49 protein-coding genes and 1 pseudogene (2 of these 50 cut by a window edge) are annotated in these 57,671 nt (G+C 72.5%); 27 read left to right on the forward strand and 23 right to left on the reverse strand.

Features of this window, described 5'->3' with window-relative positions; translation table 11 throughout:
- Positions 1-2, reverse strand: partial view of a dephospho-CoA kinase gene (gene coaE, locus WMF42_RS18635; RefSeq protein ID WP_061613338.1) — a 2-nt sliver only. It extends 670 nt beyond the left edge of the window; only 2 of the gene's 672 nt are visible here; only part of the start codon is in view: it crosses the left edge, with 2 bases visible at positions 1-2; its stop codon lies off the left edge, out of view.
- Positions 3-324: 322 nt separating this feature from the next.
- On the opposite strand from coaE, the gene WMF42_RS18640 reads away from it, so the two are divergent.
- The gene (locus WMF42_RS18640) at positions 325-2,322 is read left to right on the forward strand and encodes a putative bifunctional diguanylate cyclase/phosphodiesterase (protein WP_233562715.1); all 1,998 of its coding nucleotides are present in this window, start codon (positions 325-327) and stop codon (positions 2,320-2,322) included.
- Positions 2,323-2,372: 50 nt separating this feature from the next.
- Here the strand turns inward: WMF42_RS18640 and WMF42_RS18645 are convergent, their stop codons facing one another.
- Both WMF42_RS18645 and WMF42_RS18650 read right to left on the reverse strand, forming a co-directional pair.
- Positions 2,373-3,056, reverse strand: a complete 684-nt coding sequence (locus WMF42_RS18645; RefSeq protein ID WP_061613336.1) for a cysteine hydrolase family protein — start codon at positions 3,054-3,056, stop codon at positions 2,373-2,375.
- 56 nt (positions 3,057-3,112) lie between these two features.
- Positions 3,113-4,489 (reverse strand): nicotinate phosphoribosyltransferase, encoded by a 1,377-nt coding sequence (locus WMF42_RS18650; protein ID WP_437693393.1) that lies wholly within the window; start codon positions 4,487-4,489, stop codon positions 3,113-3,115.
- Between the two features lie 123 nt (positions 4,490-4,612).
- Between WMF42_RS18650 and folD the strand changes: the two genes are divergently transcribed.
- Genes folD through WMF42_RS18670 form a run of 4 tightly spaced genes read left to right on the forward strand, consistent with a single transcriptional unit; the run spans position 4,613 to position 8,249 of the window.
- Positions 4,613-5,476 carry a bifunctional methylenetetrahydrofolate dehydrogenase/methenyltetrahydrofolate cyclohydrolase FolD gene (gene folD, locus WMF42_RS18655; RefSeq protein ID WP_061613334.1) on the forward strand — a complete coding sequence of 288 codons (864 nt, stop codon included), beginning with the start codon at positions 4,613-4,615 and terminating at the stop codon, positions 5,474-5,476.
- Between the two features lie 2 nt (positions 5,477-5,478).
- Entirely contained in the window at positions 5,479-6,753 is a 1,275-nt protein-coding gene (locus WMF42_RS18660) for an alpha/beta hydrolase (RefSeq protein WP_437693394.1), read from the forward strand.
- The gene (locus tag WMF42_RS18665) at positions 6,750-7,502 is read left to right on the forward strand and encodes a class I SAM-dependent methyltransferase (RefSeq protein ID WP_437693395.1); all 753 of its coding nucleotides are present in this window, start codon (positions 6,750-6,752) and stop codon (positions 7,500-7,502) included. Before WMF42_RS18660 ends, WMF42_RS18665 begins: the two co-directional genes overlap by 4 nt.
- A 9-nt stretch (positions 7,503-7,511) precedes the next feature.
- Positions 7,512-8,249 (forward strand): hypothetical protein, encoded by a 738-nt coding sequence (locus tag WMF42_RS18670; protein ID WP_437693396.1) that lies wholly within the window; start codon positions 7,512-7,514, stop codon positions 8,247-8,249.
- A 33-nt stretch (positions 8,250-8,282) separates the two neighbouring features.
- On the opposite strand, the gene WMF42_RS18675 is transcribed toward WMF42_RS18670, so the two are convergent.
- On the reverse strand, positions 8,283-8,972 hold the full coding sequence (locus WMF42_RS18675; protein WP_437693397.1) for an ATP-binding cassette domain-containing protein: 690 nt from the start codon (positions 8,970-8,972) through the stop codon (positions 8,283-8,285).
- A complete protein-coding gene (locus WMF42_RS18680) occupies positions 8,972-10,288 on the reverse strand; it encodes a hypothetical protein (RefSeq protein WP_437693398.1) in 1,317 nt (438 codons plus the stop codon). The genes WMF42_RS18675 and WMF42_RS18680 overlap by 1 nt, the downstream gene beginning before the upstream one ends.
- Before the next feature lie 120 nt (positions 10,289-10,408).
- Here WMF42_RS18680 and WMF42_RS18685 point away from each other — a divergent pair, with 120 nt between their 5' ends.
- From WMF42_RS18685 to WMF42_RS18700, 4 genes are all read left to right on the forward strand, one after another.
- Entirely contained in the window at positions 10,409-11,500 is a 1,092-nt protein-coding gene (locus WMF42_RS18685; RefSeq protein WP_061605437.1) for a DUF72 domain-containing protein, read from the forward strand.
- Positions 11,501-11,725: 225 nt separating this feature from the next.
- Positions 11,726-13,291, forward strand: a complete 1,566-nt coding sequence (locus tag WMF42_RS18690) for a phytoene desaturase family protein (protein ID WP_061605438.1) — start codon at positions 11,726-11,728, stop codon at positions 13,289-13,291.
- 355 nt (positions 13,292-13,646) lie between these two features.
- A complete protein-coding gene (locus WMF42_RS18695) occupies positions 13,647-13,943 on the forward strand; it encodes a hypothetical protein (RefSeq protein ID WP_061605439.1) in 297 nt (98 codons plus the stop codon).
- A gap of 241 nt (positions 13,944-14,184) precedes the next feature.
- The gene (locus WMF42_RS18700; protein WP_437693399.1) at positions 14,185-14,454 is read left to right on the forward strand and encodes a hypothetical protein; all 270 of its coding nucleotides are present in this window, start codon (positions 14,185-14,187) and stop codon (positions 14,452-14,454) included.
- A gap of 1 nt (position 14,455) precedes the next feature.
- Here the strand turns inward: WMF42_RS18700 and WMF42_RS18705 are convergent, their stop codons facing one another.
- On the reverse strand, positions 14,456-14,917 hold the full coding sequence (locus WMF42_RS18705; RefSeq protein ID WP_437693400.1) for a hypothetical protein: 462 nt from the start codon (positions 14,915-14,917) through the stop codon (positions 14,456-14,458).
- 267 nt (positions 14,918-15,184) lie between these two features.
- Positions 15,185-16,306: a nucleotidyltransferase family protein gene (locus tag WMF42_RS18710; RefSeq protein WP_437693401.1), complete on the reverse strand. Its 1,122-nt coding sequence runs from the start codon at positions 16,304-16,306 to the stop codon at positions 15,185-15,187.
- 210 nt (positions 16,307-16,516) lie between these two features.
- On the opposite strand from WMF42_RS18710, the gene WMF42_RS18715 reads away from it, so the two are divergent.
- The 3 genes from WMF42_RS18715 to gyrA all read left to right on the forward strand — a co-directional run bounded on the left by WMF42_RS18715 (position 16,517) and on the right by gyrA (position 22,602).
- Entirely contained in the window at positions 16,517-17,218 is a 702-nt protein-coding gene (locus tag WMF42_RS18715; RefSeq protein ID WP_437693402.1) for a hypothetical protein, read from the forward strand.
- Between the two features lie 1,244 nt (positions 17,219-18,462).
- On the forward strand, positions 18,463-19,647 hold the full coding sequence (locus tag WMF42_RS18720; protein ID WP_437693403.1) for a hypothetical protein: 1,185 nt from the start codon (positions 18,463-18,465) through the stop codon (positions 19,645-19,647).
- 303 nt (positions 19,648-19,950) lie between these two features.
- Positions 19,951-22,602, forward strand: a complete 2,652-nt coding sequence (gyrA, locus tag WMF42_RS18725) for a DNA gyrase subunit A (protein WP_061606899.1) — start codon at positions 19,951-19,953, stop codon at positions 22,600-22,602.
- 108 nt (positions 22,603-22,710) lie between these two features.
- Here the strand turns inward: gyrA and WMF42_RS18730 are convergent, their stop codons facing one another.
- From WMF42_RS18730 to WMF42_RS18750, 5 genes are all read right to left on the reverse strand, one after another.
- Positions 22,711-23,316, reverse strand: a complete 606-nt coding sequence (locus WMF42_RS18730; protein ID WP_081426289.1) for a gamma-glutamylcyclotransferase — start codon at positions 23,314-23,316, stop codon at positions 22,711-22,713.
- Positions 23,317-23,399: 83 nt separating this feature from the next.
- Positions 23,400-26,168: an nSTAND1 domain-containing NTPase gene (locus tag WMF42_RS18735; protein WP_437693404.1), complete on the reverse strand. Its 2,769-nt coding sequence runs from the start codon at positions 26,166-26,168 to the stop codon at positions 23,400-23,402.
- A gap of 114 nt (positions 26,169-26,282) precedes the next feature.
- Positions 26,283-27,482 (reverse strand): saccharopine dehydrogenase family protein, encoded by a 1,200-nt coding sequence (locus WMF42_RS18740; protein ID WP_437693405.1) that lies wholly within the window; start codon positions 27,480-27,482, stop codon positions 26,283-26,285.
- A 37-nt stretch (positions 27,483-27,519) separates the two neighbouring features.
- Positions 27,520-28,980, reverse strand: a complete 1,461-nt coding sequence (locus WMF42_RS18745; RefSeq protein ID WP_061606896.1) for an amidase — start codon at positions 28,978-28,980, stop codon at positions 27,520-27,522.
- A 169-nt stretch (positions 28,981-29,149) separates the two neighbouring features.
- Entirely contained in the window at positions 29,150-30,154 is a 1,005-nt protein-coding gene (locus WMF42_RS18750; RefSeq protein WP_437693406.1) for a hypothetical protein, read from the reverse strand.
- A gap of 881 nt (positions 30,155-31,035) precedes the next feature.
- Between WMF42_RS18750 and WMF42_RS18755 the strand changes: the two genes are divergently transcribed.
- From WMF42_RS18755 to WMF42_RS18790, 8 genes are all read left to right on the forward strand, one after another.
- Positions 31,036-31,467 (forward strand): hypothetical protein, encoded by a 432-nt coding sequence (locus WMF42_RS18755; RefSeq protein ID WP_061607029.1) that lies wholly within the window; start codon positions 31,036-31,038, stop codon positions 31,465-31,467.
- A 102-nt stretch (positions 31,468-31,569) separates the two neighbouring features.
- Positions 31,570-33,279 carry a biosynthetic-type acetolactate synthase large subunit gene (ilvB, locus tag WMF42_RS18760; RefSeq protein ID WP_434048139.1) on the forward strand — a complete coding sequence of 570 codons (1,710 nt, stop codon included), beginning with the start codon at positions 31,570-31,572 and terminating at the stop codon, positions 33,277-33,279.
- Between the two features lie 137 nt (positions 33,280-33,416).
- Positions 33,417-33,968, forward strand: coding sequence for an acetolactate synthase small subunit (gene ilvN / locus WMF42_RS18765; RefSeq protein ID WP_061607027.1), 552 nt, complete (start codon positions 33,417-33,419; stop codon positions 33,966-33,968).
- A gap of 60 nt (positions 33,969-34,028) precedes the next feature.
- A complete protein-coding gene (gene ilvC / locus WMF42_RS18770; protein WP_061607026.1) occupies positions 34,029-35,042 on the forward strand; it encodes a ketol-acid reductoisomerase in 1,014 nt (337 codons plus the stop codon).
- A gap of 43 nt (positions 35,043-35,085) precedes the next feature.
- Positions 35,086-36,771: a 2-isopropylmalate synthase gene (locus tag WMF42_RS18775; RefSeq protein WP_437693407.1), complete on the forward strand. Its 1,686-nt coding sequence runs from the start codon at positions 35,086-35,088 to the stop codon at positions 36,769-36,771.
- A gap of 84 nt (positions 36,772-36,855) precedes the next feature.
- Positions 36,856-38,502: a citramalate synthase gene (gene cimA / locus WMF42_RS18780; protein WP_061607024.1), complete on the forward strand. Its 1,647-nt coding sequence runs from the start codon at positions 36,856-36,858 to the stop codon at positions 38,500-38,502.
- The gene (leuB, locus tag WMF42_RS18785) at positions 38,499-39,563 is read left to right on the forward strand and encodes a 3-isopropylmalate dehydrogenase (RefSeq protein WP_061607023.1); all 1,065 of its coding nucleotides are present in this window, start codon (positions 38,499-38,501) and stop codon (positions 39,561-39,563) included. The genes cimA and leuB overlap by 4 nt, the downstream gene beginning before the upstream one ends.
- A gap of 85 nt (positions 39,564-39,648) precedes the next feature.
- A complete protein-coding gene (locus WMF42_RS18790; RefSeq protein WP_061607022.1) occupies positions 39,649-39,936 on the forward strand; it encodes an antibiotic biosynthesis monooxygenase family protein in 288 nt (95 codons plus the stop codon).
- A 384-nt stretch (positions 39,937-40,320) separates the two neighbouring features.
- Here WMF42_RS18790 and WMF42_RS18795 read toward each other — a convergent pair.
- A pseudogene (locus WMF42_RS18795) lies at positions 40,321-40,449 on the reverse strand (DUF7793 family protein); the annotation flags it as partial.
- 746 nt (positions 40,450-41,195) lie between these two features.
- Between WMF42_RS18795 and WMF42_RS18800 the strand changes: the two are divergent.
- Positions 41,196-41,783: a hypothetical protein gene (locus WMF42_RS18800; protein WP_437693408.1), complete on the forward strand. Its 588-nt coding sequence runs from the start codon at positions 41,196-41,198 to the stop codon at positions 41,781-41,783.
- 261 nt (positions 41,784-42,044) lie between these two features.
- Here WMF42_RS18800 and WMF42_RS18805 read toward each other — a convergent pair whose 3' ends face one another.
- Together WMF42_RS18805 and WMF42_RS18810 are read right to left on the reverse strand one after the other, a co-directional pair.
- Entirely contained in the window at positions 42,045-43,421 is a 1,377-nt protein-coding gene (locus WMF42_RS18805) for an MFS transporter (protein ID WP_061607019.1), read from the reverse strand.
- Positions 43,422-43,653: 232 nt separating this feature from the next.
- Positions 43,654-45,252, reverse strand: a complete 1,599-nt coding sequence (locus WMF42_RS18810) for a serine/threonine-protein kinase (protein WP_437693409.1) — start codon at positions 45,250-45,252, stop codon at positions 43,654-43,656.
- A gap of 465 nt (positions 45,253-45,717) precedes the next feature.
- Between WMF42_RS18810 and dusB the strand changes: the two genes are divergently transcribed.
- On the forward strand, positions 45,718-46,704 hold the full coding sequence (gene dusB / locus WMF42_RS18815) for a tRNA dihydrouridine synthase DusB (protein WP_061607017.1): 987 nt from the start codon (positions 45,718-45,720) through the stop codon (positions 46,702-46,704).
- A 6-nt stretch (positions 46,705-46,710) separates the two neighbouring features.
- Here dusB and WMF42_RS18820 read toward each other — a convergent pair whose 3' ends face one another.
- The 6 genes from WMF42_RS18820 to WMF42_RS18845 form a co-directional block, all read right to left on the reverse strand.
- Complete coding sequence (locus WMF42_RS18820) at positions 46,711-48,216, reverse strand: HAD-IG family 5'-nucleotidase (protein ID WP_061607016.1); 1,506 nt, start codon at positions 48,214-48,216, stop codon at positions 46,711-46,713.
- Between the two features lie 183 nt (positions 48,217-48,399).
- The gene (locus WMF42_RS18825; RefSeq protein WP_233561263.1) at positions 48,400-48,963 is read right to left on the reverse strand and encodes an STAS domain-containing protein; all 564 of its coding nucleotides are present in this window, start codon (positions 48,961-48,963) and stop codon (positions 48,400-48,402) included.
- Positions 48,964-48,970: 7 nt separating this feature from the next.
- Positions 48,971-49,537 carry a SpoIIE family protein phosphatase gene (locus WMF42_RS18830; RefSeq protein WP_061607014.1) on the reverse strand — a complete coding sequence of 189 codons (567 nt, stop codon included), beginning with the start codon at positions 49,535-49,537 and terminating at the stop codon, positions 48,971-48,973.
- Positions 49,534-50,109, reverse strand: a complete 576-nt coding sequence (locus WMF42_RS18835) for an ATP-binding protein (protein WP_233561262.1) — start codon at positions 50,107-50,109, stop codon at positions 49,534-49,536. The genes WMF42_RS18830 and WMF42_RS18835 overlap by 4 nt, the downstream gene beginning before the upstream one ends.
- Positions 50,110-50,456: 347 nt before the next feature.
- On the reverse strand, positions 50,457-51,071 hold the full coding sequence (locus WMF42_RS18840) for a hypothetical protein (RefSeq protein ID WP_199693579.1): 615 nt from the start codon (positions 51,069-51,071) through the stop codon (positions 50,457-50,459).
- Between the two features lie 340 nt (positions 51,072-51,411).
- Positions 51,412-51,684 (reverse strand): hypothetical protein, encoded by a 273-nt coding sequence (locus tag WMF42_RS18845; protein ID WP_061607011.1) that lies wholly within the window; start codon positions 51,682-51,684, stop codon positions 51,412-51,414.
- 122 nt (positions 51,685-51,806) lie between these two features.
- On the opposite strand from WMF42_RS18845, the gene WMF42_RS18850 reads away from it, so the two are divergent.
- From WMF42_RS18850 to WMF42_RS18865, 4 genes are all read left to right on the forward strand, one after another.
- On the forward strand, positions 51,807-52,547 hold the full coding sequence (locus WMF42_RS18850) for a nucleotidyltransferase family protein (protein ID WP_061607010.1): 741 nt from the start codon (positions 51,807-51,809) through the stop codon (positions 52,545-52,547).
- A complete protein-coding gene (locus WMF42_RS18855; RefSeq protein WP_061607009.1) occupies positions 52,544-53,539 on the forward strand; it encodes a GHMP family kinase ATP-binding protein in 996 nt (331 codons plus the stop codon). The genes WMF42_RS18850 and WMF42_RS18855 overlap by 4 nt, the downstream gene beginning before the upstream one ends.
- A gap of 61 nt (positions 53,540-53,600) precedes the next feature.
- Positions 53,601-54,221, forward strand: coding sequence for a D-sedoheptulose-7-phosphate isomerase (locus WMF42_RS18860; RefSeq protein ID WP_434048154.1), 621 nt, complete (start codon positions 53,601-53,603; stop codon positions 54,219-54,221).
- A 7-nt stretch (positions 54,222-54,228) separates the two neighbouring features.
- Positions 54,229-54,840: an HAD-IIIA family hydrolase gene (locus WMF42_RS18865; protein ID WP_437693410.1), complete on the forward strand. Its 612-nt coding sequence runs from the start codon at positions 54,229-54,231 to the stop codon at positions 54,838-54,840.
- Here the strand turns inward: WMF42_RS18865 and WMF42_RS18870 are convergent, their stop codons facing one another.
- The gene (locus WMF42_RS18870; protein ID WP_061607006.1) at positions 54,841-56,142 is read right to left on the reverse strand and encodes a DUF4388 domain-containing protein; all 1,302 of its coding nucleotides are present in this window, start codon (positions 56,140-56,142) and stop codon (positions 54,841-54,843) included.
- 98 nt (positions 56,143-56,240) lie between these two features.
- Here WMF42_RS18870 and WMF42_RS18875 point away from each other — a divergent pair, with 98 nt between their 5' ends.
- Entirely contained in the window at positions 56,241-57,242 is a 1,002-nt protein-coding gene (locus tag WMF42_RS18875) for an AAA family ATPase (RefSeq protein ID WP_437693411.1), read from the forward strand.
- Here WMF42_RS18875 and dnaE read toward each other — a convergent pair.
- Positions 57,235-57,671 carry the 3' end of a DNA polymerase III subunit alpha gene (gene dnaE, locus WMF42_RS18880; RefSeq protein WP_437693412.1) on the reverse strand. It continues 3,202 nt past the right edge of the window, so 437 of the gene's 3,639 nt are visible here — the last part of the coding sequence; its start codon lies off the right edge, out of view; it ends in the stop codon at positions 57,235-57,237. The two genes, WMF42_RS18875 and dnaE, sit on opposite strands and share 8 nt — an antisense overlap.

The following is a 57,671-nucleotide window of genomic DNA, read 5'->3' on the forward strand; positions in this document are numbered from 1 at the left end:
ATCGCGCCTCAGCCCCCCCCGAGGACAGAGCGCGCCCCGACGCCGTCCGTCGATCGCGATGCGCCGTCGTGAAGCGTCGCACCATTCGCTACCTTCCCTGCCGTGCGCCCCGGAGAGCTCCGGCGGCGTCGGAGATCGAGAAAAGCCCGCGACGTCGGGGAAAGCGCGGCAGCGCGGGCGCTCAGCGCCGTCCGGAGGCGCCTGTTCTCCTCGTGACCACCCATGGCCCCGAGCGTACCCCAGCGGGGCCGGGGCCGTGAGTTTCCTCGCCGTCGGCGCTTAAGAAGTCCGCTTCTCCGGGAATGCAACTACCATAACGGGGTGGTGGCAAAGATCGAAGACCGGCCGGAGTCGAGCCTGCACGCCACGTTCGATCGCTCGGACGCGCACCGTGGCTCGCCGGACAAACAGCTCACGGCCTGGCTGTCCGAGGTCGACGTCGGCGTGATCGAGATCGACGCCGAGCAGCGCGTGGTGCGCTTGAACGGGGCGGCAGAGCGGCTGACGGGCTGGTCGATCGTCGAGGCGCGCGGCGCGCTGCTCGATCGCGTGCTCCGGCTGATCCCCGCGGCGGGGGCGGCGAGCGGAGAGCCGGACATCGACGTCGGAGAGATGAACGAGCTGTTCGACGAGGGCGCGCCCGCGAAGGCCGCGGCGCCCGCGCTCACGCCGCGGCGCGAGCCCGTGGTGCCGCTCGCGCCGGTGATCATCGACGAGGGCGCGCTGCGCACGCCGGGCGCGTCGCTCGCCGCGCCGGACACGGGCGCAGCGAGCAGGCCGCAGGGGCGGTACACCGCGCTGCTCGAGCGCCGCGACGGGTCCGTGCTCCCCATCCTCCACACGATCGGCGCGCTCACCGGGCGACCGACGCGCGAGAGCCAGCGCGACTCGAAGCCGCCTCCCCCGCCCGGGCAGATCGTCCTCTTCCGCGAGCTCGGCGCGCCGGGACCCCTGCCGATCCACCCGGCCAAGCCGCGCTACGACGCGCTGACGCGGCTCCTCGATCGGTACGCGATCATCGATCGCATCGAGGAGGCGCTGAACGACTGCAGGAAGAACGGGACGCCGTACGCGCTCTGCTACATCGACCTGGATCGGTTCCGGCTCGTGAACGCGACGTGCGGGCACGAGGCGGGCGACGATCTGCTCCAGTGGGTCGCGACGCGCGTGCACGAGATCGTCGGACCGAAGGACGCGGCCGGGCGGATCGGCGGCGACGAGTTCGTCCTCCTGCTCGCGGACAAGGGCGAGCGCGAGGCGGAGCGGATCGCGCGCGACCTGCAGATCTGCCTGCTCGAGTTCAGGTTCGGGTGGGCCGAGAAGACGTTCTCGATCGGCGCGAGCATCGGGCTCGTGGTGCTGACCCCCCACTTCGAGCGGGCCGTCGACGTGCTCGGCGCCGCGGATCACGCGTGCCGGATCGCGAAGGAGAACGGGCGCGGGCGGCTGCAGGTCTACCTCGACGACCAGCAGATGACGACGAGCCGGCGCTCGATGCAGTGGGTCGCGAGCCTGCAGCGCCACCTCGCCGAGGGGCGGCTCAGGCTCTACGCCCAGGGCATCCACCCGCTCGTCAAGCCGGGCGCGGAGCACACGCCGAAGGGCGCGCACTTCGAGGTGCTCGTGCGGCAGCTGGGCGAGGACGGCCGGTTCTACTCGCCGGTCGGCATCATCCAGGCGGCGGAGCAGAGCGGCCTGATCCACGTCATCGATCGCTACGTCGCGCGGCAGGCGTTCCGGCTGATCGGCGCGCTGCCGCAGCACGCGCTGCGGCGCCTCGACACGTGCTCGATCAACCTGTCGGGCGTGTCGCTCCTGCGCGAGGGCCTGCTCGACTTCCTCGTCGAGCAGCTCCACCGGGCGCAGGTGCCGCCGAGCAAGATCTGCTTCGAGATCACCGAGACGGCGGCGCTCGCCAACCTCGGCGAGGTGCTGTGGTTCATGCAGGAGCTCGGCGCCATGGGGTGCCGGTTCGCCATCGACGACTTCGGCAGCGGGCACGCGTCGTACGGCTACCTGGAGAGCCTGCCGGTCGACTACGTGAAGATCGACGGCATGTTCGTGCGCGATCTGCACGACAACTCGCTCCACCGCGCGATCGTCGAGTCGGTGCACCGCATCGGCGACACGCTCGGCATCAAGACCGTCGCCGAGCAGGTGGAGAACCAGCAGATCGCCGATCTGCTCACGTCGATGGGCATCCACTACGCGCAGGGGTGGCACTTCGACAAGCCGCAGCCGCTCGTGGACCTCTGCGGGTCGCTGCGCGCCCAGGGCGACCCGAGCGACCCGAACCCGACCGGCTCCGCGGCGGACGGCTGACGGCGCCGGCGCGGGGCGCCGCGCGGGGGGCGCCGCCCCGCGCGACCTCGTCAGCCGAGCACGGTCGACGACGGGGCGAGGGCGACGCCGGCGGCCTGCATCTCGCCGAGCGCGGCGGCGACGCCGGCCTCGGTGATGCCGGCGACGGCGTCGGTCAGGAGCGTGGTGCGGTAGCCGCGCTGGACCAGCCCGAGGGCGGCGGCGCGGACGCAGTAGTCGGTCGCCACGCCGTAGACGACGAACTCCGGCGCGCCGCCGAGCGCCGCGGAGAGCTCGCGCAGGAAGCCCTCGGCGAGCGGGTTCGCGAACAGGCTGTAGACCTCCTTCTCGAAGTAGACGCCGTGGGTCTGGCCGGTCGCGAGCTCGCGCACCGCTGCGTCGACGGGCGCCTGCGAGACGTTGGGGATGAAGCGGAAGCGCGGCGGGAGCGTGCCCTCGACCTTCAGCCAGCCCGGCGTCCCCTTCACGCAGTGATCTGGGAAGCCCGGCTTGTCGCCCTCGGGGGCCGGCGTGTCGTTCGAGCCGAACTCCCACGCGTCCCACGCGTGCGAGTCGACCGATCCGACGATCGGGATCCCGCGCGCGACGGCGTGCTCCGTGAGCCGCCGGAACAGCGCGTTCGGTGAGCCCTTCACGTACAGCGCGCCGGTCTCCTCGCAGAAGTCCCGCTGCACGTCGACGTCGACGAACACCCTCGGGGGCGACGGTTGCCGGGTCATGTTGCCACTCGCCATGTCCTCTCTCCTCTCGCGTGGAGACGCGCAGCGCGCGGCGGCGCCTCGCGCGCTCCTTATCTTGCGCCGGCGACGACGCGGGCGCGCACCGTCTCGACGAGCGCGCCGAGCTGCGGCGACAGCTCGACCGCGAACGCCGCGCCCGGCGCGGGGTCGTCGTCGATGCGCCGCATCGCCTCCGGCAGCGCGACGAGCTGCTCGCGCACGCGCGCCCGGATCGCGTCGAGCCCCTCGGGCGGCGCGACGCGCGCGCCGCGCTTCATCACGGGCGCGAGCAGCGGCTCGGCCCCGGCGCCCAGGGGCTCGCTGTCGAGCGCGATGACGTCGCGCGCGAGCTTGCCGGCCTGGTCGTGGAAGCGGTGCACCTGGTGCGCGCCGGGCAGGGTCGCCTTCCCCTCCGAGAACTTCGCGATCGGCGTGCGCTCGCCCGCGACGCCCGGCTCGACGTCGCCGATCTCCACGAGCTTGTAGACGCCGCCCAGCGAGGGGGCGTCGATCGAGGTCACGAGGTCCGTCCCGACGCCGTAGAGATCGATGGGCGCCCCGGCGCGCCTGAGCTCGGCGATGCGGTGCTCGTTGAGATCGCCCGACGCGACGATCTTCGCCGAGGCGCACCCCGCGGCGTCGAGGATCCTGCGCACGGCCACGCTGAGCGCGCCGAGGTCGCCCGAGTCGAGGCGCACGCCCTTCAGCTTGTCGCGCGCGATCGCCGCGGCGCGCGCGGCGCCGACGAGCGTGTCGTACGTGTCGATGAGCAGGATCGCCGCGCTCGGGAAGACGGCGACGTAGCTCTCGAACGCGGCCTCCTCGGTCGGGTGGGCCATGGTCCACATGTGGGCGGCCGTGCCGAGCACCGGGATGCCGAAGCGCATCCCGGCCTCGACGTTGGAGGTGCCGACGCAGCCGACCGCGTACGCGGCCCGCGCCGCGTCTATCGCCGCCTCCGGGTGAGCCCTGCGGGTGCCGAACTCCATGACGCCCGCGTCGCCGGCGGCGAGGACGACGCGCGCGGCCTTCGACGCGATCGCTGTCGCGTAGTTGATGGCCGACAGGGCGAACGTCTCGATGAGCTGCGCCTCGATGAGCGGCGCCGTGACCCGCAGGAGCGGCTCGTTCGGGAAGAACACCGTCCCCTCGGGGACGGCCCAGGCGTCGCCGTGGAAGCGGAAGCTCCGCAGGTACGAGCAGAACGCCGGCGTCATCGCGTCGGCGAGCGCGGGGATCGCGCTCAGGTACGCGATCTGCTCGTCGGTGAAGCGGAGCCCCTCGAGGTAGCGCACGACCCGGTCGAGCCCCATCGCGACGAGGAAGCGGCGGTGCTTCGGCAGCCGCCGCACGAAGAGCTCGCACGTCGCGACGCGCGAGGTCATGCCGCGGTGGAAGTACCCCGCCGCCATCGTGAGCTGGTAGAGATCGGTGTGCAGAGCGTCCACCGCTCATGGCTAGAGACGCTGGACGGAAGGGTCAACCTGAACATCGCGCGGCGGATGCCCCTGTCGCTGCGTTCCACACGCCGCGCTCCCGGGATGGCCGCGGGTGGTCTAAGCTCCGCGGCCGTGGCAGCGAAGATCCTGGACGGCAAGGCGATCGCACAGAAGGTCCGCGACGAGGTGCGGGAGGGGGTGGCTCGCTTCGCGGCCGCCCACGGCCGGCCCCCTGGCCTCGACGTGGTGCTCGTCAGCGAGGATCCGGCCAGCGTGACCCACACGCGGACCAAGGAGAGGATGTCGAACGAGGTCGGCATGCGGGGCCGGCTCCTCACGCTCCCCGCCGCGACGACCGAGGACGCGTTGCTCGCGCGCATCGCGGAGCTCAACGCGGACGACACGGTCGACGGGATCCTCGTCCAGCTCCCGCTGCCGGCGCACATCCGGGAGCAACGCGCGCTCGAGGCCATCGATCCCGCGAAGGACGTCGACGGGCTCCACCCGGTGAACGCGGGGCTGCTCGCGATGGGCCGCCCGGGCGTGCTCGCCCCGTGCACGCCGAGGGGGTGCATGCGCCTGCTCGCCGAGGCGGGCGTCGAGATCGCCGGGGCCCGCGCGGTGGTGGTCGGGCGGAGCAACCTCGTCGGCAGGCCGATGGCGGCGCTCCTGCTCGCGCAGCACGCGACGGTCGCGATCGCCCACACGCGCACGCGCGATCTGCAAGCGCTCTGCCGCGAGGCCGACATCCTCGTCGTCGCCGCGGGCAGCCCGGGGCTCATCCGCGGCGACTGGATCAAGGAAGGGGCCGCCGTGATCGACGTCGGCCTGAACCGCAACGAGGCAGGCAAGCTGGTGGGCGACGTCGATTTCGACGCCGCCAGGGAGCGCGCAGCGTGGATCACGCCGGTGCCGGGCGGCGTCGGCCCGATGACGATCGCCTCGCTGCTCGAGACGACGCTGCGCGCGGCGGAAGCGCGGGTCGCGGCGCAGTAGCCGTGGCCGCGCCGGGGTGGGAGGCGACGGCGCGGCGCGCGGCAGCGGGCGCGGGGGCCCTCGCCCTCGCCGCGCTCGCGGGCTGCGGCGACGCGGCGCCGAGCGGCTCACCGCGCGCGTCGGCCGGCACCGCGACGAGCCCGGGCGCGGGTGGCGCGGGCGAGACGCCGGTCGAGGCGATCCTCGCCGAGCTGCGGGCGGACCGCGACGCGGCGCTGCTCGCGCACGCGTCGCGGACCGGCTGGCCCATCCCCGTGGACGGCGGGTATCTCTTCGTCTCGACAAGCGCGAGCCTGCGCCTGCTCGCTGGCGAGCACGACGCGTGGACCGGCGCGGCGATGACCGGCGACGCCGGCTTCCACTGGATCGTGCAGAGCGTGCACGCGGGCGCTCGCTACAAGTTCACGGACGGGACCGCGTGGGCGGCCGATCCGTGGTCGCGCGCGTGCACCTACGACGCGTTCGGCGAGATGAGCCTCGTCGCGCCCCGCGAGGCGCACCTCGAGCGCCACTTCGCCGTGGGCGACGCCGCGATGGCGCCGCGCACCGTGCGCGTGTGGGTCCCGGAGGGGGCCGTCGACAGGGTCCTCTACGTGCACGACGGCCAGAACCTCTTCGATCCCGCGGGCCCGGCGGGCGGCTGGCACCTCCAGGATCACGCGCCGCCGGGGGTGCTCCTCGTCGGCATCGACAGCACCCCGGCGCGGCTCGCGGAGTACACGCACGTCGAGGATCGCATCGAGGAGGGCGGCGCGCTGATCGGCGGCGAGGGCGACGCCCATGCCGACTTCCTGAGGGACACGGTCCGGCCGCTCATCAGGGCGCGCCACGGCGAGCCGGGTCCGATCGGGATCATGGGCTCGTCGCTCGGGGGCCTCATCAGCTTCCACGCCGCCGCGCGCCACCGGGGCGAGTACGCGTTCGCCGCGAGCCTTTCCGGCACGATGGGCTGGGGCAGCATCGGGGCGGGCGTCCGCCACGAGACGATGATCGAGCGGTACGCGGCGCACACGGAGCGCGCGGCGACGCTCTACCTGGACTCGGGCGGCGGCGGCGATTGCGTCGACGACGACGGCGACGGCATCGAGGACGACGATCCGGCGGCGGCCGACAACTACTGCGAGAACCTCCAGCTCCGGGACGTCCTCACGAGGGCGGGGTCGCCGTACGTGGAGGGCGAGAGCGTGTTCTACGCGTGGCACGCGGGCGCGGCGCACGACGAGGCGGCGTGGGCCGCGCGCGTATCCGAGCCGCTGCGGATCTTCGAGGCGCTGTGACGAGGGAGCCTGCGCGACAGGAGCCGTCCCGGCAGCCGGCAGAGGCCCTCGCCCGGGACGAGCGCGCCGCGGCGTTCGTGGCGCGCGAGACCGCCGTCGCCTGCCCGCCGTTCGTCCCCGAGGTGAGGCTCCACCTCGCGACCGAGGTCACGCCGCTCTGGCACGCGACCGAGGCGGCGCTCGCGCGCGCGGGCGTGCCGCCGCCCTACTGGGCGTTCGCGTGGGCCGGCGGGCAGGCGCTCGCGCGGTACCTGCTCGACCACCCCGCGGTCGTCTCCGGCAAGCGCGTGCTCGATCTCGCCGCCGGCGGGGGCGTCGTCGCGATCGCCGCGGTCCGCGCCGGCGCGGCGCACGTGAGCGCCGCGGACATCGATCCGTTCGCCGCCGCGGCGCTCCGGCTGAACGCGGCGTTGAACGGCGTCGCCCTCGACGTGATCGCGGAGGACCTCACGGCGAGCGCCGCAGGCGGCGCGTGGGACGTCATCGTGGCGGGCGACGTCTGCTACGAGCGCGCGATGGTCGACCGCGTGCTTCCGTGGCTGCGCTGGCAGGCCAGGGACGGGGCGGCGGTGCTCGTGGGCGATCCGGGGCGCTCGTATTGCCCCGCGGAAGGCGTCGAGGAGATCGCGCGTTACCTCGTCCCCACCTCGCTCGACCTCGAGGGCCGCGAGCAGCGCGAGACACGGGTGCTGCGGCTGCTGCCGCTCGCCCGGGGCGCCGGGGTGGATTCACCGCCCGATGGAGCTTAGGAACACGTCATGAGTCGATCTGCGATGGTCCTCGGCAGCGTCCTGCTCGCCACCGCCTGCGGGCGGGGCGACGTGGCTCCAGCCTCCTCCACGACAGGCGCTGTGTCTGGCACCGAGAATCGAGCTCGGCCTTCCGCGGCCGCGACCCCGGCCACCTCTGTATCGCCCGCTCCGTCGGCGCCGAGCACGACGACCCCCGACGCGGCGGCTGGCGCCGGGAGCCCCGGCGCCGCCCGGGAGGCGCCGGACGATCCTCGCATCGAGGAAATCCGGAAGAAATACGCGGAGATCCAGGCGGACAAGGGGCTGAAGACGAGCGAGCTCCGCATGGCCTGTCCTGCTGACGAGGGACGCGCCGAGATACGGCTGCACCAGAAGAACAACGCCGTCTCGAAGGCAGAGCTCAAGGACATCGCTGCGGGAGACGCCGGGTCCACCTACCAGTTCTATTATGACAAGGGACAGCTCATCTTTGCCCTGAATGACGCCATGCCCTTCGGCGATGTCACGGCGACCCGCCTTCTGCAGCGCAGGTACTATTACCACCAGGGCAGCCCGATCCTCTGCACGAGGAAGAGCGTGGAGGGCCCCGGCGATCAGGTCGAGTCCCTGCTGCACAAGGCGCCCAACGAGCCTCATGACTGCTCCTTCGCGCCCAAGGTGCAACGGCTGGCCTCGGTGGTGCTGAAGGGCGCGGCGGCGACAGACGAGCTGAAGAAGCTGCTCTGCCCGCAGCCGCCCAGGTAGGCCGGCCGGTAGGGAGCGTCCGGCGGCGGGGCTTCAGGAGGGGTGACCTCCCTGCCCCGCTCCCCCCTCCAGGACCACGCCCGCAGCGTCTCCGGCGCCGGGCGCGCCGAGCCGACCCGCGCTCAGCCGCTGCGGCCGTCCGCCGAGCGCCGCGGCGAGCGCCGGATCGTTCGTCGTGAGGAGGGTCGCCTTCCCCTCGGCGCGGCGCTGCGCGATGAGCTCGATCACCGTGCGTACCCCCTCGGCGTCCAGGCCGTTCGTCGGCTCGTCGAGCACGAGCAGCCACGGGTCGCCCACCAGCGCGGCGAGCAGGAGCGCGCGCTTGCGCTGGCCGAACGACAGCCCGGAGAGGCGCTGCCGGTAGAAGGCGCCCGCGCCGATCCGCTCGACCCACGCGCGGTCGAGCGGCGGCGCCTGCTTGAGCGCGCGCACGAGGGCGCACAGCTCGGAGACCTGGAGGTCGGGCAGCGCCTCGGTCGCGTCGGGCGCGTAGCCGAGGCGGCGCCGCGCCGCGGCCCCGCCGCCGTGGATCGGATCGCCCGCGAGCGTCACCGCGCCGCGATCGGGCTCCAGCACCCCGGCGACGATCCGCAGCAAGGTCGATTTGCCGGCGCCGTTGCCGCCCATCACGACCGCCACGTCGGAAGGCCCGCAGCGGAGATCGACGCCGGAGAGCACGTCCCTGCCCGCGAGCCGCTTGTGGATCCCCGTCGCTTCCAGCATCACCGCGCCTTCCCCTCTCGTGCCGCGGCGCCGCGCTCGCGGCTCCGCGAAGACAAGCGCGCGCCGGCGGGCCCCGCGAGCCACGCGGCCGCGGGAGCCCAGGCCGCGAGCGCGAGCTCGCGCAGCGTCCATGCGGTCGCGGTCGCCGCCACGACGGCGGCGAGCACCGTGAGGAGCACCCGGCTGCTGTCGCGGCCGTCCTCCCGCACCGACCAGCGGACGCAGCCGAGCGCGACAGCCGACAGGAGCAGCCCCGCGAGCGCCGCGCCGCCGAGGACGCGCAGCGCCGCGAGGGGCGCCGCGCCGTGGAGCGCGCCGACCGCCGCCCCGTGCGCGAGCGCGAGCGCCGTCACCGGCGCGGCGACCGCGGCGGCGGCGGCGCCCGCCCTGAGCGGCGCGGCCGCGCCGCAGGCGGCGAGGAGCCACGCGATCCGCCGCTCCTCGCGGAGCACCGGGCCGGCGAGGCCGGCGCCCGCGCAGAGCGCAAACGGCGCGAGCGCGACGAGCGACGCCGCGGCGAGCGGCTCGTCCGCGAGCGGCCCGATGCTCCGGGCATAGGCAGCCCCGATGAACGCGCCGAGCGCCGCGAGCGCCATGGCGCGCGCGAGCACAGCGCGGTGGCCGCGCACGAGCGCCGCCATGTAGGCGAGCGAGAGCGAGGCGAGCGCGCCGCCCAGGACGGGCGCAGCGGAGGGGATCAGCGAGGGCTCGCGGCCGGCGGCGACCTCCGGCGCGCGCACGAACGCCGCGCGCAGCCCGACGACGAGCGCCGGCGCCGCGCAGGCGAGCAGGATCGGCGCGGGCGCCCCGAGCAGCATCGCGCCGGCGAGCAGCGACAGGGGCGCGAGCTCGCGCGCGCCGCGCGGCCGGGCGAGGAGCATCCCGTGCGCCGCGACCGCCGCGGCGCCCGCGGCGCAGCCGGCGAGCGCCCCGGCGGCCGGGCCGTCGAGCGCGCCGACGCCGATCGCCCAGAGCGCCACCCAGGGGAGCTCGGCGACAGCGAGGAGCAGCGCGTGCGCCCCGAGGAGCTGGGCCCGCGGGACGGGCAGCGCGCGCAGGAAGAAGGTCGTCGGAGCGCGGAGCAGCGCGCGCGCCGCGGGCATCGCGACGAGAAGCCACACCGCCCACAGCGCGAGCCGGAACCGGAGCGACTCGCCCGCGAGGCCGGTGAGCTGCGAGGGGTGCATCCCGTTGCCCCCGAACACGACGGCCGCGACGAGGCCGAGCCCCATGTACAGCGGCATGGCGCGCGCGACGGCGTCCTTGCCGGCCGTCGAGGCCAGGGTGCGCAGGACGAGGGCGAAGCGGCGCAGCACGTCACGTGCTTGTACCCCGCGGCGGGCTGGATGTTCCCGGAGGAAGCGCCCCGAGCGGCTGGCGGCGCCGACGCGCGCGGCCGGGTCCCGGTGAGCTCCGGAAGGCGTAGAATCGCCCGGGTGAGCCGCTCCCCTGGGCGCCGTGGCGCCTCCCCCATGCAGCTCTCGCTGTTCGATCCAGCGCCGGGACCCGCCGCCGCCGAGGCGCCCGCGGCGAGCGAGCCCGACGCGATGGCGGCGGTCTACGACGACGCCGCCCGCGTCGCGGCGCGGCTGCCGAGAGGCGTGCTCCTCGGCACGAGCTCGTGGAGCTTCCCGGGCTGGCAGGGCCTCGTCTACGCCCGGCGGCGGAGCACGGAGGAGCTCGCGCGCGACGGCCTCGCCGAGTACGCCCGCCACCCGCTGCTCACGACCGTCGGCATCGACCGCAGCTTCTACGCCCCCATCCCCGACAGCGACTTCCGTCGCTACGGGGCGCAGCTCCCGGACGGCTTCCGGTGCGTGTCGAAGGCGCTGCACGCCGTCGTCTCCCAGACAGTGCATCAAGGGCAGACGCCCTCGGGCGAGGAGGGAGCGCAACGCGCCGACCGCGCGCGCGTCGAGCCGAACCCGGACTTCCTGTCGGTGCCGCTCTTCCTCTCGCGCGTCGCCGCGCCGCTGCTGTCCTCGTTCCGGGCCCACGCGGGGCCGGTGCTGCTGGAGCTGCCCCCGGTCGGCCCGTCCCACCGGCTCCCGCCGCGCGCGTTCTTCGAGCGGCTCGACGCCTTCCTGGGCGCGCTGCCGCGCGAGCTCACCTACGCCGTCGAGATCAGGGAGCGCGCATACCTCACCGGCGAGTACCGGGAGATCCTCGGCGCGCGCGGCGTCGCCCATACCTACAGCTACTTTCGCACCATGCCGACGCCCGGGCCCCAGGCGGACGTTGTGCCCGTCTCGAACGCGCCTTTCGCGCTCGTGCGGCTGCTGCTCAAGCCGGGGCGCCGCTACGAGGCGGAGCAGCGCCGGTTCCACCCCTTCGATCGGGTGGTCGAGCCCGATCCCGCCATGCGCGCGGAGGTCGCGCGGATCGTGTGCGAGGCCGCGGCGCTGGGCATGGAGAGCTTCGTGCTGGTGAACAACAAGGCCGAGGGGTCGGCGCCCCTGACCGTGCGCGCGATCGCCGAGGAGGTCGCCGCCGCGTGGGAGGCGCCGGGGGCGGCCGCGGGGAGGTGATCCCGGCCATGAGCGAGCGGCCAGCGCTGCGCGCGCTGCGCTGAGGACAGGCTGGAAAGGGCCCCCCGACGCGGCGGATCTCGGGCCAGCGCGGCGCGCTCCTCGGGGTTCCGGGGCGCGAAAAGCCTCTCCCCGACCTGCCATCCGTGCAACACCTCGCGCTCGTGGCCGGGCGCCGGCGCGCCGGGCTGCGGCAGAGGACGCGCACAACGCTGGAGGTGCCCCGTGAAACGCAGTGAAGCTCCGGCCCGGGCCGACGTCGTCATCGTCGGCGCGGGCCACAACGGTCTCGTCGCCGCCGTCCTCCTCGCCCGCCGCGGGCTCGAGGTGGTGGTGCTCGAGGAGAAGGACGCCGTCGGCGGCGCGGTGAAGACCGAGCACCCCTTCGCGAAGGCGCCGGGGCTCGGCGTCTCGAGCGGCGCCTACCTGCTCGGGCTCGCCCCGCCCGAGCTGCTGCGCGAGGTCGGCGTCGACCTGCCCCTCCGGCGGCGCGATCCGCACTACTTCGTCCCGACGACCGACAGGCGCTACCTGCTCTTCGGCTCGGACCAGGCCGCCATGAAGCGGCAGTTCCTGGAGTTCTTCTCCCAGCGGGACTGGGAGGCGAACAGCGCGCTCCAGGCCGAGCTCGCCGCGCTCCGGGACGACATCGCCCCGACCTGGCTCCAGGAGCCGCTCTCCATCGAGGAGACAGCGGAGCGCCACGTGCGCCCCGCCCTCCGGCAGACGTTCGTGGCGCTCTGCCGGGGCACGATCTCCGAGTACCTGGCGCGGTTCGGCTGGAAGAGCGATCTGCTCCAGGCGATGTACGCCGTGACCGACGCCTTCTCCGGGCTCGCGGGCGGCTTCGACACGCCCGGCACCGGGATGAACTTCCTCGTCCACAACATGTGCCGGCTGCCCGGCGCGGACGGGACGTGGATGATCGTCGAGGGCGGGATGGGCACTGTCAGCCGCCTCTTCGCCGAGAAGGCGAGGTCCGAGGGCGCGACGATCGTCACCGGCGCCCGGGTCGCGCAGATCGAGTCGTCCGGGGGCGCCGTCTCCGGGGTGCTGCTCGAGGACGGCACGCGCATCGCCGCGAAGGTGGTCGTGTCGAACGCCGATCCGTTCCGCACCCGCGCGCTGGCCGGCGAGGCGGCGATCGGGGCGCCGCTGTCGGCGCGGCTCGACGCGCTGGCGAGGGACGGCTCGACGCTCAAGGTCAACATGGCCCTGACCGGCCTGCCAAGGTTCACGTGCCTCCCGGAGGACCGCGGGCAGTTCGGGCCGACGATCCACCTCCTGCCGGACGAGGACGTCGTGATGGACACGCTGCGGCAGGCCCACCGCGACGCGATGAGCGGGCGCCTCCCCGAGTTCCCCGCGATCGAGTGGTACTTCCACACGCCGATCGACCCGAGCCTGCGCGACGCGGAGGGCCACCACAACGCCGCGCTCTTCGTGCAGTGGGTGCCCTACGCGCTCGCTGGCGGCGAGGCGTGGGCCGAGGCCGCGCCGCGCTACGTGAAGCACCTGCTGTCGATCTGCGATCGCTTCGCGCCGGGGATGAGCGATCTCGTGCTGGACACGTTCACGCTGGCGCCGCCGGACATCGAGCGGCACTTCGGGATCACGCGGGGGCACATCCACCACATCGACAACGGCTTCGGCTTCGCCGATCGCGTGCCGTACCGGTTCGGGCTCGCGGGGCTCTACTCGTGCAGCGCCGGCACGCACCCGGCCGGATCGGTCATCGGCGCGGCGGGGCACAACGCCGCCAGGGCCGCGCTCGCCGACCTGGGGAAGTGAAGCGCGGCGGGCGACGTCATGGAGCCCCGGGTGCCGCCGCTCGCACGTGAGGGCAGGTCGCCCGACAATCCGCGTCGGAGCACGGCTCCACGTCGACAGGCCAAAGCTGACCTGCATAGCGTGATCGCGCCTTGGAGGCCGGACCACACCGGATGAGCCAAGTAGCTCCCCGCGCTGGTCCGGCGCTTCCGAGCCCAAAGGGCCCGATCACGTGTCGGTCCCGCGACATTTACAGAAGGCGGCTTCTGCGAAGCCGTTCCGGAGCGCCCGGGCTGTGTGCCTCTGGATTCCAGCATTCGCTGGCGCGCCGTATCGGCGCGCGCACCATCGGATCCAACCAACGAGAGGATTTCGGATGAAGTGGCGCCTCTTGGTGATGGGAGCGCTGGCTGTGGTGGCGGGATGCAGCAGGGAGCCGCCTGCTCCCGGCGAACCGCCGGGCGAGACGGCGCTGAGCGAGGGGGAGACGATCCTTCGCGAGCACCTGAAGCAACATCGTCCATCCATCACGCCTGGCACTCCGGAATACGGCGTCTTCATCAAGGACGTACTCTGGGATGTCTATCCCGAGCTGTCCGCGCACCCGAAGAAGGATGAGATCCGCAGGTTTGCGACCGAGTACGTGAATCGCCCTGATTCACCAGCGCGGTGACGTTCGCCCTCCCCGCCGCAGGGCCTCGAGACGGCCCGCGCCAGCCCGCCCGAAGCTGCTCCACACCACACCTCGCGATGTACATTAGTCACCATGGCCTTCATTCCACGTGGGCGGGGCCGCCACGTGGACTGGCTGATGATGAACGCATCCGCGCTTCCAGGCACGTCCGATGCGTTCATGGATCTTACAGCCGGAAAACCCCGACGCGAAGAGGCGCTTCGAACGAGGTGGTCTATCCTTGCAGCTGATCTACCCCGAGCTCTCCGAGCACGAGATCGTCACGTTCGCGGCCGACCATGTGAATCGTCCTCCCGACCCCTCGCGAATCGAGCACGCGGAGCCTGCGCCCGAGCTGCTCGAGCAGACGCCGAACCTGCAGCCCACGGCGATCACGGGGTTCAACCGGGCCAACGTGGTGAGCTATGCCTACACTTGGGCGATTCACGGCAGCATCAACCGGAATCTGATCTATCCCAACTTCACCGACAACGACTGCACAATTTCGTGAGTCAGGCCATCCAGGCAGGCGGTGCATCCATGTCCGGACCCGGATCCTGCTCGCACGAGTCAACCACGTCAGAGTGGTAGCCGCCGGCGGCGGCCTGGGCGCCGGCCCCGAGGTCGCCTCCAGCGCCCTGCCCGCCGGCGCCCAGGCCGCCGCCGGCCCCGAGGTCGCCTCCGGCGCCCTGACCACCGGCGCCCAGGCCACCGCCGGCCCCGAGGTCGCCGCCGGCCCCGAGGTCGCCGCCGGCCCCGAGGTCACCGCCGGCCCCGAGGTCGCCGCCGGCGCCTTGCCCATCGGCGCCTCCCTGACCGCCGGAGGCCTGGCCGCCAGGTCCGCTCCCTCCGCCGCTACCCTGCGCGCCGGCGCCCTGGTCGCCGGCGCCGCCGCTCTGCCCGCCAGGAAGCGTCGGCGCCGGCATCGAGGGCGGCGACGGCGGCGGGAGGTCCGACCGCGATCGTTCGTCCACGCAGGCGCCTCCGGCGAGGGCGGACAGGAGCAAGGGCAACTGCAGGAGCAGATGTCGCAGGGGCATGTAGGACGTCGAGCGCATACCGGTGCACCGTGCCTTTCTTGGGTCGTTTCGCGGCTACATGGAGCGAAGGCCGGCCCATGCCCAGTGTCCCGGTGTTCCAGATGTTCATCCGCTGCACGGCGCCGCTTCAGTGGGGGCGGCCGTCCGGCGCCTGTCGCGCAGCGCGCCGCGCCTCACCGTCCGGCCCTGGCGGATCAGCGCTCATCCGGCCGCACGCACGACGCGCCCCTGCGTCGTCACCACGGCGCGCTCGAGGGGCGCCTCGGCGTCCGCGCCGACGCTCACCCGCGCTCCCGGCCACACAACGCACCCGCGCAGCGCCCCGGCCCCCTCGACCCGCGCTCCCGCGCCCACGACGCTGCCGGTCACGTCCACGCCCTCGGCCACGGACGCGCCCGGGCCGACGTGGCTCTGCAGGCCGCGCTGCGCGAGCCAGCGCGCGCTCGCCGCGAGGTACGCGGCGACAGTGCCGATGTCGTGCCACACGGCCGGCGCCGCGAACGTCGCGAGCGCGCGCCCCTCGCGCAGCCACGGCAGGTACACGTCCCCCACCATGCAGCCGCGCGGCGGCAGCCGCCGCCTGAGCGCCTCGCCGACCACGTGCACGCCCACGAAATCGCCGCCCGCGACCTCCTCGCCGAAGCGCTCGCCGCGCAGCCGGACCACCTCGCCCTGCGCGCCGACGCCCACGGTCCCCTCTCCGGCCGGCCTCGGCGCGACAGCGAGCGTCGCGGCCGCGCCGCGCTGGCCGTGCGCCGCGCAGAGCGCCGCCACGTCGAGGTCGATCAGGATGTCGCCGTTCCAGAGGACCACGTCGCCGTCGCCGAGCGCGCCCGCCGCGTTCGCGAGTCCCCCGGCGGTGCCGAAGGGCTCCGGCTCGTGAAGGACGTCGACAGGCACCGGGAACGCCGCGATCAGGTCGCGCGAGAAGCGCTCCGCGAGGTGAGACTTGTTCAGCGCGGCGCGCCGCACGCCGCCCGCGGCGAGCTGCTCGGCGATGTGCGCGATCAGCGGGCGATCGCCGAGCCACAGGAGCGGCTTCGGCAGCTCGTCCGTGAGCGGGCGGAGCCGGGTCCCGAGCCCCGCGGCCAGGATCATGGCAGAGGCCATGCGCGGGAGGATCGCCCCTTCGCGGGAAACGTCAAAGAAATCGAGGGCGAGCGCGCGGGGCGCGGGCACGAGGCACGGCCGCGGATCGACACCCCGGGGCCCCGGGAGCTCACTCCCCCCGCACGAGGAGCTACCGGGCCGCAGCCCGCCTTCCGGCACGCAGATCCGGACGACGCGCGCGAGGTCGCCGAGGATGCGTTCGACCGCCCCCATTCCGCCCGCCTTGACCGCGCGGCCGACGCCGCTCCGGCGGCTGCGTCGGCCCGGTCGTGCCCGGCCCGACCTGGGCGCGATCCGGCGACCTGGGCGCGATCCGGCGACGGAGCGCTGTGTGCTCTGCGCGGGCGCGTCCGTCGCCCTCCTGCGGGCGAGTGGGCGGCCGAAAACTCGACGCCCCCGGTCGCCGCGTGGTAGCTCCGCCGGGTGCGTTCAACTGCGCTCGCCGTCCTCTCCGCCGCGCGGCGGAGCTCCGCGCCCTGGGCCGCGGCCGGGTTGCTCGGCTTCGGGGCCGTGATCCTCGCAGCGCAGAGCTGCGGCAACGACGCCGTGGGCGTCGACGCCTGCCGGCGGATCGAGACGGCCCGGTGCGAGGCCGCCGCCGTGTGCCCGGAGTGGGTCGGAACGGCCAGCGCCGACGAGCGGGTGAAGACCTGCGTCGAGTTCTACTGGGACCAGTGCCTGCACGGCATCAAGGGCGTCACCACCAGCACGGGCACCGGCGCCGCGCTGGCGGAGCCGGCGGAAGCCCAGGTCCAGGCCTGCGTCGACGCGGTCGGCGCGACGCGCGCGTGCGCGAGCGACAAGGTCGCTTCCATGGCGGAGTGCTCCGCCGAGCTCGCGGACGGTGAGGATGGCTCGCTCAGCCCCTGCGGCGTGATCACCGAGCGGGCGCACGCGCTCGAAGCGTGCGCGTTCGTCGGCACGGACGCGCCGACGGAAGCACCGGGCGGCGGCGGCGCCGGCGACGGTAGCGCCGGCGGCAGCAGCGCGGACGGAGACGGCGGCAGCAGCGCGGACGGCGGTAGCGGCGGCGCCGGCGGCAGCAGCGCGGACGGCGGGGGCGGCGCCGGCGGCAGCAGCGCGGACGGCGGGGGCGGCGGCGCCGGCGGCTCCGCTGAGCCCTAGCCCAGCAACGATACCTCCGAGCAGCTCCATGCGGAGTCGCAGCGTCACGATCGCGGTGACCAGTACGACGCGAGCGGCAATCAGCGGATGTGGACCTTCCGAGGCGCCCCCCGCGAGATGATCTGGAACGAAGAGAGCCTGACCTGCCCCGAGGGCTGGAGGACGCGGCAGGGATCGTCTGGAACCAGTTGTTACCGAGCAGGCTGCTTGATGGCTGGAAGATCCGGCTCCGTGACGGCCATCGTCGACCCGGATCTGAAGCCAGGACCGTGCTTCAGCGGCGGCCAGCGGCTCGGCCCGTGACGCGCGGCCATCACGCGCGATCCCCGCCCTCTTCGCTGGTCCTTCTGCGCGCGGCGCCCGCCGCACGCCGAGGCGGGCGCCTCCCGCGGCTCGAGTCGCCCGTTTCAACGCTTGCAACGGCCCGCTCGGTCCCCGAGCCGCCGCTTTCAACGCTTGCAGCGGCCCGCTCGGTCCCCGAGCCGCCCGTTTCACCGCTTGCTTCAAGCCCTGCAACGGTCGGATCCCGCCCCGCCCTGCCCTACATCCAGCCAGGGCCCCGCCTCAGACGAGGTCGAGCAGCTCGTCCTTGAGAGCCGCCGTCCCTGGCGCCCTCCGCTCCACCGCCTCGGTCAGCGCCGCCGCCGCACCCGCGCGAGCGCCGCGGCGTCGCCGTCACGCGGAGCACGCCCCTCACGCCGGCTGCGTTTGCCCATGAGCGAGGCGCCCTATCGTCACTCACGTCGGTCGAAGGATGCAGGATTGCTCTCGCCGCAAGCGCTTTACTACGCGACGACGCGGGCGCTTTGCCTGGCAATCCCAGGCACCGAAGCGCGATGTGCTCGGCGTGATCGCCGATCGCGCCAGTTGCTCGGAAAGCGCCGATGCGATCGAGACACCGACGCTGGAGCCCGTGACCGAACAGGCGTTTCCACGGCAATTCAGATCCGGTGTCGGAAATGAGCCCCACGCATCCGGGGCTCCCCACGTCTGAGCTCGCGCTCTGCCAGCAGAGAGACGCCGCGAGGGCGCCCAGGACACGAAGGTTCGGGCCGCGCGAGGCCGGCGAGCTGTTCTGGCGGCGGTCAGGCGACGCGGCGGGCGCTCTCGCGCTGGGTCGGCGCCGCTCGACGGCGCCGCGCGCCGGCCGCCGCCCTCCCCGCGGGTGCGGCGCCGCGTTTCAGGTGGCGCCGTTCCCCGGCTTGGACTAGTGCCCCCTGCCGATGGGCCGAGCTCGTGCTGCTTTGGAAACCTGGTTCGGCGCGCGTCGCCGGGACGCCTCCCCCCTCTCCCGCGCCCTGACCGGCCGGCGCGCGCTGGCGCTCGGCGCGCTCGCGCTCGCGCTCGCGGCCTGCAACGAGGGCACCGGCGCTGCCGACGACGAACAGCCGATCCAGACGTCGCTCACCATCGACCCGCTCGCCTTCCTGGGCGACGTGCGGTGCTCGAACGAGCCGGGGGCGATCCGCAGCTACGTCGCGACCCTCACGGACGAGAGCGCGGCCGGCGGGCCGTTCACCCTCGCCTCGTCCCCGCCGATCCCCTGCTCGTCGCGCGTGTCGTTCACCTACGTCGTCGCGGGGCACGAGTACACGGCGAGGATCGACGGCTACGAGCAGTACGCCGAGGAGCTCACGCCCGTCGGCGACGAGACGTCCGGCAGCCGCCACATGCTCCTCGACGGGGCCCCTGTCGCGCCGCGCTGGACGTGGGGGTGCCCCGGCCCTGACGCCGCGGACGGCGCCGACAAGCTCGTGGCGGCCACGGGCGTCAACGTCGTCGTCCAGGGCTGCGACCCGCTCACGGGGCCCATCGACCCGGCGAGCGCGGCCATCGTGATCGACCCGGCGAGCGCGCTCGGCGCGCTGCGCTGCGAGGGCGACGACGGCGCGATCGCGTCGTTCGATGTCGTCCCCCAGGACGGCGCGCTGGCGCCCGTGCTCGGGGTCGGCTGCCCGCCCGCCGAGCCGGTCGTCTACGACCTCGGCGTCGACCCAGGGCGCGCCTACTTCTTCCGCCTGGAGGCGAAGGACGCCGCGGGCGACCTCCTGTTCGGGGCGAGCTGCTTCGCCGCGGCGAGCGAGGGCGTCACGGTGACGGCGACCTGCGACGCGCTGTCCGCGACGGGCGCGCTCGAGATCGACCTCGACGCGCTCCTCGCCGAGGCGGACCTCGCCTGCGGCGCGGCTGCTTCCACCTACACCGCGACAGTGCCGCCGCCCGAGGGCGACCAGCCCGGGGCGGAGGATCTCCAGGTCGGCCCCGTGCCCTGCGGCGACCGCGCGCTCCTGTCGGCGCTCGCCCCCGGCGCGTACGAGGCCACGGTCGAGGTGCGCGACGCCAGGGGGGCCTCGGCGCTCTCCGCGACGTGCCGCGGGGAGGTCCGCCCCGGCGCGACGACCCGCGCCGCGTGCAGCCGCCTCCCCTGAGCCTCCGGCGCAGCCTCGATCTGCCCGCGCGTCCCGGCCGCGCGTCCCGCCGCCAGAGAGACGCCTCGGGGCCGGCAAACCCTTTGCGCCGGCCTGCCCCTTGGAGTACCTGAACGCATCCGTCGCATCCCCTGAACAGCGCGGGTCAAGGGCGCGCGGCGGAGGCCGAACTCGCCTCATCGCTCGTCGATAGAGGCCGGAGGCGCCTCCGCCGACCCGCTCGACGCTCGAGCCGCGCTGGGATGGGCCTCTACGACGGGGCCGCGCGCGCCGCGCTCGCCCCGCGCCTCGGGTGCAGATCCCATGGAAGAGACGTCGAACATCCAGCAGAAGGTCCCGGTCAGCATCCAGGACGAGCTCCGGACGAGCTACCTCGACTACGCGATGAGCGTGATCATCGGCCGCGCGATCCCGGACGTGCGCGACGGCCTGAAGCCGGTGCACCGCCGGATCCTCTACTCGATGAACGAGCAGAAGATCGGCCCCGGCGGCTCGCACAAGAAGTGCGCGCGCGTCGTCGGAGACGTCCTCGGCAAGTACCACCCCCACGGCGATCTCGCGGTCTACGACGCGCTCGTCCGCATGGGGCAGACCTTCAGCCTGCGCTACCCGCTCATCGACGGGCAGGGCAACTACGGCTCGGTCGACGGCGACTCGCCCGCGGCCATGCGGTACACGGAGTCGCGCCTGTCGCGCATGGCCGTCGAGCTGCTCGCCGACCTCGACAAGGACACTGTCGACTTCGTCCCGAACTACGACGACTCGGAGCTCGAGCCGAGCGTGCTGCCGGCCAAGTTCCCGCAGCTCCTCGTGAACGGCTCCGGCGGCATCGCCGTCGGCATGGCGACGAACATCCCGCCGCACAACCTCGGCGAGATCATCGACGCGACGATCGCCATCATCCGCAACCCCGACGTCGCGCTGGAGGAGCTGCTCCACCTCGTCCCGGGGCCCGACTTCCCGACCGGCGGCCTCATCTACGGCAAGAGCGGGATCGTGCAGGCGTACACGACCGGCCGCGGCTCGATCACGATGCGCGGGCGCAGCCAGGTCGAGAAGACGATGAAGGGCGACCGCGAGCAGCTCGTCTTCACCGAGATCCCCTACCAGGTGAACAAGGCCCGGCTGGTCGCCAAGATCGCCGAGTGCATGAAGGAGAAGCGCATCGAGGGGATCAGCGAGGTGCGCGACGAGAGCGACCGCGAGGGGATGCGGATCGTCGTCGAGCTGAAGAAGGACATCTTCCCGCAGGTGGTCCTGAACCAGCTCTACCGGCTGACGGATCTCCAGGCGACGTTCGGCGTGATCAACCTGTCGATCGCGAACGGGCGCCCGGCCGTGCTGAGCCTGAAGGACACGCTCTCGCACTTCATCGAGCACCGGCGCGAGGTCGTGACGCGGCGCTGCCGCTTCGAGCTCCGGCAGGCCGAGTCGCAGCGCGAGCTCGTCGAGGGGCTCGGGATGGCGACGAGCGACATCGATCGAATCGTCGCGACGATCCGGGCCTCGAGCGACACGGAGGAGGCGCGGGAGAACCTGCAGAAGCTGCCGCTGCGCGGGCTCGGCGAGTTCCTCCGGCGCGCCGGCCGTCCGGAGCCCGAGTGCGTCGAGGCGGACGGGCGCGGCGACTACTTCCTGTCGGAGCGGCAGGCCAAGGCGATCCTCGAGATGCGGCTCTCGCGCCTGACCGGCCTCGAGCGGGAGAAGCTCGCGAAGGAGTACGGCGAGCTGTCGCAGACGATCGAGCGGCTCCGGGCGATCCTCGCGGACATGGGGCTGCTCATGAACGTGATCGTGATGGAGCTCGAGGAGATCAAGGCGCGCTTCGGCGACAAGCGGCGCACCGAGATCGTGCCGGCCGAGGCCGAGATCCAGATGGAGGACCTGATCCAGGAAGAGGACATGGTCGTGACCATCTCGCACGCCGGCTACCTGAAGCGGACGCCGACCTCGACCTACCGGGCGCAGCGCCGCGGCGGCAAGGGGATGGTGGGGATGGAGGCGCGCGAGGAGGACTGGGTGAGCCAGCTCTTCGTGGCGTCGACGCACTCGTACGTCTTCTTCTTCAGCGACAAGGGCAAGGTCTTCGTCAAGAAGGTCTACGAGATCCCGCAGGCGCCCCGGAACGCGAAGGGCCGGGCGATCGTGAACTTCGTCGGGATGGAGCCGGGGGAGAAGGTCGCGGCGATCACGCCGGTGCCGAGCTTCGACGGCGAGACGTTCGTGGTGACGCTGACCCGCCGCGGGCAGATCAAGAAGACGGCGCTGAACGAGTACGAGAACTACAGGGACAAGGGGATCATCGGCGTGCGCATCGAGGAGGGCGATCAGCTCTTCACGGCGGCGCTGACCGACGGCAAGCGCGAGCTCGTGATCGCGACGCGGAGCGGGATGAGCATCCGCTTCCCCGAGGACCAGGTGCGCCCGACCGGCCGCGCCACGATGGGCGTGAAGGGCATCGAGCTCGAGGACGGCGACGTGGTGGTGGGCCTCGGCGTGAGCGGCGACGGGCGCGACCGGGTGCTCACGGTGTGCGAGCGCGGCTACGGCAAGCAGACGGCGCTCGAGGAGTTCCGGCTCCAGAGCCGCGGCGGCAAGGGCGTGATCCTGATCGACGCGAGCGAGCGGAACGGGCCGGTCGTCGGGGTGGCCATGGTGAGCCCGAGCGACGAGGTGCTGATCGTGACCGACCGCGGGCAGATGATCCGCACCAAGGCGAGCGAGATCCGCGAGACGGGGCGCAACGCGCAGGGCGTGCGGATCATGCACGTGGGCCAGGACGAGCGGGTGGTCGCGGTCGAGGCGTTCGCGGCGGAGGCCGCCGAGGCGGCGGAGAGCGGCGGATCGACGCCGCCGGCCGCGGAGGGGACCAACGGGGTCGCGGATCACGCGGGCGCGGACGGCGGCGGGGCCGACGGCGGCGGGGCGGACGGCGGCAGCAGCGACGTGAACTGAGAGCGTCGACCCGGGGGCCTGGCCCCGAGGGAGAGGTCGCGCGCGCGACCCCTCCCTCGGGGCCCACGGGGGTCGTTGGCTCGCCAGGTCGGCGAGGCGGGCGGATCGCTAGAGCGATGTCTCGGCGATCTGGGTTGTCGATCCGCGCGCTGGGTCCGGACGGTGCATCGCGGCCCGTTCATGGGCGCGGATGAGCGTCGCGAGCTCGGCCACGTGAGCGTCGTCGGCGCTCATGGCCGCGAGGGACTCGGCGAGGCGCAGGACGTACTCGACGTTGGAGCCGCTCGGACCGTGGGACGCGAGCACCTGCGCGACGATCGCGGGGAGCGGCGCCTCACCGAGGTAGTCCGGGTTGTCCGGAGTGGCCATGTAGACGATGGCTGTCCGGGCCGCGCGAGACGGCGTGTCGTCCGCCATGAAAAGCGGCATGTCGTGGCGGGCATAGCCGCCCTTCTCGCGGTGATCGAGCGCGCGGAGCACCCCGTCGAGATCGGGCTCGGCGACCCGGTAAGCCATCCCCCAGCAGCGCGCGCCTGGCTCGGGGACGAGCGTGACCACCCGGCCCGGCGCGCCGGGGACGCCGCGATGATCGGTGGAGCCCTGCCAGAAACGGCGCGCCCACCCCGTGATGTACCCGGGCGCCATCTGCTCGAAGCGAAACGCCGGCCGCCAGATCAGCGACCCGTAGCCGAAGATCCAGGTCTCGCGCTGCACGGGACCATCCTACCAAACCAGGCTGCCGGCCGGGGCCGCCCCGCGCGCCCAGGGCCGCGCGGGCTCGGCGCGCCGGGCGCCCGCTACCGGCGCCCCTCTCTGAGGCCCTCCACGGACCGCGCGCCGGGCCGCTCCAGCGGCTCCCCGCTGCGACGCTCGCGCTCGGCCTCCCTGGCCCTCCGCTCCTCGGCGTCCCTCTGCAGGAGCTCGTCGCGCTCCCGCTGGTCCTCCGTGGCCTGCCGGGCCCTCTCGGCGGCCTCTCGCGCGGCCCGCTCGCTGGCGAGCGCCAGCTCGAGGTTGTACTCGGTCTGGCGGATCTCCTCGAGCTGCGCGGTGATCACCCGGTTCTGGCGAACCACCTTGATGATCCCCAGCGTCGCCCCGGCGACAAGCAGCGCGAGGCCCGCCATCACCCCGACGATCAGCGTGCGCTTCCTCCGCTGCGCCTGGCTCGCCAGCCGGAGCACGGCGTCCAGATAGCGCTGCTCGCGCGCGGGCAACTGGCCCTGATGATAATCGCTCTCGCGGAAATGGCGCGCCTCCTCGGCGAGCTTGCCGCGCCAGACGGTGTCGTCGGCAGAGCCGCTCGACTCCCACTGCCTCGCCGCCACGCGCAGCTTGTCGAGGAACGCCGCGTCCTTCTGGTTCTCGTCCAGCCAGCGCAGCAGGGTCGGCCAGCGCTCGATGAGCGACTCGTGCACGATCTCCACCGTGCTGCCGGCGTCGTCGCGCCCGCGCTCCACGGCCAGGAGCCGCGCGTCCGAGAGGACCTGGACGACGCCCTCGAGCTCGTCCGGGTCGCCGGGCAGCTCGCGGAGCTCCCTCAGGCTCGCGATGGCCCTGGTGCGCTCGGGCGTGACCAGGCGCTCGAACACGGCCCGGCAGAGCTTCGCCTGGCGGACGCTCATCCCGGCCAGCACCGTGTCGGCGTGGCTCGCGAGCGTGCCCGCCACGCCGCCGATGGCCTCGTAGCTCGCCCGCGTCAGGAGCCGGCGCCCGCGATCGCGCAGGTCCCACCAGCGCGCCGCCATGAACTGCAAGAGCGGCAGCGCGCCGCGCGTCGTCTCCAGCACGTCCAGGATGCCCTCGACCAGCGCCGGATCCTCGATCTCGTACCGCGCCGCCTGGACAGGCCGGGTCAGCGCCTCGCGCAGCCCCGCTCGGCCGATCGGCGGCAGGACCACGAGCCCGCGGGTCACCGCCGCCATGAAGTGCCTGTCCTCCGCCACCCGCTCGATGAAGTCCGACCGCAGCGACAGGATCACGCGCAGCGGCGAGGAGGCGTCGTCGGCGACGCCGCCGAGGCACGAGAGGAACGCGGCGCGCTCGCCGGCGTCGCAGGAGAGCGTGTAGAGCTCCTCGAACTGGTCGACGAAGAGCGCGACGCGACGCTGCTTGCGGGCCGACCACGCGCGCAGCTCGGCCCCCAGATAGCCCGGCTCGGCGCGCAGCCGATCGAGCAGGCGCCCGCGCGCGTCCTCGTCGTCGAGGGGCGCGGGGCGCTCCGAGCCCCCCTTGGACATCAACGAGGGGTGGCTGAGCAGATCGGCGAGCGCCGCCATCGGCTCGCGCCCTGGCCGGAGGATGAGCGACTCCCACCCTGCGCCCGAGCGCTTGAGCGCCGGGACGATCCCCGCCCTCACGAGCGACGACTTCCCCACCCCCGACGCGCCGACGATCGCGAGCAGCGGCTGGCTCCGGAGGCGCGTCACCATGCTCGCGACGTCCTCCGCGCGGCCGAAGAAGCGGTCCGCGTCCGCCTCCTGGAACGCCGACAGGCCAGCGAAGGGGCTCTCGTCGGCCCCGAGGACGATCTCGTGTCGCGCGGGCAAGAGCGGCAAGAGCTCCGAGAGGAGCTGCTGCGCCGAGGCGGTGCGCTCGGCCTTCCGCTTGCGCAGGCAGCGATCGATGATCCCGGCGAGCGGGCCCAGGTCGGGGCGCGCCTCGTCGAGCTCGGGCATGGGCTGATCGAGCGCGGCGACCTGCATGAGGCTGTGCACCGTCACCGGCGCGAGCGGGTGCGCGCCTGTCACGAGCTCGTGGAGCATGATGCCCACGGCCCAGATGTCGCTGGCGTGATCGATCCCCTCCCCGGTCCACTGCTCCGGGGACATGTACGGGATCGTTCCCATCAGCGCGCCCTCGCGCGTCAGGGTCGTCCTGAGCGAGGCGGGAGGGCGCTCGACCGCGCCGCCGACGTCCGTGTCGAGCAGCTTGGCGATGCCGAAATCGAGCACTTTGATCGCGCCGGACGCCTCCAGCATGATGTTCTCGGGCTTGAGATCGCGGTGCACGATGCCGAGCTTGTGAGCGCACGAGAGGGCGCGCACCACGGGCACCATCATCTCCACGGCCGCGCTCGCGGACACCGGCGCCGTGGCGGCCCCTTCACCGGCGCCGGGGGGTCTTCGCTGCTCCATCCAGGCGCGGAGGCTCTGCCCTTCGATGTACTCGAGCACCATGTACGGGTATCCGTCGTGCTCGTTCACGTCGTGGATCGTCACGATGTTCTCGTGCTTGCAGAGCGCGGTCGCGCGGGCCTCGACGAGGAAGCGCTGCAGCCGGACGCCGCTCAGGGTGGTGACGACCTTGATGCCGACGAGGCGGCCCAGCCGGACATCGCGGGCCAGGAAGACGGTGCCCATGCCGCCCCGGCCGAGCTCGCGGATGAGCTCGTAATGCCCGATCGTGCTGCCGCCGGTGAGCGGCAGCACGGAGGCCTCGTCGCTCGATCCCCGGCGCGAAGACGCCGTCCTGTCCGGGGCGGGCTCCGGCGCGCGCGGATCGCGGGTAGCCCACCCCGCGCTCCCTTGCCCGGCCACCAGGGTGCTTGTCAGGCCGCAGTCGCTCACGACGGGCGGGACTCTCTCTCGACAAGGCGGCGGGACCACCGCAGCCTCCCCGCCGAGCCGTTTCTCGTCCACGCCTGTCACGCCGGGGCAGCGTACCCCACCGGCCCGGTCATCTCACCCTTCCAGGAGCTCGAACCGGATCCCCGCCGCCTGCAGCCGCTCGATGAGCCGCTCCCCCATCGCGACGGCCGGCGTGAGGACCCCGGCGCGCGCCGGCAGCCGCTCGCGATCGAACGCCATGCAGAGCGCCGACTCCGCCACCATCTTCGCCGTCTCCGAGTAGCCCGGATCCCCGCCGCTCACCCGCGTCACCACCTTGCGCGACGCGCTCTTCCCCTCGAACGTCACCTGGAACCAGCTCCGCGCCCGCTCCTCCGCGCTCGGCCCCTCCCCCGGGCTGCGCACCTTGCGGAGCAGCTCCCGCGTCGGCCCGACCTTGGCGAGCGCCGCGACGGCGCCGAGGCCGGCGATCCCGATCGCGAGCTGCAGCCCGGATTTGACCTGCATGTAATGACCGTACTGGAAGTCGGGGCCGTAGACGTCGAGCTCCCGCGCGCTCCGCAGCACGACCTGCGGGTCGATGCTCGGCATCGGGGAGACCCAGGCGCGCAGCCCCTTCTCGTAACGGATGCGCGCCTTGAGCCCACGCACCTTGCGCGGCCCGTGCTCCTGCTCCTTGCCTGCCTCGCGCTTCCTGCGGCGCGTCTGCGCCACGATCTCGATCAGCGACTGCCAGGTGCCGCCCGAGAAGCTCCCGTGCGCGCGCACGACGCCCTCGACCACGATCGGCTCGCCCGCCGGGAGCTTCGTCACCGTGAAGAGCACGCCGAGGTCGTGCGGGATGCTGTCGAAGCCGCAGCAGTTGACGATCCGCACGCCCCGCGCGCGGGCGGCCTCGTGGTGGCGGTCGAGCAGACGGTCGACGAACTCGGGCTCGCCGGTGAGGTCCGCGTAGTCGGTGCCCGCGCGGATGCACGCCTCGACCAGCGGCTCGCCGCGCGTCGAGTAAGGGCCGACCGTTGTGAGGACGACGCGCGCCTGGCTGGCCATGCGCTCGAGCGACGCCGCGTCCTCCGAGGTCGCCTCGATGACCCCCACCTCGGAGCAGGCCGGATCGATCGCCTCCATCGCCGCCTTCACCTCGGCGAGGCGCCCCGCGTTCCGCCCGGCGATCGCCCAGCGAACGGGCCGCGCCGCGGCCTCGCCGGCGGAGCTGTCCTTGCCCTTGGTGGCGAGATACTCGGCGACGAGGCGACCGGTGAAGCCGGTCGCGCCGAAGACGATCACATCGTACGTGCGGTCGCTGCTGCTCATGGGGGCAGCCTTGATATCACGACCGCGGGCGGGAACGTCACCGTCGGCACCACGACAGAGACGGCGGGACCCAGCCGCCGAACGAGCGCTCCAGGTGCTGCGCCACCGCGATGGTCACGTGGTCGTTGCCGTGGATCGCCGCGACCTGGACGCCGAGCGGAAGGCCCTCGGCGTTGAGCCCCAGCGGGACCTGCGTCGCCGGCATCTCCATGACGTTGAGCACCGCGGTGTACGTCCACTGGAAGGGCGGCAGGAGCGGCGCGTAGTGCCGCGGCGCGGGCCTCGGGTACGTCGGGTAGAGCATCACGCCCCGCTCGCCGATGCGCGCCACGAGCTCGGCCCGGAGCGCCTCGCCGAGCTCCAGGGCGCGCTCGATGCGCGCCGGGAGCCGCTTGCCGAGGTCCTCCAGCAGCGTCAGCCCGAGCGCGGGCAGCGTGTGCGCCGAGCGGCGCATCGACCATCGGGCGAGCTCGCGCGGCAGGCTGACCGGGCGGCCGTCCCCGAGGAGCGACCGGAACGTGACGCCGCCCGCCACGGCCAGCATCGCGGTCCAGATGTCGAGCGCGCGCGCGAGCAGATCGACGCGCCCCACGCGGACCGTCGCGCCACGCGCCGCGAGCGCGTCGGCGGCCCTCCGCTGCGCGGCCAGCAGATCGTCGCTCACCGGGCGGACGCCGTCGTCCTCGATCGAGAGCACCGTCAGCCCGGCGAGGTCGACCGCGGCCGGGTCGCCGAGCGGCATCGGCGCGCAGCTCGGATCGCGCGCGTCGGGACCCGCGAGGATGCGGAGCACCGGCATGAGATCCTCGGCGCGCCGCGCGATCGGCCCCGACGTCATGAAGCGGAGCCCACGCTCGCCCGGCAGCGGGAACTGCCCCGACGTCGGCACGAGCCCGCCGGTCGGCTTGTGGCCGAAGACGCCGTTGAAGAACGCGGGCATCCGGATCGATCCGCCGATGTCCGAGCCGAGCCCGATCGGCGCGCCGCCGGCGCCGACCACCGCGGCCTCTCCGCCCGAGCTGCCGCCCGCGGTGCGCGCCGGGTCGTAGGGGTTGTTCGTGCGGCCGTAGAGCCGGTTGTTCGTCTCCATCCACATGCAGAGCTCCGACACGTTGGTGACGCCGAGCGGGATGAAGCCGGCGGCGCGCAGGCGCGCGACCGTCACCGCGTCCTCCGCCGCGCGCACGCCGGCGCGGGAGACGAGCCCCGCGGAGTTCGGCATGCCGGCGACGGCGAAGCTCTCCTTGATGGAGCACGGCACGCCGAGGAACGGCGGCGCGCCCGCGGGCTCGCCGCGGTCGAGCAGCGCGTCGGCCGCGCGCGCCTCGGCGCGGGCGGCGTCGAACCGGTCCGCCACCACCGCGTTGAGCGTCGGGTTCACGCGCTCGATGTGTCGGATATGGGTCTCCACCACCTCGGCCGACGTGACGGCCCGGGCGCGGATCAGCGCGGCCAGCCGCGTCGCGGAGAGCAGGAGCAACGGATCTCGTGAAAGCATGGATGCGAACAGGGATCAGGCGCAGGACGACGTCGCGGGTCAAGGATTCGCCGCTTCGAGGCCAGACGACCGCTGTTCTGACATCCCTGGCGGGCATCCCGCCGGCCAGCGCGCGGCGCCCCTGAGCGCGTCCGGACGCCGGCGCGTCCGCGGAGCACGCCGCAGCGGCCTACTCGCCCGCGGATCTTTCCACGCAAGGCGCCGGCGCCGCGGCGGCCGGGCGCTCGCGCGCTCGCTGCGGGAACGCCCAGCGCACCGCCCCGGTCACCAGCCAGTCGACCGCCCCCTGGCTGCTCACCTGGATACCTGGATCGACGTACACCTGCACGCGCTCGCTGAGCTCCGCGCCGACCTCCAGCACGCTCGTGGACACGACGCGGGGCCCGCCGAGGTGGTTGAAATGGAAGCTCTGGTCCGGCCCCACCCAGAACCCGCGCGGCAGCTCGACGACAGCGAAGGGCCGCACCACGGACACCTGGATGTCGTCCCGCCGCGGATCGCCGCCGAACGACACAGCGTGCTGGACCTGCAGCCCGATCCGCGCCGGCCGCGCCACGCGGACGTACGCCTGGACGAGCGGCGCGACCTGGTTCTTCCCCGCGCCCAGCGCGCGGTTCGTCGCCGAGTCGAGGACGAGATCCGAGCCGACGAGCAGCGCGAACCGCGGCGTGCCGACAGCGCGCACGAGCGGCCGGATCATCACGTCGCCGAGCCCCATGTTGCGCTTGCCCTCCAGCCCGCCCGCGTAGACGAGCGGCACGTCCGCCCGCAGCGAGAAGCTCCTGTCGAACGCGTAGTCCCCGCGGATCACCGCCGCGTTGAAGAAGCCGTTCCTGCCGCGCGAGACGTAATCGTTCCGGAGCTCGACGAATGTGCCGAGGTTGGCGGCCGCGGGCGCCGGCGTCCGGGGCGCCGCGGCGTCGCGCCGATCGCCTCCGCGGCGCGGCGGCGTCGACGGCCGCACGACGGGCGCCGGCCGCCCGGGCTGAGCGCGCGCGAGCGCCGCGATCGCCGCTGCGCGCGAGGGCGCCGCGGCGGCGGCGCCGGTCGAGGCGCTGCCCAGCGCGAGCAGCGCGAGCGCGGCGAGAGGGGCCGCGCGGCGGCGCCGTCGGCAGCCGAGCGAGGAGATCCGACGAACGGCAGGCCGCGCCTGCGCCACGCGATGCGCTTGCATGGCAGGTCCATGGTGGCGCTGCTCGGCCCGTCGCAGTCGGTCCAGGGCAGCACTCTGCACGTCGGGCGCGCATGAGCCGACATCCGGCGCTTGCGCACATCTGCCCCGGCGCTCCGGATCTGCGCCGCGGCCGATTGCGTCCGCGCTCTTCGCGCGGCGCTCCTTGCGCGCTCCGCCCGGCTCGAGCTCGTTCGACGTCTTCCGTGCACGTCGTTCGACGTCTTCCGTGCACGTCGTTCGACGTCTTCCGTGCACGTCGATCGACGTCCTCCGTGCGCGTCGATCAACGTCTTCCGTGCGCGTCGATCGACGTCTTCCGTGCACGTCGATCGACGCTCTCCGCGCGCGTCGATCGCGACGCCGCGCAGCCAGCCACACGCGACACACGCGCAACGCGATCGGCTCGATCCGCGCCGCTCCGTGCAGGACGTCACGCCCTGTTCGTGGCGTTGACTCACATAAAAAAACCGCACGAAACCCCGCAGAAACAAGCGATCTGTAAAGAAACAGCTTGACGCGACGCAGCAGCTCTGTACGGTAACGGCACGCACGCTATGCAGAAGTCGATGAGCACCTCCAGCGCCCGCGCCTCCGGCGAAGGGACCCCCGCTGTGAAGCTGGTGCATCGCGCTTCGTCCGCGCTCTCGGCGACCCGTTCGCTCGCCGTCGAGTCCGGCGTGTCCGTCGAGCTCCTAGCCGGCCTAGCCATTCCTTCGCTCGTCAGCCTAGCCGTCGTCGGGCTGATTCGCGTTGGGAACGGTTGCGGGCCGCCACTCTGAGCAAGGCAGCATGGAGATAGGCCCCCGCACCGAGAAGGTCCGGGGGCTTTCGTTTTTTCAGCCTGTGGGTTCACGAAGAGCAGCCGTCGTCAAGGAGGATCAGTGAGCAAGGAACATTCGAGGAAGAATCGCGAGGACGCCTCGAGCGAGGCCGTCGACCAGCACATCGCGGAGCTCGCGGAGCTCGTCGCCGCGGGCTGTGGCGTGCCCGTCGCGTCGAGCGCCGTGCGCGAGGAGTTCGAGGCGCTCGTCCACGAGATCCGCGCGCGCGCCAGCGGGGGCGCCGTCCGCGCGCCCCAGCGCTCCTCGACGCAGCTGAAGGGCGCGCGCCCGGGCGGCGCCGCGGCCGAGGCCTCCTTCGAGTTCCACGCCGACCCGCCCTCCTCGCGCGCCGGCTCGAACGCGCAGGCGAGCGCCCTGGCCTTCTCGCGCGTCGTCTCGCTCGACGACGCGCGGCGGGTGCTCGAGGCGATCCGCCGCGAGGAGACCAGCGGCGACGGCCCGCGGGAGGACCTGCAGCGCGCGATCGCCTAGCTCCCTGATCCTCGGAGACACGGCGGAACCCACCGGCCAGGGCGCCCGAGGGCGCCACCACCACCCGCAGCTTCACCAGCGCGACTCGATGGAGTCAGGACTATGAAACGAACAGGCGCACAGATCATCTGGGAAGTCCTCGTCCGCGAAGGCGTGGACGTGGTCTTCGGCTATCCGGGCGGCGCGATCATGCCCGCGTACGACACGATCCTCGGCTACCCGATCCGCCACGTCCTCGTCCGGCACGAGCAGGGCGCGGCGCACATGGCGGACGGCTACGCCCGCGCCTCCGGCAAGGTCGGCGTGTGCGTGGCCACCTCGGGCCCGGGCGCGACGAACCTCGTCACCGGGATCGCGACGGCGATGCTCGACTCATCGCCGATCGTCTGTATCACCGGCCAGGTCTCCTCCAAGCTGCTCGGCACCGACGCCTTCCAGGAGACCGACATCACGGGCGTCACCCTGCCCATCACCAAGCACAACTACCTCGTCACCGACGTCGAGGACATCGCCCCCGCCATCCGCGAGGCGTTCTACATCGCGCGCTCCGGCCGCCCGGGCCCCGTGCTTGTCGACATCACCAAGGACGCCCAGCAGGCGTCGATCGACTTCGAGCCGCCGAAGGGCGAGGTCCGCCTGCCCGGCTACCGCCCCTCCCAGCACGCCGTCCAGACGGACATCGAGAAGGCGATCGATCTCATCGACGAGGCCGAGCGGCCGCTCATCCTCGCCGGTCAGGGCATCGTCCGGGCGGAGGCGACGCGCGAGATCCTCGCCTTCGTGGAGAAGACGGGCATCCCCGTCGCGTCGACGCTCCTCGGCCTCGGCGGCTTCCCGGCGACCCACCCGCTCAGCCTCGGCATGATGGGCATGCACGGCGAGGCCTGGGTGAACCACGCCATCCAGGAGGCCGACCTCCTCATCGCGCTCGGCATGCGCTTCGACGACCGCGTGACCGGCAACCTCAAGACCTACGCGGTCAAGGCGAAGAAAATCCACGTCGAGATCGACCGCTCCGAGATCAACAAGAATGTCAAGGTCGACGTGGGCCTCGTCGGGGACGTCCGGGACACGCTCCTGTCGCTCATCCCCGGGGTCAAGCAGCGCGACAGGGGCGGCTGGATCGAGCGGATCAGCGCGCTGAAGGGCGACTCGGCGGTCCGTGACATTCAACAATTGCCGTACAACGACAAATTGTACGCCGCGCACGTGATGCACGACCTCTGGCGGCTCACCGACGGCAAGGCGCTTGTGGTAACCGACGTCGGCCAGCACCAGATGTGGGAAGCGCAGTACTACAAGCACGATCACCCGCGGAAGCTCATCACCTCCGGCGGGCTCGGCACGATGGGCTTCGCCCTGCCGGCGGCGATCGGCGCGCGCTTCGCGAAGCCGGACGACGAGGTCTGGGTGGTCGTCGGCGACGGCGGCTTCCAGATGACCGCGTGCGAGCTGTCGACCTGCGCGCAGGAGGGCATCAAGGTCCACGTGGCCATCATCAACAACGGCTACCTCGGCATGGTGCGCCAGTGGCAGGAGTTCTTCTACAACCGGCGCTACTCGGCGACCCCGATGCGCAGCCCGGACTTCGTGAAGCTCGCCGAGGCCCACGGCCTGACCGGCATCCGCGTCACGAAGCGCGAGGAGATCGCGGACGCGGTGGCGCGCGCCCGCGCGACGCCGGGCACCGTGGTCGTCGACTTCCGCGTCGAGCAGGAGGACAGCGTCTATCCGATGGTCCCCGCGGGCGCCGACCTGAAGGACATGATCCGCCGCCCGAGCCCCATCGTGGAGACCGGGGAGGATCCGTGAACGCACCCGTAGCGGCGCGCGCCCCGAGCGCTCGTTCCAGCGCGAGCGCGCGCTCGTCGGACGAGCGGGGCGCGTCCGAACGCGTCACGGCCGGCGCCGGGCGCACCACCGACAAGAGGGACTTTCAAGAGGCATCCATGGATCGACCCATCCTGCGCACCTTCATCGCCTACGTCGAAGACCGACCCGGCGTGCTCAACCGCGTCGCGTCCCTCTTCCGGCGTCGCGCGTACAACATCGAGTCGCTGAGCGTCGGGCGCACCCACATCACCGGGATCTCGCGCCTGACCCTGGTCCTCGAGGCGGACGAGGACGGGGCGCGGCGCCTCGAGGCGAACCTGTACAAGCTGGTCAACACCCTGTGGGTCCAGGACGTCACCCACACCGCCTCGGTCGCGCGCGACCTCGCGCTGATCAAGGTGAGGGCGGACGCGACGACCCGGGCGCAGGTGCTCCAGCTCTGCGAGGTGTTCCGCGCGCGCACCGTCGACGTCGCCCCCGAGGCGCTCACCATCGAGATCACCGGGACCGGCGACAAGATCGAGGGCCTGCTCGACGTGCTCCGCCCGTTCGGGATCATCGAGATGGTGCGGACGGGGATGATCGTGATGACCCGCGGCGCCGAGGAGGCCGAGGCCAGGCTCGACACGATGCTGCCTGCGCGCGCGGCCGACAGCGGCGCGCCCTGATGCCTGATGACGTGAAGGAAGGGAGCCGCGAGGTGCGGTCCCTGTTGAATGGAGAGTGAGATGGCGAAAATTTTCTATGATAACGACGCGGATCTGTCGCTCATCCAGAGCAAGAAGATCGCGATCGTAGGCTATGGCTCGCAGGGGCACGCCCACGCGCTCAACCTGCGCGACAGCGGCGCCACCGTGATCGTCGCCCTGCCCGAGGGCAGCAAGAGCCGGCCCAAGGCGCAGGCGGCGGGGCTCCAGGTGGCCACCGTGTCCGAGGCCGCGAAGGCCGCGGACGTCATCATGATCCTCGCCCCCGACACGTCGCAGGCGCGCATCTACAACGAGCACATCGCGCCGCACCTCGGCCCGGGCAAGACGCTGATGTTCGCGCACGGGTTCAACATCCGCTTCAACACGATCACGCCGCCCCCGTCGGTCGACGTCTCGATGATCGCGCCGAAGGGCCCCGGGCACCGGGTGCGCGAGACGTACGAGGCCGGCGGCGGCGTCCCGGCGCTCCTCGCCGTCCACCAGGACGCGAGCGGCAAGGCCGAGGCGCAGGCGCTCGCGTACGCGAAGGGCATCGGCGCGACGCGCGCCGGCGTGCTCTGCACGACGTTCGCGGAGGAGACCGAGACCGACCTCTTCGGCGAGCAGGCGGTGCTCTGCGGCGGCGCCAGCGAGCTCGTGAAGGCCGGGTTCGAGACGCTCGTGAACGCCGGCTACCAGCCGGAGATCGCGTACTTCGAGTGTCTGCACGAGCTCAAGCTCATCGTCGACCTCATGTACCGCGGCGGCCTCAACTACATGCGGTACTCGATCAGCGACACCGCCGAGTACGGCGACTACGTCTCGGGCCCGCGCGTCATCACCGACAAGACGCGCGAGGAGATGAAGCGCATCCTCGGCGACATCCAGAGCGGCGAGTTCGCCCGCAAGTGGATCGCGGAGAACGAGGAGGGCCGGCCGAAGTTCGAGGCGACGCGGTCCAAGGAGCGTGAGCAGAAGCTCGAGGTCGTGGGCGCCAACCTGCGCAAGATGATGCCGTTCATCGATCCGGTCACCATCAAGCCCGGCGACTGAGCCTCTCCACTCGTGGGAGGCGGCGGAGAACACCATGCCTGAGATGATTGCGAATCAAGCGATGCCCCCGTCCGATTACGTCCGCATCTTCGACACCACGCTGCGCGACGGCGAGCAGTCGCCCGGCGCGACGATGACGTCCTCGGAGAAGCTCGAGATCGCGCTCGCCCTGGCGAAGCTCGGCGTCGACGTCATCGAGACGGGCTTCCCCGCCGCCTCCCCCGACGACCTGCTCGCCGTCCAGACGATCGCCGAGCGCGTCGGCGCGGCCGCCATCCCCGGCCGCCCCGCCGCGACCCCGCCGATCATCTGCGCCCTCGCCCGCGCCACGAAGGTCGACATCGACAAGGCGTGGGAGGGCGTCTCGCGGGCCGCGCACCCGCGGATCCACACCTTCCTCGCGACGAGCGACATCCACCTCAAGCACAAGCTCCGGATGACGCGCGCCGAGGTGCTCGATCGCGTCCGGGCCATGGTCGCCTACGCGCGCGACCTGTGCGCGGACGTGGAGTTCAGCCCCGAGGACGCCGGCCGGAGCGAGCCGGAGTTCCTCTACCAGGTGCTCGAGGCGGCGATCGCCGCCGGGGCCACCACGCTCAACATCCCGGACACGGTCGGGTACACCATCCCGAGCGAGTTCGGCGCGCTCATCGCGGGGATCCGCAAGAACGTCGCGGGCATCGACCGCGCGATCATCTCGGTCCACTGCCACAACGACCTCGGGCTCGCGACGGCCAACGCGCTGGAGGGCATCCGCGCGGGCGCGCGCCAGGCCGAGGTGACCATCAACGGCATCGGCGAGCGCGCGGGCAACACGGCGCTCGAGGAGGTCGTCATGGCGCTCGCGACGCGCCGGGCGATCTTCGGGCTGCGCACCGGGATCGACACGACCCAGATCGCCACCGTGAGCCGCATGGTGAGCGCGGCCACGGGCTTCAACGTCCAGCCCAACAAGGCGATCGTCGGCGCCAACGCCTTCGCGCACGAGTCGGGCATCCACCAGGACGGGATGCTGAAGCACCAGGAGACGTACGAGATCATGCGGCCCGAGATGGTCGGCGTCACGCAGACGCGGCTCGTCCTCGGCAAGCACTCGGGCCGGCACGCGCTCCGCAACCGGCTCGAGGAGCTCGGCTACCACCTCGACGAGGCCCAGCTCGCGGCGGCGTTCGCCAGCTTCAAGGCGCTCGCCGACAAGAAGAAGCACGTCACCGATCCGGACATCGAGGCGATCGTCTCGACCACGCGGGCGCAGGTCGCCGAGCTCTACACGCTCGACGCGCTCCAGGTCGCCTGCGGGACGACGGGGATGCCCACGGCCACGGTCCGCCTCCGCGGGCCGGACGGGGCGCTGCACGTGCGCGCCGCGATCGGCACCGGGCCGGTGGACGCCGCCTACCGGGCGATCGACGAGATCGTCCGCGTGCCGAGCAGCCTCCTCGAGTTCTCGGTGCACGCGGTGACCGAGGGCATCGACGCGCTCGGCGAGGTGAGCGTCCGCGTGCGGGCGGACGTGACGTCGAGCAAGCGGCACCCGCAGCACGACGCCTCCGCGCGCGTCTTCCACGGCCACGGCGCTGACACCGACATCCTCGTCGCCAGCGCGAAGGCGTACCTCGCCGCCCTGAACCGGCTCCTCGCGACGTACGGCGTCGAGCCCAAGGAAGACGCGGCGGCGTCAGAGAGCAACCAGAGCGGCCACGGCGCCGCCGTCGAGACCGCGAGATAGGCCGGTGCGCCGGGCGCAGGAGGCCCCCGCGCGGGGCAGACGAGCCCGGCGGCGTGCCCTCGCCGCACAAGGAAGTCGAACCTTATGAACCCGCCTCTCAACGGCGCAGAGCAGGGCGCCCGCCCCGCGGACCGCGTCGACATCTACGACACAACCCTCCGCGACGGCACCCAGCGCGAGGGCATCTCGCTCGCGTGCGAGGACAAGCTCCGGATCGCGCGCCACCTCGACGCGTTCGGCCTGGCCTTCATCGAGGGCGGCTGGCCCGGCTCGAACCCGAAGGACGCTCAGTTCTTCGAGCGGGCCAGGGACATCGAGTGGAAGCACGCGAAGATCGCCGCGTTCGGCTCGACGCGCCGCGCCTCGCTCGCGCCCGAGGACGACCCCGGGCTGCGCGCGCTGCTCGCCGCCGGGACGGAGGTCTGCACGATCTTCGGCAAGAGCTCGGCCCTGCACGTGACGGCGGTGCTGCGCACGAAGCTCGACGAGAACCTCCGGATGATCGAGGAGACCATCGCCTTCCTGCGCGCGCACGGCCGCCGCGTCGTCTACGACGCCGAGCACTTCTTCGACGGGTACGCGCTCGACCACGCGTACGCGATCGAGACGCTGCGCGCCGCCGTGCGCGGCGGGGCCGAGGTGCTCACGCTCTGCGACACGAACGGCGGCTCGATGCCCTGGCAGATCGAGGCGGTGGTCGCCGAGATGAAGGCGCTGCTCGGCCACCCGCTCGGCATCCACGCCCACAACGACGGCGAGTGCGCGGCCGCCAACTCGCTCGCCGCCGTGCGCGCGGGCGCCCGCCACGTGCAGGGCACGATCAACGGCTACGGCGAGCGCTGCGGGAACGCGAACCTCTGCGCGATCATCCCGAACGTCGAGCTGAAGCTCGGCCTCCGGGCGCTGCCCGAGGGGGCGCTCCGCGGGATCTCGGAGCTCTCGCACTACGTCGCCGAGGTGGCGAACCTCGCCCCCGACGACCACATGGCGTACGTCGGGCGGAGCGCCTTCGCGCACAAGGGCGGCGTGCACGTCGCGGCGATGCGGCGCGAGCCCGCGGCCTACCAGCACATCGACCCCGCGCTCGTGGGCAACGCGATGCGGACCGTCGTCAGCGAGCTGTCGGGGCGCGGCAACCTGCTCAGCAAGGCCGAGGAGTTCGGGCTCGAGGTGCCGACCGGCGCCGAGGTCGAGGTGCTCGAGCAGATCAAGGAGCGCGAGGCGCGCGGCTCCTCGTTCGAGGCGGCCGAGGCGTCCGTCGCGCTGCTGCTCCACCGGAGCGCGGCCGGCTACAAGCCGCCCTTCCGCCTGCTCGACTTCAAGGTCATCGCGGGCCAGCGCGAGGGCGTCGGCACCTTCGCCGAGGCGATGATCAAGATCGACATCGACGGCGAGGTGGTGATCACGGCGGCCGAGGGGTCCGGCCCCGTCAACGCGCTCGACGGCGCGCTCCGCAAGGCGCTCGCGCCCGTGTACCCGGCCGTGCGCGACATCCAGCTCGTCGACTACAAGGTCCGCATCCTCGACGGCCGCGACGGCACCTCGGCGACGACGCGCGTGCTCATCGACAGCCGCGACGCGCACCGCCAGTGGAGCACCGTCGGCGCCTCCACGAACATCATCGACGCGTCCTGGCATGCGCTCGCGGACGGGATCGAGTATGGGCTCACGCTCGCAGCGAGAGAGCCTGCGCAGTTCACATCCACGTTGCCTGCCAGCGAGGTCGCATGAAGGCCAATATCGTTCTTTTGCCCGGCGACGGCATCGGCGTCGAGATCGTCGCGGAAACGCGCGTCACCCTCGACGCTGTCGCCGCCCAGTTCGGCCACAGCTTCACGTACACGGAGCACCTGATCGGCGGTTGCGCGATCGACGCGACCGGCACGGCGCTCGCGCCGGAGACGCTCGACGCGTGCCGCGCGGCGGACGCCGTCCTGCTCGGCGCGGTCGGCGGCCCCAAGTGGGACAACCCGAACGCGAGCGTCCGCCCCGAGCAGGGGCTGCTCGCGCTGCGCCAGGGCCTCGGCCTGTACGCGAACCTGCGGCCGATCCGGCTGTTCCCCGAGCTCATCCAGGCCTCCCCGCTCAAGCCGGAGCGGCTCGCGGACGTCGACATCATGGTCGTCCGGGAGCTCACGGGCGGGCTCTACTTCGGCAAGCCACGGCTCCGCGAGGAGGTGAACGGGCGCCGGCGCGCTGTCGACACGCTCGAGTACACGGACGAGGAGATCCAGCGCGTCGTCGAGCTCGCGTTCCGCCTCGCCGCGTCGCGCCGGCGGCTCGTCACGTCCGTCGACAAGGCGAACGTCCTCGAGTCGTCGCGGCTCTGGCGCACGGTCGCGACCGAGGTCGCGGGCCGCCACCCCGACATCCGCATCGAGCACCAGCTCGTCGACTCGTGCGCGATGCGGCTCATCACGTCCGCGTCGGCGTTCGACGTCATCGTCACCGAGAACATGTTCGGCGACATCCTGACCGACGAGGCCGCCGTGCTGGCCGGCTCGCTGGGCGTGCTTCCGAGCGCGTCGCTGGGCGACGGCACGCGCGGGGTGTACGAGCCGATCCACGGCTCGGCGCCGGACATCGCCGGCAAGGGGATCGCCAACCCGGTGGGCACGATCCTGAGCGCCGCCATGCTGCTCCGGCACTCGCTGCGGCTCGACAAGGAGGCGGCCGCGCTCGAGCGCGCCGTCGCCCAGGCGATCGCGGGTGGCGCCCGGACCGCGGACCTCGGCGGCAAGCTGTCGACCCAGGGCATGGGCGAGGCCGTGCGGGCGAAGCTCGCGGCCTGAGCGAGCGCCTCAGGCGTCCCGGGGAGCCCTCTCCGGCGCTCGCGCTCCGCGTTGCCGCCGTCCAGCGCGTCGCTAGAAATCCATCATGTTCATCGTCGTCAACACCATCACGGCCTCCGCGGCGGCGCTTCAGGCCATGGTGGAGAGCTTCCGGCGGGCAGCGCCGGAGATGCGGCAGTTCTCCGGCTTTCTCGGCCTCGAGATCTGGCTGGACGACGGCAGCCTCAAGGCGGTCTCGAGGTGGGAGAGCCGGGAGGCCTTCCAGGAGTACCCCAGATCCGAGGTATTCCGGCGCCACCACCGCGGCATGGGCGGCGAGCAGGCGCTCCGGGCCGCGCACATCGCTTTCTACGACGGCGAGATCATGGCGTGAGCCGGGCTCGGGCCCCCCGGGGCAGGGCCCCAGCCCGGACCGGCCCCCCGGCGCCTCTGGCGCGCCTACAGGGTCCGTGGCGCGGCGGCGCGGCGGCGCGGCGGCCGTGCCTGCCCTCCGCGTAGGCGATGCCGTCCTTGAGCGTGCCGCGCGTCGCCGAGCTCGATGCGGAGCACCGTCACCGTCGTCGCCACGTCCGGCCGGATCCCGGTGAGCACGACCTGCGCGCCGGACGCGCTCGATCAAGCACAGCGCCGCGCCCGCCCGCGACGCCCACTCCACCGGCTGCTCCAGGATCTCCGCCCTTCGCGTGGCCGAGGCGCTCCAGCGCCGCATGAATCGCGCGCTGGATCGCCCCGCCGCGCGACGGAGGAACCCCCGCAGCCAGCGCGCGGCGTCCGCCTCGGTCGTGAACAGCTTCCGCGGCGCGGGCGCCTGCGAAAGCGCGAGGAGGAAGCGCCCGATCGCCTTGCTCACGGGCGAGCCCACGAGCAGCGCGAGCGCGCAGCGCCCCTTCGCGGCCTCCGCTCCTGCGAACTACTCCCGCGCTACCCGATGCACCGACTTCTGCGCTCTCGTATCGACCAGGACGGGGCGCGGCGCGCCGTCGGCGAGCTCGATAGTGGCTCTGACCACCTCCTACGCGAAGGTCAGGCTCATGTGCACGGGGAACGCGGTCACCCGGATGATCCCATCTTCTTCGAGCCGGAGTATCCGGTCAGACGTCACGATCCCGCGAGCCTTCGTGATGCATCCTTTGCCGCGCATCGCCGCCTGTCCCGCGGCGATCGCTCAGGGTTTGGAGCCCATTGGCGCGCCGCGCCATCTCCATTGTTCGAGGCGCTCGTATCCGAGGTGAGCGTCACGGCAGCCTTACAAGGATAGGCCTTTTCAGGCCGGATTGTCCATGGCGTCGCGGTCCAACACGCTCCTCGGCGCCGGCGGTCCGGGCCATGTGCCTGGCTCGCCTGGCTCACCGGCGCGCGAGACCTGAGAGGGCGCGCGCCGCGCGTCGTGAGACCGTGGGCCGGCGAGCGCCACGCGGCCGCGCGGGCCCCGCGCTCGCGGAGCGCGCGGGTTCGTCGCTGAAAGCATCCATGGTGTCTCAGGTGTCCTTTCTGCGCCAATCGACATCACGCCCCAGACACCACACATGATCCCGCGGCGGGGAAGCTCAGGTCCCCGCGTGTCATCGCCTGTCACCGCGACGAGCGATGACTCCATCCCACATGGATTGATGTGCACAGGAGAATGGGAACATGAGCCAATTGACGAAGTTCGCATCGCTCGTCGCCCTGTCGACGGCTCTGTCCGCAGCCGGTTGCATGGCCGAGACGACGGCGTCGGACGACATGAGGACCCCGGTCGACGAGACGCAGCAGGCGTCTCAGACCGAGGAGATGGACTCCGCGGATCAGGCGTTGAGCGCGGAGCCCGCGATGGACGTGAGCGCGGAGAACGCGAGCGCAGCAGACCCCGGCTCGGCGAACCCCGGCTTGACGGGCCCCGGCTCGACGGACCCCGGCTTGACGGGCCCCGGCTCGACGGACCCCGGCTTGACGGGCCCCGGCTCGACGGACCCCGGCTCGACGGGCCCCGGCTCGACGGGCCCCGGTGAGGAGGAGAGCGCCGGCGCGAACCCCGACGCATCGCGCTTCTGGGGTTGGGGGGGAGGCTGGGGCGGCTTCCGGCCCTGGGGCTGGGGCGGCTTCGGCTTCCGGCCCTGGGGCTTCCGGCCCTGGGGCTGGGGCGGCTTCGGCTTCCGGCCCTGGGGCTGGGGCGGCTTCGGCTTCCGGCCCTGGGGCTGGGGCGGCGGCTGCGGCGGCTGGAGCGGCTGCGGCTGGTAGTGGGCGCTCCGGGCCGCGCGGCACGGTGACGTGGACGCGCGGCGCTCGCTGAGAGCGCGAAAGGCGGCAGCGCCGCGGCTCGGTCCTCGCCGCGGCGCTTCACGCTGTCAGGGCATCACACCCCGCTCGCAGAACGCTCGCGCACTCCTGGCGAGCCGGGCTCCCTCGCGCAGCCGCGGAGGGAGCCTCGGTGTCAGGCTGCGTCCGGGGCTCGCCCGCGCGCGCCCGGCGGCGGGCCATTCCCCGCGCGGCCCGCGCACATCAAGCGTCGGCCTCGGCGAGGCTCGGGATGCGGTTCACGAGGAATCGGGTCCTCATGTAGCACCACCACGTGACGGCCATGCAGGTGAGATAGAAGACGAAGAAATACGAGAGCGCCGTCGTGGCCCCGCCCGTCGCCTTGATCGAGGCGCCGAAGCTGCGCGGGATGAAGAAGCCGCCGAGCGCCCCGATCGCCGAGGTGAGGCCGAGGACAGCGGCGCTCTGGCGGCGCGCCGTGGTGAGCGCCTCGACGCGCGCCGCCTCGCCCCTGCCCTGCGCCGCGCGCAGGTGATCGCGCCGGAAGAGGACCGGGACCATCCGGAAGGTCGAGCCGTTCCCGATACCGGTCGTGATGAACATGACCATGAACAGCGTGACGACCCCGGCGTAGCTCTTCTCGTTCAGGAAGTGGATGATCCCGAGCGACGCGAGCCCCATCACAACGAAGTTCCAGAACGTGATGCGCGCCCCGCCGATCTTGTCCGCGAGGTAGCCGCCGAACGGCCGCGCCACCGAGCCGATGAGCGCGCCCAGGAACGTGAGCTCGAGGGTCACGGTCGGGAACTGCATCTTGAGCAGGAGCGGCAGCGCCGCCGAGTAGCCGATGAACGAGCCGAACGTCCCGATGTACAGCCACGCGATGATCCAGGTGTGCTTGTTCCTGGTGGCGGCCATCTGTTCCTTGAAGTTCGACTTCGCGGTCGCCAGGTTGTTCATGAAGAAGTACGCGCCGGCCGCCGAGAGGAGGATGAGGGGGATCCACATCAGCCCGGCGTTCTGCAGGTAGATGCCCGACTCGGTGTGATACCCGCCGATCGCCGTCGCGACCGCGCCGGGCCCGATGAGCAGGGGCACGAGGAGCTGCACGTTGCTGACGCCGATGTTGCCGCCGGCGGCGTTGAGCCCGAGCGCCAGGCCCTTCTTCTTGTCCGGGTAGAAGAAGGAGATGTTCGCCATGCTGGAGGCGAAGTTGCCGCCGCCGAGCCCCGCGGTCCCGGCCGCGACCGCCATCAGCCAGAACGGCGTGTCGGGCCTCGTCACGAGCATCGAGAGCGAGATCGTCGGAATGAGCAGCAAGAGCGCGCTGACGATCGTCCAGTTGCGCCCGCCGAATTTCGGGACGGCGAACGTGTACGGGAACCGGATCAGCGCGCCGACGAGGCCCGGGATCGCGACCAGCAGGAAGAGCTGGTCCGTCGTGTAGTTGAAGCCGACCTTGGGGAGCCGGGTGGCCGTCACGCTCCAGAGCAGCCAGACGGAAAAGCCGATGTTCTCGGCGATGATCGACCAGATGAGGTTCCGACGGGCGATCCGTTTCCCTGTCTTCTCCCAGAACGCGTCATCATCGGGGTTCCACTCGGTGATCAACGTCGACATCTGTCCTCCTCGTCAGATCGGGCGCGGGCTGCGATGAATCACGGCGATTCTAAGCAGCGATATCCGATCAATGCATGCTCTGCACTGGCATCCAGGTAGTACATGCGAGGAGCCAACATCGGAGTTTCTCGTGTGTTTCCTGACCGTTTCGATGCACTTTTCCCGTGCGGCGACGACGTCATGAATGGACGCCGGCCGGGCCAAACGCGCGCGGCGCTCTCGTATCGTGGGTTCAGCGCGCCGTGGCCGAGCGCGTCGAGCCGCCCCGCGTCGGGGCGACGCGCTCGGGCGGCACCTCGGGGTGGCCGAGCTTCTCCGCGCGGCTCGCCGCCCAGAAGCGCTCGGCGTCCGCCGCGCTCCAGGCGGACTCGTCGAGGAGCGGCAGGAGCGCGTCGAACAGCGTGCGCGCGCTCTGGAAGCGGTGGCGGGGGTCCTTCGCGAGGCACCGCAGGACGAGGCGGTCGACCGCCCGCGGGACGGCAGGGCCGCGGCGCACCGACGGCGCGGCGGGCGCCTTCGTCATGTGCGCGGCGAAGAGCTGTCCCGACGACGAGCCCTCGAACGGCAGCTCCCCCGTGAGCAGGAAATAGAGCGTGCCCCCGAGCGAGTAGATGTCGCTGCGCGCGTCCGCGCGATCGCCGCGGCACACCTCGGGCGCCATGTACGCTGGCGTGCCGCAGAGCATGCCGCTGTTCGTCAGCTCGGCGTCCCGGCCGCCCTCGACCATCCGCGCGACGCCGAAGTCGAGCAGCTTCAGGAAATCGTGGTCGTCCCCCACGCGGGTGACGAACAGGTTCTGCGGCTTGATGTCCCGGTGGATGATCCCGGCCTCGTGCGCCTCGATGAGCGAGCGGCACGCTTGCAAGGCGAAGCGCAGGGCGCGCGCCACGGGCATGGGGCCGTAGCTGCGCACGATCGCCGCGAGATCGGCCCCGCGCAGGCGCTCCATCGCGATGTAGTAAATGCCGTCGTCGCTCGCGCCGAAGTCGAAGATCCGGATCGTGTGCGGATCGCTCAGCTTGCTGGCCGCGTGCGCCTCCTGCTCGAAGCGCCTCAGCACCGCCGCGTCGGGCGCGTCGCGCGTCCTGAGGAGCTTGAGGGCGACGTCGCGCTGGAGCGTCTCGTCCCAGGCGAGCCAGACCTCGCTCATCCCCCCTTTGCCGATCGGCGCCTCGAGCCGGTACCTGCCCAGCTTGCGCGCCTGATAGACCTGCTGCTGCGCGGCCCACACGACGTGGCTCGACAGCGCCCCGATCACCCCGGAGGCCGGCACGAAGATGTAGTGGCTCGCGGCCGTGAGCAGCGTCGTCGGGTCGAGCCACGACGCGAGGATCGACGGCGAGAAGAGGGCGGCGATGCCCATCGTCGCCGGAAAGGCGAGGAACATGGGCGCGGAGGCGACGAGCGCCTTGCCGAACGGCGCCGGCACGAGCGCCGTCCGGAGCAGCACGACGATGGAGAGCCCGTGCATGTACGCGCTCGTGAGGCCGCCGAAATCGAGCGCCATCAGCGAGATGAAGATGGCGGCGGAGAGGAACGCAGCGTCGTACCCGAGGAGCACGACGCGCCCGGAGACCGTCGGGCGCCCCGCGAGCCGGTACACAGTGAAGGCGAGCGCCTGCTCCACCACGCGCAGGACGATGCAGCGCCACACCGGCGCCGCGGGGTACAGCACGGTCGCCATGAAGACGTCGACGAGCGTGAACGCCGGCCAGATCCAGAGCGCGACCCGGAAAGCGCGGCGGACGGCGCGGCGGACGCTCTCCGTGTCGTGGGCCGCCAGCACGCTGCGCCGCCCGCCGATCGCGCGGCTCTCGCGCTCTCTGAGCATGCGCGCCGACGCCGAGCGCTCAGCGTGGAGAGCATCTCTGACCAGCGCGCGCTTCATGGCACTCTCGAGGGTCGCCAGTGCCGTGACGAACGTCAAGCGAGCGTTGAGGCCTTTCGCGCCGGCCGGTTTCCTCGGTCACGACGCCGGGCCGCGCCGGTGGCCGGCTCCCACCACCCAGGCTGGTCTACCGACACGGCCCCTCGCCGCCCCACCTGCCGTGTTCGTACGCCGCGCAACCACCTCCACGAGATCACGAGTCCTCGCCGCGGGGCGGCGCGACGCGAGAGCACGCCTCTCGGGACGACGCCTCGGCCCGCCGCGCCCGATCCAGCGGCGCGTCCGCCCCGGCGCCGCCGGATCGGGCGCGGCGGGCGCGGCGCGCGACAGGCCGCGGGCGCAGCGCGCGACAGGCCGCGGCGGTCACCCTGGTCAACGGGCCGGATCCATGCTTGAAAGCTCGCCACCGTGCCCCTCTCGCCCGAAAGCTTCCGCCGGCTGTTCGCAAGCCGCCCCGTCGTCCTCGCGCCGATGGAGGACGTGACCGACGCCGTGTTCCGCCGCGTCTGCCGCGAGCTCGGCGCCGAGCTCTGCGTGACGGAGTTCGTCAACGTCGAGGGCCTGCTGCGCGGGTGCAAGACAGCGCGGCGCAAGCTCGCCCTGGCCGAGGACGATCAGCCGACCGCGATCCAGATCTACGGCGCCAACCCGGAGCGCCTCGCCGAGGCCGCCCGCGTCGCCGAGCAGGCGGGGCCGGCGTTCCTCGACATCAACTGCGGCTGCTGGGTGCCGAAGATCGCCGGCCGCGGCGCGGGCGCGGGCTGGCTGCGCGATCCCGAGGCCATGGTGGCGATGGCCCGCCTCGTGGTGCGCACGGTCGCGCTCCCGGTCACGGTGAAGACGCGCATCGGCTGGGGGCCCGAGTCCCACATGCCGATCGTCGACCTCGCGCGTCGCCTCGAGGACGCCGGCGTCGCCGCGCTCACGATCCACTGCCGCACGGCCCAGATGGGGCACAGCGGCGCGGCGGACTGGACCTGGGCCGCCCGCGCCCGCGAGGTCGTGTCCATCCCCGTCGTCGTGAACGGCGACATCAAGACCGCCGACGACGCCGCCCGCGCCCTCGACGCGACGGGCTGCGCCGGCGTGATGGTCGGCCGCGCCGCGATCGACCACCCCTGGATCTTCCGCGAGGCCCGGGCCCTGCTCGACCACGGCGCGCGGCTCCCGGGGCCGACCGTCGAGGAGCGCCTCGCCCTCTGCCGCGCGCACCTCATCGCGAACACCGAGGCGCGCGGCGAGCCGCACGGCGTGCGCGTGACCCGCCGCCACCTGACCGGCTACCTGCGCGGCCTCCCCGGCGCGTCCGCCCTGCGGCGCGAGCTGCTCTTCTGCGACAGCCTGGCGGGCTGCCTCGACATCCTCGACAGCGCCGCGCAGAAGCTCGCGGCCTGACGCCGCCTACATCCCCACGGGCGTCGCGTCGTCGACAGGGGCGGGATCGCCGTTCTGCCGCTCGGCGCCCGGCGGCGCGCCCATGGGATCGTGCGGCAGGCTCCCGCGGTGCGAGCGGAGCAGCACGTGGGGCGACGCCAGGAGGAAGTTGGACACGCGGGACGTATAGATGTCCGCCGAGCGCTCGATCTGACGTGCCAGGTGGCTCTTGTCGTTGCCCGTGCGCAGGAGCAGCCCCCAGCGCGGGTTCAGCGTCTCGGCCGACGCCTTCGCGAGCGGGGCGATCCGCGCGTCGAGCGCCGCGAGGCTCACCTTGAGCTCGTTCATCTTCGCCTGGACCTCGACCTCCGTCGCCCCGACCACCGGCCCGTAGCCGGCGCGCATCCGCTGGAGCTCGAGGCGCAGCCGGGCGTAGACGCGCTCCATGTCCTCCTTCTCGCGCATCCAGAGGTCCAGGCGCGCCTCGGCCCCGCGCGCCTCCTCGATCGCGAGGATCTCGTCCTCGAGCTCCCGGATGATCAGCGCCGTGCGCCACCGCAGCGCGCTCTTCGACACGTGCACATCTCCATAGATGTGATCGCCGATATAGAGGATCTCGTCGCCGGACAGCCGCAGGTGGTGCTCGACGAGCCCCGCGTTGCCGCCGAGGTAGTGCCCGCCCTCGCGCAGCCTGCCGGCCGGGCGCAGCAGGCCGTCCTCCGTGACCACCTCGAAGAGCGGGCTGCGGCTCGCGAAGAACTCCGGCTTCCGCGCCGAGACGATCACCACGTCGAACAGGTCGCGCCACGTCATGCCGTCCGGCAGGAAGCGATCGAACGCGTAGCTCATCATCGCGCGCGTGTAGACCCACTCCGAGTTCGTGATCAGGACGAGCTTCTTGCCCGCCTCTTTCTGGTCGAGCAGCGTGAGCGGGGTCTCCGGATCGAGCAGCACGAACCGGTCCGGATCCGCGATGATCTCGGCCTTGAGCTGCCCCTCCATGTGCGTCGCGTCGAGCCGGTCCTTCACGCGACCATAGAGGCCGCTGTAGCCGAGCACCTCGGGCAGGCGGCGCTGGTCGAGCAGATCGACGAGCTTCGCGTACATGCACCCTTCCGACAGCGAGAACAGCGTGTTCAGGAACACGTAGCGCCCGTCCGAGAGGTCGACGATCGTCCGCGCGTAGGTCGCGCGCTGGGTCTCGAAGTCGATCGGCTTCGTGCCGTGATAGGCCCGCTTCACGTAGCCAAACCGGTTCACCTTGAGCAGGTTGCCGAGCTCGGTGTCCAGGATGAGCCCCCGTATCACCAGATCCGGCTCGAACGTCAGATCGCCGACCGGCCAGCCCTCGCTCTCCAGGAGGTGCCGGAGGTGCTCATAGGCCCGGCGTTCCCACGCCTCCACCTGGTAGTGGATCAGCGTGTAATCCATGTCGTACCCGATCGCCTTGATCGAGCGGAGATTCAGCGTCCGGTTACAGAAGATCCCCCGCTGCTTGGGCGGCGGAGCGGAGAGGCAATCCAGCTTGTCCATGGTGATGCGCCCGGAGAGCGGTCGTGAGGCATACCAGGGACCCACGGCGTTGCCCACCGGGACCATCGCCGTCACGCGGCCGTCTCCGGATCGCCAGCAAGCGAGTGTCGGGCGGGTGAGCGCGAGCGCTCATCGACGTCCCCGATCGCCCGACAGGGAGCGCCGGTCGCCCCCGCCGCGCGGTCAGCGGCGCCTGAGGCGGCTCTGCGAGCCCTGCCGGCGCTCGGAGCTCGCGGCGGATCGCGAGGTCCTCGCGGCCGGCGCCGCGCGCCGCGCGTCGCTGCGGTCGTCCGCCTCCCATCCGTCCTCGTCGTCGTCCTCGTCGTCCTCGTCATCGAAGAGGTCGTCGTCGTCCTCGTCGTCGTCCTCGTCGCGCGCCTCGGCTCGGCGCACCTCGAGCCCGAGCATCGTGAGCGCCTGCTCCAGCGTCAGCGCCGTCCTCACCGCCTCGAGCTCGACCCCCATGGCCTGGAGCGTCATCGCGATCTCGGGGCTCAGCCCGGACAGGATGGTCGGCGTGCCCATGAGCCGCGCGGCGGAGGCGAGGTTCGAGAGCACGGCGCACAGGTGGCTATCCATGATCCAGACGGCCGTTAGATCGATGACCAGCCCCTTCGCCCCGCTCTCGTGGATCGCCCTCAGCACCTCGGTGTTGAGCTGCTCCGCGAGGTCGTCGGTCACGTCCCCCTGGATGGGCACCAGGATCCGGTCCCACAGGTTGATGATCGGAAGGCGCTTGAGCTCCATGGTCATCCTAAGGTTCGATGTCGGCGATCAAGACCGTTGAATCGTCGTGCGAGCGCCGGTGTCGGTTCATGAGGGTGCGGCAGACCTCCGCGGCCTTCACTCCACGAAACAGCGAGAGATCGAAGCGGGGCGAGACGCCATCGGAGACGAGGGCGAGCCGGTCGCCCGGCGCGAGCTGCGCGTCGAAGATGCGGATCTTCCCCAGCGAGCCGCCGAGGATGCCCGGGCTCTGGAGCCACTGCACGCGCGTGCCGTGGGACAGGAGCTCGACGTTGCCGACGCCGCAGCCCTGGAGCCGCCCCTCCCGGAAGCGGCAGATCATCCCGGCGGCGCCGCGGGTCCCGCGGAGCCGGGCGTGGAGTCGATCGATGACGGCGCGGAAGTCCTCGCCCTGTGGCGACTCGGCGAGCGCCTCGAGCGCGACGCGCGCCGCGGCCGCCGCGTGCTCGCCGTGGCCCAGGGCGTCGATCACCGCGAAGAGACACCCGTCCTCCCCGGCGCGCACGAAGGCGGCGTCGCCGCTGACCCGCTCCCCGTCCTTGGGCAGGATGGCGTACTCCACGGCGACCTTCACAGGTAGACCTCGATTTCCACCCGCGTGCCCTTCGGTCCCGAGTCGATCTGGAAGCGATCGGCCAGCCGCTTGACGCCGATGAGGCCGCGGCCCATCCCGGTCTTGCTCTTGTAGCGCCCGGCGAGGATCTCCTGCAGGTTCTGGATGCCGTTGCCCTCGTCCACAGCGACGATGACGAAGCGGACCGGGCTGTCGCGCTGGACGGCGATCTCGATCGTCCCGCCAGGGGTATAGTGGACGATGTTCCGGGCGAGCTCGCTGACGATGGTGGCGACCTTGTGCGAGGTGAAGCTCTTTGCGCCGGCGGCGTCGCAAACGGCCTTGGCGTTGAGGCGCGCCTCGCTGATGTCGGCCTCCATGTGGATGGCCATGATCTTGGAGCGCCGCGACGGCCGATCGCCGCCCATCGCCGCGATCTCCGACTTGAGCCGCCCGAGCCGCCCCGGATCGACATAGAGGCGGGCCCGGCGCTCGATGCTCGGAATGATGTCGGGGAGATCCTCGAGCGAGAACTTCTCCGGCTGGATCTCCGCCTCGCGCATGGCCCGCAGCAGGACTCCCTCCGCATTCATCGCCGAGAGATAGCCGAGCAGGACGTTCAGAATCTGTTCGTGCGCGGGAGTCATCCGGGAAGAGCCTGGAAGGGCAGGTTACCGGGGCCCCGCCCCCGCGTCGAGTACGCGGCGACGGTGACGCCGGGTCCGGCAGCCGACCCGCTGGACATGCCTGTGCCCGCTCGGGTGTAGGTCGCGCGGCCCGCTCGTCGCTTGCCCGACGCGATGCACCTCCGGCGCTGCGCGCTTCCGACGCTGCGCGCTGCGACCGCTCCAGCGCCGGACACGGGCCGACCGGCCGCAGCCTCCGTCGCGCGCAGCATCAGGCAACGCTCATGCCCGGATCGCAGGCACGTCGGTGTCGCTCAGGTCGGGTAGTACGAGGCCTGACCCTGGCGCAGCTCCTCGGTGATCTTGTTCTCCTCGAGGAGCTTCTTGATCGGCTCCTGGAGGTCGGCTGCGGGGGTCCCCATCGCCAGCGCAAGGTCGTCGATCCCCTGCCCCGGCTCGATCTCCACATGGGCGAGCAGCGCCTCGGCGATCTCGTTCTCGGGGATCCCGGACGGCGCGTTCTCCGGGCTGGTCGCGTTCACCGGGCCCGCTTGCTCGGCCCGCTTCTCGCCGGCCGAGACGGCGGGCGTCCGGGGGCTCGCGGCGCCGGCGGCGCGACGACCCTTCGCCGGCGCGACCGCCGGGCGGGCGGCGCTTTTCGCCTTCCGCGCCGGGGCCGCCTTCTTGCGCGAGGGGGCTGCGGCGGCGCGCGCCGGGGCCTTGCGCGAAGGCGCGCTGCGGGCCGGCGCAGCCGGGCGGACCTTCGCCGGCGCGGGCGCGCGTTCGGCCTTGCGGCCCGGCTTGGGGGGAGTCGCGGCGGGCCCGGTCGATATCCCTGCGGCCTTGATGTCGACTTCCAGGTACTGCGCGGCGTTCTGGATGACGGCCTTGCGGGCCAGCGCTCTCATGCCCTCCAGGAACGCGGCCACCAAAGCGCGAATCTCATTCTCGATCTCGACATCGGATATCACGCAGCCGCCGTCTCATGAATCCCTCGGAATGTCAACGTCTTCGACGCGCAGAAGCGCGCATTGGCCGGAGAAACCCGGACATTTCACGCGCCGGTCGACGCCCGCGACCTCCGCGCTCGAGGCCTCGCGGAGCGACGCGCGTCCGGTGTGAATTTGCCGCTCTACCAAATGAAATGCTGGCAGGATCTGAAGCTCATCGACAAATCATCTCGGGGCGCGGCGGGTACGCCTGGCGTCCGCGCGCCTGGCAGAGGTTGATTTGCCGCTGGTACCGGCCGTCCCGGGGGTCCTGTGGTGCTCAAGCCGCCTTGACCGCGCGGAGCGGCGCGCGGCGCAGCGGGCGGAGCGGCGCCGCCGCGAACGCCGCGCCGAGGGCAAGCCCGCGGAGCGTCAGCCGCATCCGGAGGGCGTCGAGGTAGCCCTCGCGGTGCAGGGCGGTGATCGCCTGGCGGACGTCGGTCCGCCGCACCTGAAGCGCCGTGGTCAATGTTTCGAGGGTCACTGATTTGCCCTCGCTCTGGAGGGCAGCCAGTGTCCGGAGAAGATGCGGAGCGAGGTCCTTGTTCGTCATGGCACCGACCTTAGTTCAGTAGCTGAACTACCGTACAGTTTGTGGCGGCGATTTCTTCGGGCCGCCCGCCGCCGCGCCCGAGGCGCGCCGAAAGCGGGCGTCGTCTGTGGTACGTCCCGCTCGTGCGCGCCGACGCCTCGCCTCCTCAAGCCGTGATCCTCGCCGGCGGGCTCGGCACCCGGATGCGCCCGCGGACGGAGCGCACGCCGAAGTTCCTCCTCCCCGTGGCCGGCAGGCCGTTCGGGGCGTGGCTCCTCGATCGGCTCGCCGCCGCGGGCTTCGGCGAGGTAGTTCTCTGTGTGGGTCACCTCGGCGACGCCATCCGGGCGGCCATGGGCGACCGGTTCGCGGGGCTGCCGCTCCGTTACACCGATGACGGCCCCGCGCTCCTGGGCACGGCCGGCGCGCTGCGCCGCGCGCTGCCCCACCTGGCCCCTGTGTTCCTCATGACCTACGGCGACTCCTACCTCCCCTTCGACTATCTGGCGCCGCTCAGGGACCTCTGCGCGCACCCCGACGCGCTCGGCACGATGGCCGTGTACCGGAACGAGGGCCGGTTCGACGCGTCGAACACAGCTGTCTCGGGCGATCGGGTGGCGCGCTACGAGAAGCGGCGACCGGGCGCCCCGCCGGACCCCGCCCTCGACCACATCGACTACGGCGCCACCGCGCTCCGCCGCGAGGTCATCGAGGCGCTGCCGACGGGCGCGCCGCTCGGCTTCGATGCGGTGCAGCGCGACCTCGCCGCGCGCGGCCGCCTGCGAGCGCTCGCCGCCGCGGAGCGCTTCCACGAGATCGGCTCCGCGCAGGGCCTGCGCGACCTCGAGGCCGCCCTCGGGGGCGCCGAGGAGGAGCAGGGATGATCGTCTCTCGCGCCCCGGTCCGCTTCTCGCTCGGCGGCGGCGGGACCGATCTGCCGGCCTACTCCGACCGCTTCGGCGGCTATCTCGTGTCGGCCGCCATCGACAAGTACATCTACGTCACCGCCAACAAGCGCTTCCACCGCGACATCCGCCTCGCCTACTCCAAGACCGAAATCGTCCCCTCGGTCGACAGGATCGAGCACCCCATCTTCCGGGAGGCGCTCCGGATGACGGGAATCGAGCACTCGATCGAGCTCACGAGCGTCGCGGATCTGCCCGCGAACTCGGGCCTGGGCTCGTCGAGCTCGTTCACTGTCGCGCTCCTCAACGCCCTGCACACGTACAGGCGCGACTTCGTCTCGTCCGAGCAGCTCGCCCGCGAGGCGTGCGCCATCGAGATCGAGCGCCTCGGCGAGCCGATCGGCAAGCAGGATCAGTACATCGCCGCCTACGGCAACCTCACCGCGTTCACGTTCTCCCCGGACGGCTCGGTCCACGTCGAGCCCCTCCCGGTCCGCGACGAGGTGCTGGACGAGCTCGAGAGCAACCTGCTCATCGTGTGGAGCGGCATCGAGCGGCCGGCCAGGGTCGTGCTCTCGGAGCAGGGGCGGCGGCTGCACGACCTCGAGCCCGACGTTGTCGAGCGGATGCACCGCATCAAGGAGATCGGCCGCGACGTGCACCGCATCCTCGTCACGGGCCGGATCGACGACTACGGAGAGCTCCTGCACGCCCACTGGACGCAGAAGCGTAAGCTCGCCTCCAAGATGACCGACGATGTCCTCGACGAGATCTACGAGCTCGCGCGGGGCGCGGGCGCGCTCGGCGGCAAGCTGATGGGCGCCGGGGGCGGCGGCTTCTTCATGTTCTACGTGCGCCCGACGGAGAAGCGCCGGGTGCTGGAGGCGCTCGCCGCGCGGGGCCTGCGCGTGCTGCGGTTCCGCTTCGATCTCGACGGCGCGCGCATCGTCGCGAACCTGCACCGGTCGTGAGCGGGCGCGGCGGTGCGCCGCGCGCTGGGCATTTTTGCGGGACTCTGGCTATAGATCGACCATGCCGCAGCGCACGCACGACTTCGTGGAAAAGTACCTTCGCGAGACGGCCGAGATCGCCCTCGCGACGAGCCCTGACGACATGGCTCGGGTCATCGAGATCCTCTTCGAGGCGTACCGGAACGATCGCACCATCTACACGTGCGGCAACGGCGGCTCCGCCGCCAACGCGAGCCACCTCGCGTGCGATATCGCCAAGTTCACGTGGGTCGAAGGCAAGCGTCGCTTCAAGTGCACATCGCTCTGCGACAACGCCGCCCTCCTCAGCGCCCTCACCAACGACGTCGGCTTCAACCGCATCTTCCTCGAGCAGCTCGACGGCCGCCTCGTCGCGGGCGACGTCCTCGTGTGCCTGAGCGTGCACGGCGGCTCGGGCGCCGACCGCGCCGGCCCCTGGTCGCAGAACCTCGTGGCCGCCGCGGATTTCGCGAAGCGGTCCGGCGCCAAGGTGGTCGCGCTCGTCGGCTACGACGGCGGCGCCCTGCGCCAGATGGCCGACGCCAGCGTTGTCGTGCCGAGGACGCGGGCCGGCTACACGTCGACGCCGCACGTGGAGGGCTTCCACGAGGTCTACCACCACCTGATCTGCGAGCGGCTCCTGCAGCTCGTGGCCGAGAGCTGAGCGCCGCGTGGCGAGGCGCGGGATCGTGCTCGACCGCGACGGCACCCTCATCGACGTGGTGCGCGATCCCGAGCTCGGCGTTGTCGTGACGGCGTTTCACCCGGACCAGATCCGCGTCCTGCCCGGCGTGATCGAGGGCCTGCGGCGCCTGTCCGACGCGGGGTTCCTGCTCGCGATCGCGACCAACCAGCCCGGCGCCGCGAAGGGGCAGGTCCCCTGGGCGGCGATCGAGCGCACGAACCGCGCGCTCGTCGACGGGCTGCGCGAGGCGGGCGTCGCTATCGCGGCGCTCGCGGCGTGCCCGCATCACCCCGAGGGCGGCCCGGGCGGCGATCCCGCGCTGATCGGCCCCTGCGCGTGCAGGAAGCCGATGCCGGGCATGCTCACGTCGATCGCGCGCGATCTCGATCTCGACGTCGCGGCGAGCTGGATGATCGGCGACGCGCCGAGCGACGTGGCGGCCGCGCGCGCCGCGGGCATGCGGGCGGGGCTGCTCCTCGATCGACGCCGCTGCGAGCTGTGCCCGCTCCGGGGCGAGGCCGATCTCCCCTGCCCCGATCGCGCCGCGCCGCGCCTCGACCTCCTGGCCGCGGAGATCCTCGCCGCGCCGATCGGCTAGCTACTTCGACGCGAGCGGGCCCACGAGCTCGGCGACGCGCCTCGACAGCGGGGGCTGGTTGTCGCTGCGCTTCGAGAGCGGGACGCCCTCGGGCGAGAGGCGCAGGCACGGCTCCGCGACGAACATGGCGAACGAGACGTACTCGTACAGCCGCTGCGAGAGCGTCGCCTCGGCCGGCTCGGGCCCGACGATGAGCGCCGCGTTCTCGACGAGCCGCACGGGATCGAAAGTCCCGTCCGCGGCCGGCCCCGCCCCGCGGAAGAGCGCGTCGTAGATCCCCGCGCCCGCGACGAACGCGGCGAGCTGCCACCGCACCTCGTCGCCCCGCTGGGCCGCGTCGACGGCGGCGTGGATCGACGCGATCGCCTCGTTGAAGAGCGCGATGCCGGCCGCGGCGCCCGTCGGCCCCGGCGCGCGCACCACGATCCGGCCGGACTGCGCGAGCTGGAAGAGCGCCCGCGTCGCCTCGAACTCCCCCTGCCCGAGCGCGCGCGCCACGTCCGCGACCGAGCGCTGGCCGTCGACCGCGTCGTACACAGCGCGGAGCTCCGGGGGCGGCGCGCCGCGGTCCGGTACGCGCGCGGGCACGTGCTGGTCCGACGGGATCCGCTCGCGGAAGTAGCGCATCTCGTCCATGCGGCGCACCGCCTCCAGGAGCAGCGCGTGCACGGGGAGGTTCTGGCGGCGCGCGAGCTGCTCCTCGTCGAAGCCCGCGAGGAAGTAGAACATCCCCTCCCCCGCGAGGAGCACCCGGTAGGCGATCTCCTCCGCCTGGGCGCTGAGGAGCTGGTACAGCCGCTCGCGCGACACGAAGCCGAGCTTCACCGCCACCTCCCCGAAGCGCGCGTCCGGCGCGGCGGCGGCGAGCGTCGCGTCGACCTGCTCGCGGGAGAGCGCGCCATAACGGTAGAGCACCTCGCCGATGCGGTCGCCCTCGACGCTGGAGCGCGCGGCGACCGCGTTGCCGGGCTCGAAGAACAGCGACCGGCTCGCAGCGCCGTCGATCACGACGAGCTCGCCGCGCCACCCTGCCTGCCCGATGAGGGACACGACGTCGCACAGCGCGCCCGGCCCCGTGATCTGCCCGGCGAGCCGGAGGGCCGCGCCGGCCCCCGCGTCGCGCGGCGCCTCATCGCGCGGCGCCTCGTTGCCCACGTGGCGCATCACGACGAGGTGGTCCGGCGACGGCAGGAGCTGGAACACCCCCTGCCGCGCGCGCAGGCGCTTGCTCGCGTCCAGGTCGACGGGGTGAACCGTGCCGGTCGCGTCGACGCGCACGAGGGAATGGTGCTCTTCCGTCATCGTCGCGATTTCTAACCCACCGCCCGGAGGGCGGCCACGACGGGCCGCTGGCGCGCCATGTCATCGGGCTGCCGCGCGGGGCGTGCTACCGTCCCGCCGTGACGCTCCCTCCGGATCACGACGGCGGCGCGCCCGCCGCGCGCGGCGCCCGCGACGACACCCCGGCCTCGGCGGACGAGCTCGACGCGCGCCTCGCGGCGGCCCGCTACATCTCCGATCCGGCGACGTCGCTCGCGCTATGGCTCGCCCTGCGGATGCACCGGCCGCTCCTGCTCGAGGGGCCGGCGGGCGTCGGCAAGACCGACCTCGCCCGCGCCGCGGCCGAGGCGCTCGGCCGCAAGGTCATCCGGCTCCAGTGCTACGAGGGGCTCGACGAGGCGAAGGCGCTGTACGAGTGGGACTACGCGAAGCAGATGCTCTACACGCAGCTTCTGCGCGACGCCGTCGCGAAGGAGATCGCCGGCGCGGCGAGCCTCTCCGAGGCCGCGCGCGCCATCGCGGGGAGCGAGGCGTCGTTCTTCAGCGAGCACTTTCTGATCGCGCGCCCGCTCCTCGCGGCGCTGCGGAGCGCCGCGCCTGTCGTCCTCCTCATCGACGAGGTCGACCGCGCCGATCCGGAGTTCGAGGCGTTCCTGCTCGAGGTGCTCTCGGAGATGCAGGTCACGATCCCCGAGCTCGGCACGGTCCGCGCCGCGCACCCGCCGCTCGTCCTGCTCACGACGAACGCGACCCGCGAGATGACCGAGGCGCTGCGCCGCCGCTGCCTGCACGCGTTCCTGGACTACCCGCCGCCGTCGCGCGAGGTGGCGATCCTGAAGATCGCGCTCCCCGGCATCGAGCCCCGCCTCGCCGCGCAGATCGTGGCGTTCGTCGGCGCCCTGCGGGCCATGGACCTGCGGAAATCCCCCGCCATCAGCGAGACGATCGACTGGGCCCGCGCGCTGCTCCTGCTCGGCAAGCGCGCGATCACCCCGGAGGTCGCCCGCGACACGCTCGGCGTCCTGCTCAAGCACCAGGGCGATCGCGGCGACGCGGAGGCCAAGCTCGGCGCCCTCGCGCGGGCCGCCGAGCAGGCGGGCGCGGGCGAGCCGGCTACCTGAGCTCGGCCACCTTCTCGCCGAACAGCTTCTCGAGCCGCCCGAGCATGGCGTCGTTCGGCTCGACGCGGAGATCGCGCCCCAACGACAGCACCGCCTCCGCCCCGTCGTCGAGCTGGATCACGAGCTGCACCGGGCACACGCCCGGGCTCGCCCGCAGGAGCGCCCCGAGCCTGTCGATGTGCTCGCGCCTGGCGATGCGCGACTTCAGCGTGATCGCCACGCTCCGGGTCTGCGCGAGGATCGCGTCGGACAGCGGCTGCACCTCGTCGAGCAGGAGGGTCGGCTCGCGCGGCGCGGACTCGGCCTCCTCGGCGCCCTCCTCCACCATCGGGAAGCTGACCTTCCCCGAGATCAGGACCGGCTCGCCCCGGTTCAGGAGCTCGCCGAAGGCCTCGATCTGCTTCTCGCGCACCTTGACCTCGACCCGGC

Origin of the sequence: Sorangium sp. So ce176 (genome assembly GCF_051519835.1) — a bacterium.
GTDB lineage: Bacteria > Myxococcota_A > Polyangia > Polyangiales > Polyangiaceae > Sorangium > Sorangium cellulosum_G.

Coding starts and splice junctions, on each gene's coding strand:
- WMF42_RS18855 (WP_061607009.1), top strand. CDS start 52,544: ATGATCGTCTCTCGCGCCCCGGTCCGCTTCTCGCTCGGCGGCGGCGGG.
- WMF42_RS18645 (WP_061613336.1), bottom strand. CDS start 3,056: ATGGCGAGTGGCAACATGACCCGGCAACCGTCGCCCCCGAGGGTGTTC.
- WMF42_RS18820 (WP_061607016.1), bottom strand. CDS start 48,216: ATGGACAAGCTGGATTGCCTCTCCGCTCCGCCGCCCAAGCAGCGGGGG.
- ilvC (WP_061607026.1), top strand. CDS start 34,029: ATGGCGAAAATTTTCTATGATAACGACGCGGATCTGTCGCTCATCCAG.
- ilvB (WP_434048139.1), top strand. CDS start 31,570: ATGAAACGAACAGGCGCACAGATCATCTGGGAAGTCCTCGTCCGCGAA.
- WMF42_RS18800 (WP_437693408.1), top strand. CDS start 41,196: ATGAGCCAATTGACGAAGTTCGCATCGCTCGTCGCCCTGTCGACGGCT.
- WMF42_RS18695 (WP_061605439.1), top strand. CDS start 13,647: ATGAAGTGGCGCCTCTTGGTGATGGGAGCGCTGGCTGTGGTGGCGGGA.
- WMF42_RS18805 (WP_061607019.1), bottom strand. CDS start 43,421: ATGTCGACGTTGATCACCGAGTGGAACCCCGATGATGACGCGTTCTGG.
- WMF42_RS18710 (WP_437693401.1), bottom strand. CDS start 16,306: ATGGGGGCGGTCGAACGCATCCTCGGCGACCTCGCGCGCGTCGTCCGG.
- WMF42_RS18675 (WP_437693397.1), bottom strand. CDS start 8,972: ATGCTGGAAGCGACGGGGATCCACAAGCGGCTCGCGGGCAGGGACGTG.
- gyrA (WP_061606899.1), top strand. CDS start 19,951: ATGGAAGAGACGTCGAACATCCAGCAGAAGGTCCCGGTCAGCATCCAG.
- WMF42_RS18845 (WP_061607011.1), bottom strand. CDS start 51,684: ATGACGAACAAGGACCTCGCTCCGCATCTTCTCCGGACACTGGCTGCC.
- cimA (WP_061607024.1), top strand. CDS start 36,856: ATGAACCCGCCTCTCAACGGCGCAGAGCAGGGCGCCCGCCCCGCGGAC.
- WMF42_RS18775 (WP_437693407.1), top strand. CDS start 35,086: ATGATTGCGAATCAAGCGATGCCCCCGTCCGATTACGTCCGCATCTTC.
- WMF42_RS18745 (WP_061606896.1), bottom strand. CDS start 28,980: ATGCTTTCACGAGATCCGTTGCTCCTGCTCTCCGCGACGCGGCTGGCC.
- WMF42_RS18835 (WP_233561262.1), bottom strand. CDS start 50,109: ATGAATGCGGAGGGAGTCCTGCTGCGGGCCATGCGCGAGGCGGAGATC.
- ilvN (WP_061607027.1), top strand. CDS start 33,417: ATGGATCGACCCATCCTGCGCACCTTCATCGCCTACGTCGAAGACCGA.
- WMF42_RS18750 (WP_437693406.1), bottom strand. CDS start 30,154: ATGCAAGCGCATCGCGTGGCGCAGGCGCGGCCTGCCGTTCGTCGGATC.
- leuB (WP_061607023.1), top strand. CDS start 38,499: ATGAAGGCCAATATCGTTCTTTTGCCCGGCGACGGCATCGGCGTCGAG.
- WMF42_RS18790 (WP_061607022.1), top strand. CDS start 39,649: ATGTTCATCGTCGTCAACACCATCACGGCCTCCGCGGCGGCGCTTCAG.
- WMF42_RS18825 (WP_233561263.1), bottom strand. CDS start 48,963: ATGGAGCTCAAGCGCCTTCCGATCATCAACCTGTGGGACCGGATCCTG.
- WMF42_RS18740 (WP_437693405.1), bottom strand. CDS start 27,482: ATGAGCAGCAGCGACCGCACGTACGATGTGATCGTCTTCGGCGCGACC.
- WMF42_RS18810 (WP_437693409.1), bottom strand. CDS start 45,252: ATGCTCAGAGAGCGCGAGAGCCGCGCGATCGGCGGGCGGCGCAGCGTG.
- WMF42_RS18870 (WP_061607006.1), bottom strand. CDS start 56,142: ATGACGGAAGAGCACCATTCCCTCGTGCGCGTCGACGCGACCGGCACG.
- WMF42_RS18860 (WP_434048154.1), top strand. CDS start 53,601: ATGCCGCAGCGCACGCACGACTTCGTGGAAAAGTACCTTCGCGAGACG.
- WMF42_RS18670 (WP_437693396.1), top strand. CDS start 7,512: ATGAGTCGATCTGCGATGGTCCTCGGCAGCGTCCTGCTCGCCACCGCC.